This window comes from Microbacterium testaceum, assembly GCF_001476285.1.
Taxonomy (GTDB): Bacteria; Actinomycetota; Actinomycetes; order Actinomycetales; family Microbacteriaceae; genus Microbacterium; species Microbacterium testaceum_B.
Genome location: NZ_LDRU01000027.1, coordinates 1 through 56,954 on the forward strand (window position 1 = coordinate 1; position 56,954 = coordinate 56,954).

Consider the following 56,954-nt stretch of genomic DNA (forward strand, 5'->3'; position numbering starts at 1 on the left):
CGACGCCCGCCCCCACCCCGACCCCGTAGCCACCCGCGGCCCGCGCGGTCGCCCGCCCGAGGGCGCGTCAGGCCTTCTCGAGCGCCGCGTCGAGCAGGTCGCTGATCAGATCGGGGTAGCTCAGGCCGGAAGCGATCCAGCACGTCGGGAACATCGAGATCGGGGTGAACCCGGGCATGGTGTTCACCTCGTTCACGAAGAACTCGGTGCCCGTGTAGAAGAAGTCGACGCGCGCCAGGCCCTGGCCGCCGATGGCCTCGAACGCCTGCGCGGCGATGCGCTGCATCTCGGCGAGTTCGCCGTCACGCAGGTCCGCTGGACAGACCAGGTCGACGCCCGGCGCATCGAGGTACTTGGCCTCGAAGTCGTAGAACTCGCGGCCCGTGACCACGATCTCGCCCGCCACCGACACCCGCACCGGTCCCCCGTCGCGCCCGGGCAGGACGCCGCACTCGAGCTCGCGCCCGACGATCGCCTGCTCCACGAGCACGAGGCGGTCCTCGGCGAAGGCGGTGTCGAGGGCGGCATCCAGGTCTTCCCAGCGCGACACCTTGGTCACACCGACGCTGGAGCCGGCCTCATTGGGCTTGACGAAGACGGGCAGGTCGAGGGCGCGCATGCGGCGCTCCCACATCTGCCGGTCGTGAGCGAGGTCGGCCCGCGTGACAGCCACCCAGGGCACCACCGGCACGTGCGCGGCCCGCAGCACCTGTTTCGTCACGTGCTTGTTCATGCCGATCGCCGACATGAGCACGCCGCCGCCCGCGTACGGGATGTCGAGCAGTTCGAGAAGGCCCTGCACCGTTCCGTCTTCGCCGAAGCGGCCGTGCAGGATCGGCAGCACGACATCGACGTTCCCGAGCGACCGGGTGCCCTCGGCATCCGTCACGGTCCACTCCCTCGACAGCGTCGAGTCCGGCAGCCTTACGCGCGTGCCGTTGTCGACAACCTCGGGCAGCGCCTCGGGGATGAGGGCGAACTTCGCCGGATCGTCGTCTTCGAGCACGAAGGCCCCGTCGCGGGTGATGCCGACCGGGATCACCCGGAAGCGGTCACGATCGATCGCGCGAAGCACCCCGCCCGCCGTGGCGGAACTGATCGAATGCTCGCTGGAGCGCCCGCCGAAGAGCACCACCACCACCGGTTTGGTCATTTCGCGTCCTCTCGCCCTGCGGCTGGTCGTCGTCGGTCGTCAGGTGGGGCGCGATGTCCCGCGGGTCCATGGTGCCGTCGAGCACCATCTTCACCTGCTGCACGATGGGCATGTCGACACCGACCTGCTTCGCGAGCTGAAGAACGGGAGCGACGGATGCCAGGCCCTCGGCGGTCTGCTGCATCTGAGCGACCACCTCTTTGTATCCGTAGCCCTGGCCGAGCAGACGCCCCGCCGTGTTGTTGCGGCTGAGCGGGGACTGGCACGTTGCGATGAGGTCGCCGAGGCCCGCCAGGCCCTGCAGCGTCTCGGGCTGCGCGCCCTGCGCGACCGCGAAGTCGGTCATCTCGACGAGTCCACGCGTGATGATCGAGGCCTTCGTGTTCTCGCCGTATCCCACGCCGTCGACGATGCCGATCGCCACCGCGATGAGGTTCTTCAGGACGCCGCCGAACTCGGTGCCGATGACGTCGGTGTTCACGAACGACCGGAAGTAGCGGTTGCGTGCGCGTCGAGCGACCGCCTCGGCCGTTTCGGGGCTCAGCGAGCTGATGACGGCCGCGGTCGGCTGCTCCCGTGCGATCTCGAGCGCGAGATTGGGCCCGGATGCCACGGCGATGCGCGCCGGGTCGCACGCGAGCACCTGCTCGATGACCTGGCTCATGCGCAGGCCGGTCGACTTCTCGACGCCCTTCATGAGCGAGACGATCGGCACGTCGGTGTGCTCGACGAACGGCTTGATCGCGGCGAGGTTCTCGCGCAGCGACTGGCTCGGCACCGAGAGGTAGATCTGCTCGGCGCCGCGGATCGCCTCGGCCAGGTCGGTGGTCGCCGTCATGGTGCGCGGCAGGTTGATGCCGGAGAGATAGCGACTGTTGCGCTTGGACTCGGTGATCTCGGCCGCCAGTTCGGGACGGCGTGCCCACATGACGACGGACGCCCCGCCGTCGGCGAGGATCTTCCCGAACGTCGTGCCCCAGCTTCCGGCGCCGATGACGGCGACCTTGGGACCGGCGACGGGCGCGGCGTTCTTACGACTCAAGGCGCCCCGTCTCGTTCTGCCCGTGCTGCGACGGGTTCCAGCGCTCCACCGGAGCCGGAAGACCTCGGATGCCGGAGAGCATCTGCGAGATGCGTCCCATGAGCGCGTCGGTCGCGCTCGTGAGCACGGCTGGCGAGGTCGAGCCCGCGTACTCCGACAGATCCATCGCGGGGCCGAACTCCACGATCACGTGCGAGCGGCGGGGGAACTTGAGCTTGCCGTAGCGCGGGAGGATCTGCTGAACTCCCCACTGCGCCATGGGGATGAGGGGAAGGTCGCCGGCGAGGGCGAGCCGGACGGCGCCCGTCTTGCCGCGCATCGGCCACAGGTCGGGGTCGCGCGTGAGCGTCCCCTCGGGGTAGACGATGACGCCGCGCCCGTCCGTGGCGATCTGCTGCGCGGCCTTCATGGACTGGTTCGCGCTCGTGGACGTCCGCGGCACGGGGACCATGCCGGTCGCCCGCAGCGCGGCACCCAGGACGGGGACCTTGAACAGGCTCTCCTTCGCCATGAACCGCGGCGCACGACCGAGGCGCCACACGGCCACGGCGACGGTCACCGGGTCGAACTCCGAGTTGTGGTTCGGCGCGAGCACGTACGCGCCCTCGCGAGGAAGGTTCTCCGCACCGCGGATCTCGATCCGGGCGAAGAGACCCGTGACGGGGACGATGATCGCCGCGAGCGGCCAGAAGGCGCTCGGCCGGCTCTTCTCGGGGTTCGAGGCCACCGGCGTCAGCCCACGACGGAGAAGTCGGCGTCGAGAGCGGTCAGCTTCTCGAGGAACTTCTCGTAACCGCGGCGGATGATGCCGATGTTGCGCACCGTCGACTCCCCCTCGGCCGCCAGCGCGGCGATGACATAGCTGTAGCCGCCACGCAGATCGGGAACCTCGACGTCGGCGCCGTGCAGCGGCGTCGGGCCGTTGATGACGGCGGCCTGTTCGAGGTCACGGCGCGGAACACGGCGGTCGGGGCTCGCGATGCCCTTCGGGTGCACGACGATGTCGGCACCCATCTTGTTCAGCGCGGCCGTGAAGCCGAGGCGGTTCTCGTACACGGTCTCGTGGACCGTCGAGGTGCCCGGCGCCTGGGTGAGCGCGACGATCAGGGGCTGCTGCCAGTCGGTCATGAAGCCGGGGTGCACGTCGGTCTCGACCATGACGGGCTTGAGGGCGTCGCCGCGACGGAACAGGATGCCGTCCTCACGCACGTCGAACCAGCCGCCGGCCTTGCGGAAGACGTTGAGGAACGTCAGCATGTCCTGCTGGCGAGCGCCCTTGGCGAAGATCTCACCGTCGGTGGCGAGGGCCGCACACGCCCACGAGGCCGCCTCGTTGCGGTCGAAGATCGCGCGGTGGTCGTATCCGACGAGCTTGTCGACGCCCTCGATGAAGATGACGCGGTTGGGCTCGTACGAGATGATCGCGCCCATCTTCTGCAGCACCGCGATGAGATCCATGATCTCAGGCTCGATGGCGGCGTTGCGCAGCTCGGTCACGCCCTTCGCGCGGACCGCGGTGAGGAGCACCTGCTCGGTCGCGCCGACGCTCGGGTACGGGAGCGTGATGTTCGCGCCGTGCAGGCCGTTCGGGGCCGTGATGCGGATCCCCTCATAGCTCTTGTCGACCACGGCGCCGAAGGCGCGGAGCGCGTCCATGTGGAAGTTGATCGGACGGTCGCCGATGCGGCATCCGCCCAGATCGGGGATGAGCGCCTCGCCGAGGAGGTGCAGCAGAGGACCGCAGAACAGGATCGGGATGCGCGAAGCTCCCGCGTGCGCGTCGATCTCCTCGAAATGCGCGGCGACCGCGCCCGAGGGGTCGAGGTGGAGGGTTCCCTCCTCCTCGCCCTCGGTCACGGTGACGCCGTGCACCTCGAGGAGCGAACGCACGACCTTCACATCGCTGATCATGGGGACGTCGCGGAGCGTGCTGGTGGTGTCGCCGAGGAGTGCCGCCACCATCGCCTTGGTGACGAGGTTCTTCGCCCCCTTGACCTCGACGGTTCCCCGCAGCGGACGACCGCCGCGGATGGTGAGGGTCTCTGCCGCCTCCCAATCCGGCTGCCCGATGGGGTGCTCTCCGGTGTCGCTGACGAGTGTGCTCATAGGGGGGTGGACCTCACTTCGTGGACGAGGGGCGGCGAATCGACCCGATCGGGTCGATCGGGCTCAGCGGACCGGAAGGGTCCGCGGCCGCCATGCCTCGCGGCGCGCCTCGAACTGCGTGATCTTGTCTTCGTCACGCAGCGTGAGCCCGATGTCGTCGAGCCCTTCGAGAAGCCGCCACCTAGTGTAATCGTCGATGTCGAACGAGACCTGGAGGTCGCCGACCGTGGCGGTCTTGGCCTGCAGATCGACGGTCATCTCGATGCCGGGATTCGCCTCGAGAACCGCCCAGATCTGCTCGACCTCGTCTTCCGTGATCACGCCCGTGACCAGGCCCTGCTTGCCCGAATTGCCGCGGAAGATGTCGGCGAACTTCGGGCTCAGGACCACCTGGAAGCCGTAGTCGCGCAGCGCCCACACCGCGTGCTCGCGGCTCGACCCGGTACCGAAGTCGGGACCTGCGACGAGGATGGATGCCGAGCGGTAGGCGTCCTGGTTCAGGATGAACTCCGGATCCTGGCGCCAGTTCGCGAACAGTGCGTCGTCGAAGCCCGTCTTGGTGACCCGCTTGAGGAAGACGGCGGGGATGATCTGATCCGTGTCGACCGCGGACCGCTTCAAAGGCGCGGCGACACCGGTGTGCGTGGTGAACTTCTCCATGTCAGGCCTCCGCCCCGGTCGAAACGATGGCCGCGGGGAGCGGCTCCAGGTCGGCGGGGCTCGACAGCGTCCCGCGCACGGCGGTGGCCGCGGCGACCAGCGGCGACACGAGGTGCGTACGCCCGCCCTTGCCCTGCCGGCCCTCGAAGTTGCGGTTCGACGTGGAAGCGCAACGCTCCCCCGGCGCCAGCTGATCAGGGTTCATACCCAGGCACATCGAGCACCCGGCGAAGCGCCATTCGGCTCCGAAGTCGGTGAACACCTTATCGAGCCCCTCGGCCTCGGCCTCCAGGCGCACGCGCGCCGAGCCCGGGACGACCATGACGCGGACGTTCTCGGCCTTGGTGCGCCCCTGGATGACGGAGGCGAAGGCACGCAGGTCTTCGATGCGGCTGTTGGTGCACGAGCCCATGAACACGGCATCCACCGGGATGTCCTTCATCGGGGTGCCGGCCGCGAGATCCATGTACTCGAGCGCCCGCTCCGCGGCGGCGCGCTCGTTGGGGTCGCTGATGTCGGCCGGGGTGGGCACGACGTCCGACAGCGACACGCCCTGGCCCGGGTTGGTGCCCCAGGTGACGAAGGGCTCGAGCTCGTTCGCGTCGAGGAAGACCTCGGCGTCGTAAACGGCGCCCTCGTCGCTCGGGAGCGTACGCCAGTAGGCGACGGCGTCGTCCCAGTCCTGCCCCTGCGGGGCGTGCGGCTTGTCCTTGACGTACGCGAAGGTCGTCTCGTCGGGGGCGATCATGCCGGCGCGCGCGCCCGCCTCGATCGACATGTTGCACATCGTCATGCGCCCCTCCATCGAGAGGGAGCGGATCGCGCTGCCGCGGAACTCGAGCACGTAGCCCTGGCCGCCGTTGGCACCGATCTTGGCGATGATCGCGAGGATGATGTCCTTCGCCGTCACGCCGGGCTTCAGTTCGCCCTCGACCGTGATCGCCATCGTCTTGAAGGGCTTGAGCGGCAGGGTCTGCGTCGCGAGCACGTGCTCGACCTCGCTGGTGCCGATGCCGAACGCCATCGCGCCGAACGCACCGTGGGTCGAGGTGTGCGAGTCGCCGCAGACGACCGTGATGCCCGGCATCGTCAGACCCAGCTGCGGCCCCACGACGTGGACGATGCCCTGCTCCTTGTCGCCGAGCGAGTGGATGCGGACACCGAACTCGTCAGCGTTGCGGCGCAGCGTCTCGATCTGGGTGCGGCTGGTGAGGTCGGCGATCGGCTTGTCGATGTCGAGCGTCGGGGTGTTGTGGTCTTCCGTCGCGATCGTGAGGTCGAGACGGCGGACCGGGCGGCCCTCGGCGCGCAGGCCGTCGAACGCCTGGGGGCTCGTGACCTCGTGCACGAGGTGCAGGTCGATGTAGATGAGGTCGGGCTGACCGTTCTCGCCCTTCACGACGAGGTGGTCGTCCCAGACCTTCTCGGCCAGGGTGCGAGGGTTCTCGGGAATCGTGCTCATGGTTTGCGTTTCTCCTCGGGAGGGGTGTGAGGCCCGCGACGAACTCCGCGACGAGAAAGGCCTAGAACAAGGTCTCGTCGCGGCCGCTAAGGAGGAGGCCGACGATCCGCACCTGGTCACGATACCACCGGCTCTCCTCCCCCTCGGCTCTCGCACCGCGCTCCGCCGGGTACCGATCGACGTAACACGACGCCGCACGTTTGGGCGTCGCGGAACCCCTCGTGCGAGCCTTCTGGAACGCCGCAGGAAGGAGCGTGCCGCATGGCCGCGAACGCAGAGCCCGGATTCTCGACCCGACAGGTGCACGTGGGCGCCACGACCGTACCCGCCTCGCCGCGCGCTCTGCCGATCTACCTCACCGCCGGCTTCACGTTCACCGACCTCGACGAGTCCGCCGAGCACTTCGGCACCGGCGCGGGCTTCGGGTACACGCGCACGGGCAACCCCACCGTGCAGGCCGTGGAGAACCGCCTCGCCTCCCTCGAGGGCGGCGATCAGGCGGTCCTCGTCTCGAGCGGACAAGCCGCCGTGACCGTCGCCCTCCTCGCCCTGGCCGGGGCGGGCGATCACATCGTGGTCTCCGAGCACATCTACGAGGGCACACGCGGTCTGCTCCTCGACAACCTCGCGCGGCTCGGCATCGAGACGACGTTCGTCGACACCTCCGATCTCGACGCGTGGCGGGATGCCATCACCCCGCGCACGAAGGCGCTCTTCGCCGAGACCCTCTCCAACGCCCGCAACGACGTGCTCGACATCGCCGCCGTCTCCGCGATCGGGCGGGAGCACGGCATCCCGCTCGTGGTCGACAGCACCTTCACGACCCCCTACCTCCTGCGTCCGATCGAGCACGGCGCGGCGATCGTCGTGCACTCCGCGAGCAAGTTCCTGGCCGGACAGGGAGCCGTGCTCGGGGGCGTGATCGTCGATGACGGACGCTTCGACGCCGCGGCATCCGGTCATCTCTTCCCGCACCTCGTCCACGCCGACCGCCTCGGCGGGGCGAGCTATGCCGAGAAGTACGGCGCCCGCGCACGCGGCGCGTACATCCGCGAGAGCGTGGCCCCGCGCTTCGGGCCCGCGCCGTCGCCACTGAACGCCTTCCTGATCGGGCAGGGCATCGAGACGCTGAGCCTGCGCGTCGAGAGGCAGTCGCAGAACGCTCTGGCGATCGCACAGTGGCTCGAGAACCGCCCCGAGGTCGAGCGCGTCGACCACGTCGGTCTCGCATCCCACCCGCATCACGGTCTCGGTGCGCGGTACCTCACGCGAGGCACCGGCTCGGTCTTCACCGTGACCCTGCGCGGCGGACTCGAAGCCGCGCGCCACGTCGTGCAGTCGGTGAAGCTCATCACGCACATGACCCACCTCGGCGACGTGCGCTCGCTCGTGCTGCACCCGCAGAGCACGTCGCACTCGGCGCGCACGGTCGAGGAGCGCGAGCGCGCGGGCGTCTTCCCCGGCACGATCCGCCTCTCCGTCGGCATCGAAGACGTCGACGACCTCCTCGCCGATCTCGAGCAGGCGCTCGTGGGAGTGCCCGTCGCCGAGCGCGAAACGGTCGTCCTGTGAGCCGTCTGCAGCACTTCGGGTGGTTCCTGGCGCGCGGCTTCGGCCCTCACGGCTGGGGCCATCCCTACCTCCGCTGGAATCACCGCTGGACGGAGCCGGGTCTGTACCAGGACTCGGCGCGAACCCTCGAGCAGGCGGGCTTCGACCTTCTCATCATCGAGGACGCACCCTCGCTCGGAAGTGCGGAGACGATCGACCTGCGCGTGCGCCACGCCTTCGGCGGGCCGAAGCACGATCCGCTCCTGCTCGCCCCCTACCTCTTCGCCGCGACGCGGCACCTCGGCGTGGTGCCGACGGTGAACCCCGCTGCGTATCTGCCGTACACCGCGGCCCGGCAGTTCGCGACGCTGCAACACCTGAGCGGGCACCGCCTGGGACTCAACGTCGTCACCGACACCGGCAGTGCGCGCCACTTCTCCACGGCCCCGCAGCTCGGACACGACGCGGCCTACGACCGGGCCGAGGAGTGGCTCGACGGCATCCGTCAGCTGTGGCGGAGCTGGGGCGAGGGAGCGCTCGTCGTCGACGAGGAGTCAGGCGTCTACGCCGACGGGACGAGATTGGATGCCACGCGCCACCGCGGTGAGTACTTCGGCTTCGACGGACCGCTCAACGCCATCCCCTTCACCGACGGCGAGCCGGCGATCGTCTCACCGGGCGGCTCGGGGCGCGGGCTGGCGTTCGCGGGACACAATTCGGACGTGCAGTTGGCGCTCGCCCCGCTCGACGAGGCAAGCATCCGGGCCTACCGCGGACGCATCCACGCCGCGGCGGAGGCAGCGGGGCGCGACGCCGCCGACATCAAGATCCTTTTCGCGATCCAGCCTGTACTGGTGTCGTCGCCGGAGGAGGCCGACCGATTGGTCGCGGCATCCGCGAATCCGTCCGAGGAGGCGTTGATCTCGATCGCGCGCAAGCAGTCCAGCGACCTCGAGACGGATCTGACCGGTCTCGACCTCGACAGACCTCTCGACCGCTCGATCTTCGGCGAGCACGTGTCGGAGGGCAGCATCAAACGACTCGTCGGGAAGCGCGACGCCGACGCGCCGCTGCGGACGATCCTGGCCGCCCACGCGCGCCTCGGCCGTTTGAACGACGGTTCCGGCTTCGTCGGGACCGCGGACGAGTTCGCCGACCGCATCGAGGAGCTCGGCGAGTGGGGCAACGACGGCGTGCTGCTGTGGGGCGACCTCCACCCGGTCACCGTCCACCGCCTGCTCGACGACCTGGTGCCGATCCTGCGCCGTCGCGGCATCCTCCGCGAGGAGTACGTCGACGGGGGTCTGCGGGCGAACCTGCGGGCGTTCTAGTCCCGGATGCCGCGCGCTCGGCGCCCAGTCCCGCTCACCTCCGGGGCATGTCCCACTTTGTGCAGAAACCACCGTCTGTTATCGCACATTGTGGGACACGCCTCGTCACGCCGCCTCCCGCTCACCCCGGGGTGTGTCGAGGTCCGTCCGCCACGGCCGGCTGACGCCGCGCGGCGATGAGGCTCGCGATCGTCGCGACGGCCATCGACACCACGATCACGGCGAGGGAAACCCACGTCGAGATCTCCGGAGCCCACTCGATGGGCTCACCGCCGTTGAGGAACGACAGTTCGTTGACGTGCATGGCGTGGAAGACGAGCTTCACGCCGATGAACGCCAGGATGAACGCGATGCCGTAGTGGAGGTACTTGAGGCGATCGAGCAGGTCGCCGAGCAGGAAGTACAGCTGACGCAGCCCCATCAGGGCGAAGAGGTTGGCGGTGAAGACGATGAACGGGCTCTGCGTGATGCCGAAGATCGCGGGGATCGAGTCGATCGCGAACAGCAGATCGGTCACGCCGATCGCCACGAACACGATGATCATGGGTGTGAACAGCTTCTTGCCGTCCACACGCGTGATGACTCTCTTGCCGTCGTACGAGTCCGTCATCGGGAGGACGCGGCGGAGCGTCCGGACGATCAGGTTCTCTTTCTGCGTGTCGTCGTCATGGTCGTCGCCCGGGAAGGCCTGGCGGATCGCGGTATACACGAGGAACGCGCCGAACAGGTAGAAGATCGGACTGAAGTTCTCGATGATGGTCGCGCCGACGAGGATGAACGCCCCGCGCAGGATCAGCGCGATGATGATGCCCACCATCAGCACCTCCTGCTGATAGCGCCGGGGCACCGCGAACTGCCCCATGATCAGCACGAAGACGAACAGGTTGTCGATCGAGAGGCTGTACTCGGTCAGCCAGCCGGCGACGAACTGCCCCGCGACCTCTCCCCCGGCGACGATCCACAGCACTCCGGCGAAGATGAGCGCGAGCGTGACGTAGAACACGACCCATAGGGTCGATTCCTTCGCCGCGGGGATGTGCGGGCGCTTGAGGATGATCAGCAGATCCGCGACCAGGATCAGCACGAGCACCACGAGGGTGATCGTCTGGAAGAGCGGGTCCAGCTGCAGCTCCATCGCGGGCCTTTCTCGGGGGAAACGCTCGAGTCTATCGGCCGTCCCCTGCGCGGCGGGCGGCTTGTGCGCGTACTGCTCATTGCGTGCGTATCTCCGTGAGACGATCGCGCGCGCCCGGACACCTCTCAGTGAGAGAGTGCTCGCAGAGCCGCTCCCGACGAGAAGTGGATGCCGATGACCGACGACGTGATCGACGACAGGGCGCTCGTCGCGCGCGCAGCGGGCGGGTCCGAGATGGCCTTCCGATCGCTGTATCGCGCGTACGTCCGCCCCGTGTACTGGACGGCGCTCGGCCTGGTCGGCAATCCCAGCGACGCCGACGATGTCGTGCAGGACACGTTCGTCGTCGCGTGGAAGAAGCTGCCCGGTATGACGCTCGAGGGGACGTCGCTCCTGCCGTGGCTCGCCACGGTCTGTCGACTCCAGGCGGCGAACCGCCTCCGCGCCCGGACGCGTCACGGGTCGCACGCAGCCCTCGACCCCGAGATGCCGGCGCGCGTCGACGTCGAGCAGGAGGTCGTCGACGCTGAAACGGTGCGTGCGATCCTCGCCGAGGTCGACGGCCTCGGCGAGGTGGATCGCGAGATCTTCCGCCTGTGCGCCGCCGAGGGCTACGGCTACCAGGCTGCGGCAGAGCATCTGGGCGTCACCCACGGCACGGTGCGCAATCGCCTCTCCCGCATCCGATCTCGGATGCGCGCCACCGCAATGGAGACGGAGACCCCATGAACACCCCCACACTCCCCCCTCTCGACGAGGACCGGATCGAATCGATGGAGAGGGTGATCTTCGCGCGCATCAGCGACTCCACCCGTGCCGATCGCCGGCGGCGTCGCTCCCGGATCGGCGGGTGGACCGCCGCGGCTGCCAGCGTGGTCCTGATCGCGGCCATCGTCGGCCCCGCCGTCATGAACGGCGGCAGCCGCGCTCTGTTCGAGCAGTCCGCCGCGGGCGGGGGCGCCCTCACGGAGCAGTACTCCGGGGCCGCGGGCAGTGTCGCCGATGCCCCCTCGCTCGACGGATCGGCCACCGAGGTCGTGCCTGACGCTCCCACCCGTGAGATCGTCGCGAACGGATCGGCCACGGTCGAGGCGAGCGACGTCGGCACCGCCGTCACCCGGATCTCGGATGTCGCGACCTCCGTCGGCGGCTACGTCGAATCCTCGCAGGTGGGTGGCGCGTCCGGCGCGGTGCCGTTCGAGGGAGAGGCGATACCGCAGGGTGCGAGCGGTGATCCGGCGACCGCGTGGATCACCGTCCGCGTCCCCGCCGACAAGCTCACGAGCGTCATGGACGGCCTTTCCGCCATCGGAACCGTGACGGCGTCGAGCGAGAACCGCAGCGATGTCACCGACCAGGCGGTCGATCTTCGGGCACGCGTCGCCGCCGCCGAGGCATCCGTCGCCCGTCTGACGGAGCTGATGGCGCAGGCGGCCTCGGTGAGCGATCTCATCGCGGCGGAATCGGCTCTCGCCGAACGTCAGGCTCAGCTGGACGCGGACCGGCAGCAGCTGACGCTGCTGGAATCCCAGGTGGCGATGTCGTCACTGTCGGTGCAGGTCCTCCCCGCAGCCTCGACCGTCTCGGCCGATCCCGCGGGATTCGGCGACGGTCTCGTCGCGGGGTGGAACGGCCTCGTCGCGGCACTGAACGGCGTCGTGATCGGGCTGGGTTTCCTTCTCCCCTGGCTCGCCGTGGCCGCGGTGATCGGCGCGGTGGTGTGGGGCGTCCGGCGGGCCCGGCGACGCCGGTCGACCGACGCGGACGTGTGACGCTCATGCGGCTCCTCGTTCAGCCGCGGCACCCGAACAACAAAAAGGCCCCGACCATTCGGTCGGAGCCTTTTTGTTGTTGGTGACCCCAGCGGGATTCTCCCTCCGCCCCCTCCACGCGCCGCTACGCGGCGCGCGGAGCCTCCGGGCGGTGGGGCCCAACCCGCTCATGCGGCTCCTCGTCCAGCCGCGGCACCCGAACAACAAAAAGGCCCCGACCATTCGGTCGGAGCCTTTTTGTTGTTGGTGACCCCAGCGGGATTCGAACCCGCGTTACCGCCGTGAGAGGGCGGCGTACTAGGCCGCTATACGATGGGGCCGCGTCGCAACCGTTCAAGTATGCACCATGAAAGCACGCACGCAAAATCGAGGCGGGACCGCCGGGGATCTCGGGCGTGTCCGGTCACCGTACCGCCATCGCGCGGCGAGCGGAAGACGCCCGCGCGTATCCGTGGACAGGCATATGTACATCTCTCGAGGTCGGGATACCAGAGCTTGCCGCTCGCCGGGGCGAAGAGTTGACTTTCTCGCATGCGAGTCACCAAACACGAACACGCCGCTCTCGTCCTCACCGAGTCGGGACACACGCTCGTCATCGATCCGGGGAGCTTCACCTCACCGCTCGAGAACCTGGAGGGGCTCGTCGGCATCGTCCTGACGCACGAGCACCCCGATCACTGGACGCCCGACCACCTGAATCGACTCCTCGAGGCGCACCCCGGAACGCCGATCTACGGACCCGAGGGCGTCAAGCAGGCGGCCGCCGGTTTCGACATCGGCGTGGTCCACCCGGGGGACACGCTCGACCTGGCGCCCTTCCACCTCGAGTTCTTCGGTGGGGAGCACGCCGTCATCCACGCCTCGATCCCGGTGATCGACAACGTCGGCGTCCTCGTGAACGACGCTCTGTACTACCCCGGGGATTCGTACGCCGTTCCAAAGCACAAGAAGGTGGCGCTGCTCGCCGCCCCCGTCGGCGCACCGTGGCTGAAGATCGGCGACGCGATCGACTTCGTCCTCGACGTCAAGCCCGAGCGCGTCTTCGCCACGCACGACATGACACTGTCGGCCGCCGGGAAGCAGATGGGAGACGGCCGACTGACGTGGGCGGTCGAGCAGAACGGCGGGTCCTTCGTCGATCTGAAGCCGGGCGACTCGACCGACGTGTGACGCGGCGTCGTCCCGGACTCCGGAGCGGCTGAGGCCCTCGGCGGGTGACCCGTCTTGGGTGCGGCGCTGAACCCGGGCTGGTCCGGAGTCCGGCACGAGGGTAGCCCCGAAACGCGAGAACACCGGATGCCACGAGCCTCAGGCCCGTGGCATCCGGTGTTCTGCGTGACTGTGCTTACTGCGCGTCGAGATCGGTCTCGAGGAGGGCGACGAGCTCGTCGAGCGCCTGCTCGGCGCCCTCGCCCTCGGCCTTGAGGGTCACGACGGTGCCGTGACCGGCTCCGAGACCCATGAGCGACAGGATGCTGCCGGCGTTGAGGTCGGCGCCGCCGTTCGCTGCGATCGTGACGGGGATCTTCTTCTCCTGCACGGCCTGGACGAAGAGCTTCGCGGGGCGGGCGTGGAGGCCCGAGGCGCTGGCGATGGTGGCCTGACGTTCTGCCATGGTGAATCCTTCCGATTCGACGGGGTATTAGGCGGCGACCGTGGCTGCGGGAGCGGCCTCGGCGACGGCGGCGTCCTTGGTGCTGCGACCGAGACCCTTGAGGGCCACGACGATCAGCGCCGTCACGACGGTACCCGCCACGATTGCGAGGGCAAAACCCCAGAACGGGTTGATCGCGAAGAACACGAAGATGCCGCCGTGCGGAGCGAACGACTGGACGCCCAGCAGCATGCTCAGACCGCCCGTGATCGCACCGCCGACCATCGAGGCGGGGATGACGCGCAGCGGGTCGGCCGCGGCGAAGGGGATCGCGCCTTCGGAGATGAACGAGGCACCGAGCAGCCACGCGGCGGCGCCGTTCTCGCGCTCGACCGGGGTGAACTTCTGACGGGCGAGCAGCGTCGACGCGAGCGCCATCGCGAGCGGGGGCACCATGCCTGCAGCCATGACCGCGGCCATGATGAGGTACGGCGCGGTGTTCGTCTGGGTCGCGGCGGCGAGGCCGGTCGTGGCGAAGACGTAGGCGACCTTGTTGACGGGGCCACCGAGGTCGAAGCACATCATGAGACCGAGGATCACACCGAGCACGACCGCGCCGGCGCTGCTGGCAGCGAGCGAGTTCAGTCCGTCGGTCAGCGCGGCCATGAGGGCGGCGATCGGGCGACCGAGGAAGAGGATCATCAGCCCCGAGGCGAAGATCGAGCCGAGGAACGGCACGATCACGACCGGCATGAGTCCGCGCAGCCAGCGCGGGGCGTCGAAGCGACCGAGCCACCAGGCGATGAAGCCGGCGAGCAGACCGCCGATGATGCCGCCGATGAAGCCGGCGTTCATCAGCACGGCGACAGCACCCGCGACGAATCCGGGGGCGATGCCGGGGCGGTCGGCGATCGCGTAGGCGATGAAGCCCGCGAGCACGGCGACGATGAAGCCCATCGAGGTGGCACCGATCATGAAGGCGACGGAGCCCAGGTACTGCCCGATCGGCCCGAGCGGCGAGGTGATGTTCTCGGTCGGGAGATCCCACAGCGAGTTCTGGATGATGACGTTCGCAGCATCCTTCGTGACCTGGTAGCCGCCGAGGAGGAAGCCGAGCGCGATGAGCAGACCGCCACCGGCGACGAACGGGATCATGTAGCTCACACCCGTGAGCAGCCAACGCTGGATGCGGCGACCGACCGACTGCTGCGCGACCGGTGCGTCGGACGCGGATGCCGAGGCGGCACCGCCCTGCACGCGCGCGGCGTTCGGGTTCTCGCTCGCGGCGAGGGCCTCGGCGATGAGCTGCTTCGGCTGCTCGATGCCGCGCTTGACGCCCGCGCGGACGACGGGCTTGCCCGCGAAGCGCTGGGGCTCGCGCACGTCGACGTCGACCGCGAAGATCACGGCGTCGGCGTCGTCGATCACGCTCTGCGGGAGGGCCTTGTAGCCGCTCGAGCCCTGCGGCTCGACGATGAGCTCGACGCCCTCGGTCTCGGCGCCGGCGGCGGTGAGCGCGTCGGCGGCCATGAAGGTGTGGGCGATGCCGGTCGCACACGCGGTGACGGCGACGATCTTCTTCGTCTTCGTCGCCGTGGCGGTGCGTGCTTCAGCGCGGGTCGCGGCGGGGGCCTCGGCCGCCGCCGGCGCGGGGGCCGGGTTCACGGCATCCGTGATGATCCGCACCGCGTCGGCGGGGGTCGAGGCCGAACGCAGGCCCGACATGAACTGATCGTTCATGAGGCTGCGGGCCAGCTGCGAGAGCACCGCCAGGTGCGCTTCGTCCGCCCCGGCGGGCGCGGCGATGAGGAAGACGATGTCGGCGGGTCCGTCGGGGGCGCCGAAGTCGACGCCGGGGGTGAGGCGGGCGAACGCGAGAGTCGGCTCGGTAACCGAGGCGCTGCGCGCGTGCGGGATGCCGATCCCGCCGGGCAGGCCGGTCTCGTCCTTCTGCTCACGCGCCCAGGCGTCGTCGAACAGCTCTTGAGCGCTGGTCGCGCGACCCTGCGCGACGACGCGCTCGGCGAGGGCTCGGATCACCGACTGCTTGTCGGTGCCCAGGGGCGCGTCGAGGCTGACGAGCTCCGGAGTGATGATGTCGGACATGGGCAGTGACCTCCGTGGTCAGGATGTTGCGATGGGGGTGGGGAAATCGGAAACGGTGATCGTCCCGGAGGGAAGATCGGCCGGGGTGGGCGCCTGCGTTCCCGGCAGGGTCGCGGCGGCGGCACCGTAGGCGATGCTGCGCGCGAGACGTTCGGGAGCCGCGGCTCCCTCGAGATCGGCGAGCAGATAACCGGCGAGCGAGCTGTCGCCCGCGCCGACCGTGCTCGCGACCTGGATTCTGGGGGCTCGTCCGCGCCAGGCACCCTCGGACGAGAAGAGCAACGCGCCGTCGGCACCGAGGGTGACCAGAGCGGATGCCACGCGCCCGGGCACGAGGGCACGTGCGCGACGCGCCGCCTCGGCGAGAACGTCGGCGTCGTCCGCGGCATCCTCACCGACGAGCTCGGCGAGTTCTTCGTGGTTGGGCTTGATGAGATCCGGGCGAGCGGTCTCGACGACCGCGGCCAGAGCGGCGCCGGAGGCGTCGACGGCGATCCGTGGAGCAGCGCTCCCCCACCGCTCGCGGACGGCCTCGATGAGATCGGCGTAGAACGTCGGCGGCACGCCCGGTGGCAGTGATCCGGCGAGGACGAGCCAGGTCGCGCCTTCTGCCGCGGCCACGACGCCCGCCACGAGCGCGCGGGCTTCCGCGGCGGAGAGCTCGGCACCGGGGAGGTTGAGCTTGGTGGTCTCGCCCGCCGGGTCGGTGATGGTGAGGTTCGCCCGCGCGCGGCCCGCGACCTCGACGAGGTCGAGCGCGATGCCGGCGTCCTCGAGCAGAAGGCGGTAGGGGTCGTGGCCGTTCACCGGAACGACGGCCCGCGCCGGTGCGCCCGCCGCGGTGACGACGCGGGCGACGTTGACGCCCTTGCCCCCGGCGTCCTCGCGCGACGACAGAGCGCGTTGCACCTCGCCCGGCGCGAGCGCCTCCGCGAGGACGACGGCCCGATCGGCCGAGGGGTTGGCGGTCAGGGTGACGATCATGCGACGCGTACCTCCACATCGGCGTCCGCCAGGGCCTCGGCGAGGGCACCGGACGGCGGGGTGTCGGTGACGAGCACGTCGATCTCGTCGAGTCGAGCGAAGCTCACGAGCAGTTCCTCCCCGAACTTGGCGGCGTCGGCGAGCAGCACGATCCGACGCGCGGACTGGATGATGGCCGTCTTCACGGCCGCTTCTTCGGGATCCGGGGTGCTGAGACCGAACGTCGCACTCAGACCGTTGGTGCCGATGAAGGCGATATCGGGCCGCAACTGTCCGATCGCGCGGACGGTGTGGGCACCGACGGCGGCGGCGGTCACGCCGCGCACGCGGCCGCCGATGGTGGTGAGCGACAGACCCTCTTCACCCGCGAGGAGATGCGCGGCTTCGAGCGAGTGCGTGACCACTTCGACACCGGCCGAGGCGGTGAGCGCGCCGGGCAGCGACGCGGCGACGGCTGCCGCCGTCGTTCCCGCGTCGACGAAGATCGAGCCCCGGAAGCCGGGGCCGAGGAGGGCGGCAGCGCTCGCGGCGATCGCGCGCTTCGCCTCGCCCTGACGCTCACGACGCTCGGTCAGCGTGGACTCGGCGGTACTGGCGCGATCGATGCTCACGGCCCCGCCGTGGACGCGGCGGAGAGAGCCGGTGGTCTCGAGGCGGTCGAGGTCGCGGCGGACGGTCTCCGTGGTGACGTCGAAGCGCCGGGCCAGGTCGACGACGCTGACGCGTCCGACCTCGCGCAGTTCGCGCTCGATGAGCTGCTGGCGCTCCATTGCGTACACGGGATCCCCCTCGAAGATTCCCACACGATACAACACGAAGCCACACGAATCAACACTTCGTTCCGCAAAACGCAGATCGCGGCACGACCCGAGGGCCGTGCCGCGATCCGCCTGAGGTCGGGCAGCGTCAGGGCAACGCGATCGACGCGTCGAGGAACCGGTTCGTGGCGAGACTCTCGGGTGTGAGTCCATCGGCCACGCTCACGCCTTTCGCGCTGAGGATCGGCGTCACGATCGACTGCACCTTCGCCACCCGTTCGGCGTCGAACGAGCCGAACGTCCCATCCCCGCCGTTCGCCGCGAGGCCGAGCGAGCGCTGCTGCACGGTGGAGTTCGCCGCCTCCTCGGCCGGGTACACCCACCCGTTGTCGTACTGCTCGACGGCCGACACGATCAGCGTGTTCGCCGGCTCCGGGTCGGCGAAGTAGTCGACGCTCGCCTGCTGGATGACGGGGACGAGGGCGCTCAGGCACGCGGACTGCTGCTCGATGTCGGCGCTGCGCACGGCCAGGGCCACCGCGTAGATCGGGTACCCCGTGTCGGCGACGAGCTGGTAGTCGAGCGGACGAGCCCACTCGGGGATCGCGTTCTCGTAGACCCACGGCTCCACGGTGGCGAAGCCCTGCTGCGCGGCCTTCCCGTCCGCCGCGATGAAGGCGGCCGGCGTACCGTCGTACGAGCCGTCGAGCTGGTCGGCGCGCAGGAGTCCGGACCCGGTCAGGTAGTCCATGTAGGTGGTGCCGTCGAAGTAGCGGACGGTGGCATCCGTCTTTCCGAGATCGGCGATGGAGTGGACGTCCGGGTAGGTCTTCGGGTCCCACATGATCGCCCACGGGGCCTTTTCGAAGGTCGACATCACGGCGGTCGTAGGCAGGGTGGCGGATGCCGCGATCGCGTCGTCGGTGTTCACCCAGCCGAGCAGGATGTCGGGGTCCGTGTACATCTGCGCCGGGACGCCCGAGAAGCCGATCGCCGGTCCGCCGGCGCGGATCTCGACGTTCACACCGGTCCACGATCCCCTCGACATCAGCGGGCCGGACACGCTCTTCTTTCCGGCGTCGATGGTCGCGTCGGGACCCAGCAGGGTGAACAGGCCGCCCTGCTCGGCCTGGGGGTTCCAGTCGGTCTGGATGACGACGGTCGCCGGGCACACGGCCGAGAGGTCGGTCGCCCCGATCGCGAGGTCGGAGGTGGCGGCCGGGGTCGAGGCGCCCGAGGCGCAGCCGGAGAGGACGGCGGCGACAGTCGCGCCGGCGGCCAGCGCGGACAGGGGACGAGAGGGTCTGATCATGGTGTTCTCCTGGGGTCGGGTGGAGCTCAGAGGGTGTCGATGTCGGTCGCGTCTTCGCCGGTCAGGGTGAAACGCTCACGAGTGGTGGTGTAGAAACTCGCGCCGAATCGCGCGACGGGTGAGTAGTCGGCGAGCCGCACGCGCATGCGCTCGCGATCGATCAGTCCCGGTCGGGTCCGCAGGCGTCGGACGCGCCCGAAGTAGATCTCGCGGCTCGGGATGTCCATGCGCGACCACAGCTCGCACTCCAGCGCGACCGGGGCCTCGGCGATGACCGGAGGGCGAACGGATGCCGCGGGCACCGTCGCGATCCCCCGTTCGGCGAGCTCGTCGACCTCGGGCGGATGCCGCACGCCCGTGGCATCCATCGACTCCACAAGGGGGCGGTCGACGAGGTGGACCACGAACTCGCCGGTGGCGTCGATGTTGACGGCGGTGTCCTTGCGCGCGCCGTCGGGCAGGCGGTCGATGCTCACCATCAGCAGCGGCGGGTCCTCCCCCACCATCGCGAACATCGAGAAGGGCGCGGCGTTCGGGATGCCGGTCGGGCCGAGCGTCGTGACCCACGCGATCGGCCGCGGGACGACGAGCGACGCCATGAGCTTGTAGCGCTCGTACGGAGTGAGCGCATCGAAGTCGTCGACCTCATGCATGGCTCTGCACCCACCAGCTGAGGACGATGTCGCGCAGCGCGGCCTCGTCGTCGTCGCCGTAGAGGTCACGGCGCGCATGGGCGAGGAGCAGGGCGGTGTCGGCATCCGTCAGCTCGACCTCGAGGTCGTCGACCGTGACCGGCGTGCGAGGGAAGTGCGGCACGTAGTCGGGGTCGCGCGCGAGCCGGCGGTCGGTGCGGATCTCGGGCTGTGCGAAGTCGGCCGGGGTCCGTTGGGCACGGTGGACCTGGAGGGGCGGCACCCGGACGAGGTCGGCCTCGGCGGCGTCGAACACCGTGACGTCGAGCGGCCGCAGCGCGTGGTTGCTCGTGCGGAAGATGTCGTTGCCGCACACGTTCGGCACGGCCAGGACATCCATCACGGCGAGCAGCTCGACGTAAGAGTCGGCGGGGGTGTGCTGGTGCACGACCTCGATCGAGCCGTCGGCGTTCACACGCGTGGCCATGAAGAGATTGAACGAGTCGTGCACGTCGTCGGGAGTGAGGCCGTACTCGCGCTGGGCCTCCGCCTGCATGTCGGCGCAGTTCGTGTGCTCGGCGAATCCGAATATCGACTCGTACATCGCCGCGCTGCACCGGGGGAAGAGGGTGTCGTTCAGACCTGCGTCGTCGGAGAGGACGAACATCATCGCGCGTTCGCGCGGGGGCGCCGACCAGAGGAAGCTCCCCTCCCCGGGATGGATGCCGTGCAGCGTGCGGGTCCGACCGACGTGCATCGCCTCGCGATAGTCGTCGAGCGAGAAGACGTTGAGGTCGGCGCACTGGTCGCCGTCGACCTGCGCCACGCGCAGAATCTGACCGGCGCGGACTTCGAACGCCTTGCCGGTCCCGGGGAGCAGACGGTGCTCCTGCCGGGCGACCCGCTCGGCGCCCGGGTTGAACGCCAGATCGTCTCGCCACGCACGCTCGGTCGGCGAGACGCCGGGGATCGGACGGGCGGACACGCCGAGCGAGGTCTCGCGCAATGCGAGCGACACGAGGTCGGCGATGTCCGCCGCCTCACCGGCGAGAATGGAGCGGTCGAGCAGCTCGCGCTGCTGGGACGTGAGGGAGAGTCGCATCTCGGATGCCTTTCTGTATACAGGAATAGTTCTATTCCGTATACGAGACGCACGTGTTCCGAACGTGCGTCGCTTGCGTTACGCCATGCACCCGCGCACGTTCGCGGCAATTGCCAAGCGCTCGTATACAGTCATGGCATGAATCCCGAGACAGAAGCGGTCGGCTCACCCGCTGAGCGCGCCGAGCGCGCGTACGCCTCACTCCGCGCCGCGGTCATCGAAGGCGCCCTCACCCCCGGGACCAAACTCGGCGAGGAGACCCTCGCCGCCCACTACGGTGTGAGCCGCACGCTCGTCCGTACCGTCCTGGCCCGGCTCGTCGCCGACGGCCTCGTCGATTCTCCGCACGGACGCTCCGCCGAGGTCGCGCACCCCACGATCGACGAAGCGCGCGACGCCTTCGCCGTGCGGCGGGTCCTCGAGCGCGAGGCCGCGCTCCGCGTCGCCGAACGGTGGGATGCCGACATAGCCGAGCGGCTGCGGTCGCACGTACGCGCTGAGCGCGGAGCATGGGCAGAGCGCCGCGCGGCCGCATCCTCCCGCCTGGGCGGCGAGTTCCACATCCTGCTCGCCCGCGAGACGGGCAACGATCTGCTCGAGCGCTACATGTCGGAGGTGGTGTCGCGGACGGCGCTGATCCTGGCGATCTACGGCCGCGACATCGACCAGCAAGCCTCGATCGAGGAGCACGAGGAGCTCCTCGTTCTCCTCGCCGCCGGGGACGCCGAGCGCGCCGCCGACCTCGTCACCCACCACCTCGACGAGGTCGAGCGCAAGACCCTGCGACCCGCCGAGCCCGGAACGGACCCCTTGCTCTCGGTGCTGTCGCGCTACTGAAGATTCGCCGGCGGTCTCGCGACCGGCACTGTCAATTCAGGGGGCGATGCTTCACGGGGCGACGACGGAGATACGGAAGGCGATCTCCTTGCCCTCCGGTCCGGTGAGCGTCGCCTCGGTCGTTCCCATCCCGCGCGCGATGAATCCGGGGTGGAACGTCGCCCCCTCGGAGGCGCCCCCGGCCGAGAACTCCGCGATGGTGCGGTCGGCGGTGGTTCCGGTCCACTCGGCGTCCGTCCCGTCCGGGGCGGCGATCACGAGGGCGGTGCCGACCACCACGGACACGTCCCGCCCGTCGAGGTCGCCAGGCGAGACGAGCGTCGGTGGCAGCGCCTGGGAACTCCCGGACGGTTGGGGGTTCGCCGAAGCCACGGAAGCACTCGCGTCCGAAGCCGGTGTCGGATCCGCCGCGGGCGCGCATCCCGCGAGACCGAGACCGGCGATGACGACCCCTGCCACGAAGAACGACGAACGCTTCACATCACACCTCTTCCACCGCGGCGATCCTCGACACCGATGCCCGGATGCTACCCGGGCACCCGATGGATTGACCGGAGGCGATCCGCAGGTCGCCCACCGGTCGCCCGCACTCATCGAACGACGTCGTCCCGATCGACCCGCCACGCGCAGGTCTGAGTGGTGAAAAGCTCAGTCCTCGGGCTCGATCCGCTCGGGGACGATCGACCACATGTACCGCGCGCGCCGCAGTTCTCCTTCTTCGGAGCGACCGGCACTCAGGGCCTCGAACTCGTCGAAGACCTCCATGACGCGATCCTGGAGCCGGCCCACCTCGTCGGCGCTCAACAGCAGCTGCCCCGTCCGCAGGACCATGTACGTGATGTCGGCATCCGGAGGGCGGACCGACCGCACCGCCAGCAGCTCCTCCATGCGCTGGCGCATGGGGGTCAGGCGTGAGTCGATCAGGAGCATCCGCTGCACGGCATCCGACTCCGCACTCGCCACGAGCGAGTAGCTCGGCGCCGCGGGGAGCCAGGGCCGTTCGCGTCCGTCGGTGGACTCACCGCGCCGGATGAGTCCGGTCGACTCCGCCGCCCGGAGGTGGTAGCTCATCGCGCTCGGGCTGAGCCCGACGAGCTCGGCGAGTTCGGTGGCGGTGGCCGGACCCTGTCGTCGGTAGAGCTCGTCGACCACGACCATGCGCAGAGGATTCGCCATGGCGCGGACCGCGCGAGGGTCGGAGATGACGAGCGTCTGATCGGACATGTCCTCCCAGTGTGCCGCCTCGGCGGGCGCCGCGCATCTCGAAGAGTGCGCGACGCCCGCCGAGGCCGGACTCAGGAGCGTCGGCGGCGTCGCCACGCGATCGCCGATCCGGCGACCAGCGCGGCCATGGCCCCGGCACCGAGCCACACGAGGACCGCACCGTCGACACCGGTCGAGGCGAGCCCACCGCGCGAGGGCGACGCGCCGGGCGGAGTGGTCGCCCCGCCGTCGGGAGTAGATGCCGTCGGGCTCGGGACCGGCTCCGACGGGGTCGGGGTGGGCTCACCCGCGACCGTCGGGGTGACGATCTCCGCACGGGCGTCACCGTCGCCGTGCAGGTGGAGGACCAGCACCTGAGGCGTTTCCTCCCCCGCCCGCGTGACGGCGACGGATCCCTCGGCGTCGGCGAACAGTGCCGTCCCGGAGTCACCGAACGCCAGGGCCGGAGCATAGGCGTCGATCGTGGCGGCATCCGTCTGGTCGACCAGCGCGCTCTGATACCCGCCGTCGAAAGCGGGGTTGTAGTACGAGCGCGTCTGCGCCAGATAGCGGATCGTCGTCTGCGTGGTGCCGGGCGTGTAGCCGAGCGCCTTGAGCGAGGTCGACATCGTGAGAGCGGTGTTGTCGAAGACGTTCGTGCCCTGATCGCCGAACACGCCGTTGACCGGGCGTTCCTCGATCAGATCACCGGTCACCGCGTCGATCGTCATCGCGACCGGCACGTCGCCGGCCTCACCGGGCTGCACCTGAACGATGAAGTCCGCGCGGGTGTCGCCGTTCACGTCGAGCTGCACCGATGGCCAGGTCAGGGGCGACATGCGCGCCCACTCGCCGTCCATCTGCAGACCGAACGTCAGCACGCCCTGCGTCGGGTCGTCGAGCAGCGACGCCGTCGACGACGCTCCCACGGCCAGGATGTCGGCGCTCTCCAGCGTGCGCTGGGCCGACGTGTCGGGGAACGTGTCGTCGGGATCGGTGGCGCCGAGGATCAGGGGCACCATGAGCGAGCGGTACCGCTCACGGCCCTCGCCCTGGTCCAGTCCACGGCCCGCGATCGTCAGAGTGCCCGACGCCCCGTCGAACGCGACCCCCTCGGTGTGCGTCTCCGAGTACGGACGCGGAGCGGCGTACACCGCGAGACGCACGGGGTAGGTCCCGGTCGGGCCGGTCGCCTCAAGAACGCCGGAGGCGTCCGCGAGGTACTGACGGGGCGCTCCCCCGGTCTCCGCCTCCATGGTCGGGTCGAGGGTGCGACGCAGAGCGGCGGGGTCGTCGATGCGCAGCGTCAGCGTCACGTCGACGCTTCCTCCCGCCGGAACCGTGACGGTGGACGGGCTGACGTCGTAGCCGACGCCCGGCGTCTCGGTGCGCGGGGAGTACCGCAGGTCGAGGGTCGTGGCATCCGTCCCGTCGTTTCCGACCGTGATGGTCCTCGTCTGCACGATCGGTTCGGTGCCGGCGTCGATCACGCCGAACGAGGCGCTGAGCAGATCGCCGTTCTCCACCGAGCGGAGGCTGATGTCGCCCTCGACGGCGGCCAGGGCGTCGACGCGACCCACACCCACGCGGGCCGGCCCGTAGGCGCGGGGGTCGGCACCCGGCGTCACGATGTCGTGCGCCGCGGTGTTCATGACCTTCTGCTTGACCTGCTCGGCCGTCCAGTCCGGGTGGGCTTCGACGACCAGGGCGGCCACGCCCGCCGCGTGCGGCGCGGCCATCGACGTGCCACTGAGCACCTCGAGCCCCGTTCCCGAACCGTTGCCGGCCGAGATCACCGAGACGCCGGGGGCCGACACGTCGGGCTTCAGCACGTCGTCGATCGAGCCGTGGGTTCCCCGGGAGGTGAAGGATGCCGCGGTGTCGACCCGCGACGAGTCGAACACCTCGATCGTCCGACGCAGGTCCGAGCGCAGCTCGACGACGAGCCGACCCTCCTCCATCGCGGAGCGAAGAGCATTGGTCGAGTCCCCCGTGAGCTGTGCGCCGGGGATCGCGGCGTTGCCGGCGATCCCGTTCTCAAACGAATTCGCCTGACCGGTGAGCACGACACCCACCGCACCCGCGTCGTACGCGTTGTCGAAGCGGACGGCGGAGCCGCACGCGACATCCGCATCGTCCCACTCGAGCCAGACGATCTTGCCCGCGACCCGGGGCTTCTCCGCGGCGTCGAACGGCTTGCAGCCGTCGGCGTTGTCTTTCTCCGAGAGGGCGACGACGTTCGCCGCGACCGCGAAGTCCCAGCCGAACTCCTGCGAGTACTGCACCTTGATCTTCTCGGCGGGGTTCTGCGCCGGGTCGCCGACGGTGGCCAACGCCGCGTCGGCGAGGCCGTGCCCGCTCGACGAGGCCGCGACCGTCAGGGCACCCATCGTGGTGCCCGGGCTTCCGGCGATGTCGGTGACGTCGCCGGAGTTGCCGGCGGCGACGACCGGCAGCACGCCCGCGTCGACGAGCGTCTGCAGTTTGGCGTTGTCGGGGTCGTCGATCGCGCCGTAGTTCGTGCCGAGCGAGAGGTTCACGACGTCGATCGAGGTTCCGGATGCCACCTTCTGGGCGATCCATTCCAGAGCCGCGCCGGTGAGCGAGGTGCTGCCACCGTTGTCGCCGAACACCTTCAGCGCGATGAGCCCCGCCTCGGGAGCGGAACCGGGGCCGATCGCGAACTCGGATCGCACGCTCTCGGCCGAGAGTTCCGTGTAGTCGCCGCGGAACGTCTTCAGGTCCTTGTCGACGCCCAGGCCGACCGCTGTTCCCGCGACGTGCGTACCGTGGTTGCCGCCCGGCCCGTCGATCGGATTGGCGTCGGGGCGCGGGATCGGGTCGTACGCCGGCGTGCCGTTGGCTCCGTTGTACGTCGGACCCGCGAAGTCCCACCCGCCGAGGTACTTCGACGCGTCGAACCAGTCAGCCGCGGGCGCATCGGTCGAGGCGAGGGCCTGCTGGTACGCCTCCGTCGTGCCCGGTCCGCCGAAGTCGGCGTGGGTGTAGTCGACCCCGGTGTCCACGACGGCGACCGTGACGTCCTTACCGGTGCGTCCCGCCTGCTGCCACGCGTTGACCGCTCGCGTCAGCGCATCCGACGCGGCGTTCGACGGGGTGGCATCCGAGGTCGCAGGCAACTCGATCGACTGCGTGACGATGCGAGACACCTTCTCGACGTCCGGCCGTTCAGCCAGCTGGCGCAGGGTGTCGGCGTCCGCGTTGACCGCGATGCCCGGCACCGAGTACGTCGAGGTGTACAGCACCTCGGCGTCGGGGTCGATCTGCTCGAGCGCCTCCGATACGCGATCGGCGACCTCGGCATTCTGTGCCGCGGTGTCGGCGGCGGCGGCCGACGCGGCGTCGTCCGACGCCCCTCGGGCCTGCCACGCGCTGTGCACCCCGAGGGCGCTGTCACCGCGCGTCTGGACGAACACGTCGACGGGGCCGTCCGCCGAGACGACGGAGTCGGGAAGCGGGGTGCCTCCACCGGACCCGGCGGGGGCGAGGGCGATCTCATCGAGACCGCCGGGGGCGGCTCCGGCGGGAAGAGCGGCGCCGAGCGACAGCGAGGTCGCGAGCAGGCCGGTCCCGACCAGGGCGCAGGCGCGCGAGCGCGCAGAACGGAAAGTGATCATGAGGTTTCCTGGACGTCAGCGGGTGGGCACGGTCGGAACGGGCAGTGCCGGACTCGGCACGTCGTCCTCGATCGGATCGGGAGTGGGAGTCGGTGAGGCACTCGGCCGCGGCGCGGGAGCCGGGGTCGGGGCGTCGGGCGTGGGCGCCGGAAGCGCGGGGGCCTCGTCGACGGGCGCGAGACGGGTCTCGGGCGCGACCGAGGGCGTGGTCGACGTGGCATCGGCCGTCACCTCGAGCGGCAGGCGCACGTCGTACGCCGCCGCACCACCGCCGCCCTCCGCCCAGATCGTGTAGCTTCCCGGCGCCAGCGGCTGGAGGGTGACGAGCGTCACGGCGAGCCGTCCGTCGTCGCCGGCCGTGGCGTAGGCGTCCGCACCGACGAGCAGGGGTTGCCGCTCCCAGGCGCCGTTACGCAGCGAGACGCGCAAACTCGTCCCCGGGGTGACGTCGCTGCCCTCGAGGGCCACTCCGCCCGACGGGTCGGCGAGCGAACCGGAGCTCACGGAACTCGTCGACAGGGAGATCTTCGACGCGGGGGCCGCCGGGTTGCCCGTGACACGGAAGGTGCCGGTCGCGTAGTCGCCCGTCGTGGTCGATCGCGCCGTGACGGTGTACTCGCCCTCAGGAATGCCCTTCGGGCTCGTGATGGCGTTGCTGTCACGGCCCTCGCCGTCCGTGCGCGAGATACCGAGCGACGCCGTGTAGCCGCGAGAGGTGGTCAGAAGCAGCTCGTAGGTGTCGAACGGCAGGAATCCCTCGAGAGCGAAGCCCATTCCGGGCTCGGCGGCGAAGTCGGCGACCGAGATCTCGCGGCTCGCCGGGGTCACGGTCTTGTCGGCGGTGCGTACGGCTCCCGCGGTCACCTGGAAGGTGGCGGATCCGCTGCGATCGTCCGAGACGAAGCTCATGAGCCAGGTACCCACCTGCGTGTTGACGGAGTTCATCTGCAGTTGATACGAGAAGTTCCCGTTCTCGTCCGAGTGAAGACCCTCGTTCTCGCCCACCGCGTACATCGTGGTGTCCGGCATGCCGAGATTGAAGAAGACCTTGGTCATCGGCGAGAACCCGCTGGCGTGGATCGTGACTGGCCGGTCGAGGAATTCGTCCTGGCTGATGGTGACCGGGTCGCTCGAGACCGTGATGACGTCGGTCGTCGCGGTGATGTCGAGCAGGGTCGACCCCGCCTCGCCCGCCGACGAGCTGACGGTGATCTGTGCCAGACCGATCTCCGGGCGCGTGTTCTCGGGGTCCACATCGAGGGTGCGGACCCGGGTGACGACCGTGCCGTCGCCGTCGGCTTGCACGGGAGCCCAGTGCTTCGTGGACCCCGAGCTGAAGACGATGCCGATCTCCACGTCGGAGCCCGGGGTGAGCCCGTGGGCGGTCACTTCCACCCCGGAAGCCCAGAGCCAGTACTGCTCGATGCTCGTCGCATCGAGGCTGACGGGCACGATCGCGGTCGTCTCCGGCGCTGCCGCGATGACGCGGCTGTCGTCGAGAGCGGCCGCCCCCTCGGACTCGGCGAGCGTGAACGACCCCGCGCGCTCGAGATCGATGGCGGATGCCACCGCGCCGACGTTCGAAGCGGGTTGGGCGGGCGTGGCGGGAATGCCGCTCTGCGCGACGGCGACGGTGCCGACGGCACCACCGACGACGAGGACGGCGACGAGGGCCGCACCGGCGGTGATCCAGGGTTTCTTCATAGGTGCCTCAGGGGGTGTACGGATGATGTGCGTACAGTGAAGCACGATGTGAAGGATTTTTTCAGATTATTTTTGCGCTCGCCACACACCGTCACACGATCGTCATGTAGCGAGGCTGCCGGCGATCACGCGGACTCGTCACCACCGTCCTCGTCCCCAGCGGACGCGTTGGACGCGGACGGGGCGACCGGAACCGCGGCGTCGAGAGGGATCGAGATCGACGAGAGGGGCGACTCCCCCACCCCCAGCAGATCCGGCGAGGATAGGGTCGACACCTCATCCTCGGGAAGCATCTCGGCACGACTTCGGGCGCGGCGTGGCTCCCCGGGCAACCCCGCCCACTCGGTCGGTTCCTCCGGACGCTGCGCAAAGATTCCCATGACCCCATTGTGCTCGCGACGCGTCACGAGGGGACGGGTGAGGTCAGCGCGCGAAGACGTATCGCAGAGAAATGCGCCCGCCCTCATCCACCGAGACCTCGGCGGTGACGGTCATCCCGTCGACGGGCGTCGCCGGCAGACGGAACGTCTGAGCGACACCCTCCTCGCGCCCCGCATCCCCGACGTTCTGCTGCAGGTCCCGCAGATCACTCTCCGACCATCCCCACTGAGCCGCGCGCTGCTCGAGATCCGAGCGGATGGCGACCCAGGTGGTGCTCGAGGCGGGAGTCACCGTCAGAGCGGTCAGTCGGTCCTGTTCCGTCGCAATGGCGAACCAGGAGACCCCGGGGAAGGAGATCACTCCCCCGCTCCCGCGGACATCGACGGTCAGCGGAACGAGCGTTTCGACCGGCGTGTCGCCGTTCGCGGGGAGTCCGAGTTCACCCGCGGAGGCAGCATCGACGACGTCGACGGTGGCGTGTCGCTGCCGGTTCAGGAAGTCGAGGCCCGCCTGATCGAACCGCGACTGCCCATCCGGGAGTTGCTGATCGGCGGAGGCGGTCGGAGCATCTTCGACCCACCACGAGTTCGCCATGCCGTACGCCCCCAACGCCGCGACGGCGCAGACGACGAGCACGACACCGATCGTGATCCACGTCGACAGTCGCTCCCGGCGGGCGCGACGCTCCGACGGCGACGGTCGTCGCGGTGGAGAAGCGGTCGTGGTCATACCTCCTGCCTACCAGGATGACCGCGGACATGCGAGACCCTCGGGGGAAAAAGCAAAAGCCCCGGATTCCGCGCTTTGCGCGTTGACCGGGGCTTTTCGTCTTGCTGGGGTACCTGGACTCGAACCAAGAACAACGGAACCAGAAACCGCCGTGTTGCCAATTACACCATACCCCAAGGCGCTGAGCCGGAACTCGTGCCGAGGATCAAGCTTACGTGAAGCGCGGCCCAGCGCCAAACCGGCGTCGGCCCGCGCGCGTCGCACGCCGCGATGTCGCCGGCGCGAAGTGCGCACAGAATGCGAGAACCTCGCAGAATCCGACGGGGATTCTGCGAGGTTCTGCGAGTCTCGCGGACGGGGCGACAGGCGGCGGATGCTCAGCCGAGGTGACGGACGAGCGCATCGAGGCGACGCAGAGTCTCGGTCTTACCGAGCAGTTCCATCGACTCGAAAAGCGGGGGCGACACACGACGGCCGGTCAGCGCCACGCGAGGCGGCCCGTAAGCGACGCGGGGCTTGAGGCCCAGCTCGTCGACCAGCGCTCGCGACAGCGCCTCCTGCACGGCCGCTGCGGTGAACTCCGTCTCGGGCACGAGTTCGAGGGCTCCGACCGATGCCACGAGCACCTCGGCCGAGTTCGCCGGGAGACCCTTGAGCGCGTCCTCGGCGTACTCCACTTCGGAGACGAAGAGGAACCCGAGCATGCCCGGCACCTCACCGAGCAGTTGCACGCGCTCCTGAACGAGCGGAGCGGCAGCGGCGATGATCGCCCGGTGCTCCGGCGACGGCTCCTCGGCGATGAACCCGGCCCCCGCGAGGTAGGGGACGATGCGGGCCGCGAAGTCGTCGGCATCCAGCATCCGGATGTGGTCGCCGTTGATCGCCTCGGCCTTCTTCTGGTCGAAGCGCGCGGGGTTCGGATTGACGTCGGCGATGTCGAACGCGGCGATCATCTCGTCGAGCGAGAAGACGTCGCGGTCGCTCGCGAGCGACCAGCCGAGCAGCGACAGGTAGTTGAGCAGCCCCTCGTGAATGAAGCCCTTCTCGCGCTGCAGGAACAGGTCGGCCTGCGGGTCGCGCTTCGACAGCTTCTTGTTGCCGGTCTCGCCCAGCACCAGCGGCATGTGGCCGAAGCGCGGGATGAAGGTCGTAACTCCGGCATCCACCAGGGCGGAGTACAGCGCGAGCTGGCGCGCGGTCGAGGGCATCAGGTCTTCGCCGCGGATGACGTGGGTGATGCCCATGAGAGCGTCGTCGACCGGGTTCACGAAGGGGTACAGCGGCACTCCACCGGCGCGCACGAGCACGAAGTCGGGGAACGATCCCGCGGGGAAGGTGACCTCGCCGCGGATCAGATCGTCGTAGCTCAGGTCGTGGTCGGGCACGCGCAGGCGCCACGCGGGCTGGCGCCCCTCAGCGCGGAACGCCGCCTTCTGCTCCTCGGTGAGGTCGCGATCGAAGTTGTCGTACCCGAGCTGCTTCGCGCGGCCGTTGGCCTCGTTGCGAGCGTCGATCTCCTCGGCCGTCGAGTAGCTCTCGTACACCGCTCCCGCCGCGACGAGCTTGTCGAGAACCTCGCGATAGATCTCGTGCCGCTGGGACTGCCGGTAGGGAGCGTGCGGACCGCCGACCTCGACGCCCTCGTCCCAATCGATGTTCATCCACCGCAGGGCATCGAGGAGCTGCTGATAGCTCTCCTCGCTGTCGCGCGCGGCATCGGTGTCTTCGATACGGAAGACGAGCTTTCCGCCGTTGTGTCGGGCGTAGGCCCAGTTGAACAGGACGGTGCGGATGAGACCGACGTGCGGCAGACCCGTCGGAGACGGGCAGAACCGGACGCGGACGTCGGCGCCGGTGGCGGTCGTGGTGCGGGGATCGGGAGAGGCAGACATCCCCTCGATCCTACCGGCGGCGCGCCTGACGCCCCGAGGGCAGAGGGTAGTCGGCGAGCACCTCGGCGATGACGTCGAGCGCCACCCCGACCGCCGGCACGCGTTCCGCACCGCGAGCGGTCACCACGTGCAGCGTGCGGGCCTCGGCATCCGGGAGCCGAGCAGCGGCGATTCCCGCGAGCAGCGGGAAGGATGCCACCGCCATGCGCGGCAGGATCGCGACCCCCACGCCCTGCGCGACGAGGTTCTCGACGGCGATGTAGTTGTCGGTCTCGAAGGCGATGTCGGGGACGAAGCCCGCTCGCGCACAGGCTTCGAGCAGGTGCCCGCGACACTGGGGGCATCCCGCGATCCACCGATCGTCCGCGAGGCGGGAAAGGTCGATGGGGCCGGTGGCGGCCGGGTGGTCGACGGGCAGGACGAGGACCGTGTCGTCTCCACCGACCGCGCGCACCGAGAGTCCGTTGGCGGCGAGGTCGAGCTCACGCCGGTCACCGGGATAGCTGTAGGTGAGCGCGATGTCGGCCCGGTCCTCGCGTACCGCGACGATCGCCTCGGGTGGTTCGGCCTCGACGAAGCTGATCGAAACCCCGGGACGGCGAGCCGTGACGGCGGCGATGACGCGGGGAACGACGATCGACGACGCGGATGGGAACGCGGCGATGCGCACGCGACCGGCCCGCAGACCACGCAGCTCGGCGAGGTCACCGGCGGCGGCCTCGAGGGCCGTCGTGACCACGGCCGCGTGCCGCGCGAGGACGCGGCCGGCCTCCGTCAGGCGTACACCGCGCCCGACGCGCTCGACGATCGGCGTGCCCGCGCGCCGCTCGAGCCGCCGCAGTTGCTGGCTCACCGCCGGCTGGCTGTAGCCCAACGCGTGGGCGGCCGCGGTGATCGAGCCGGTGTCGGCGATGGCCTTCACGACGCGGAGCGAATGGGCGTCGAGGTCGTCGTCCTGATCGGTCACCCTGATACATAAGCAGAGTGCATGTTTCTCATGCAATACCTGCTCTAGTGCAATGTCGCGCTCCGCGGGAGCCTGGATCCATGAGCAACCTCGCCTCCCGCTTCACCGGCGGCCGCGACTACCTCGCCGCCTGTACCGTCGGTCTCCCGTCTCGCGCCACCGTGCGCGCCGTCCGCGACGACCTCGACGCCGCGGCATCCGGTCGCCCCGATGTCGCCGCCGCGTCCCGCGCCGTCGAGGATGCGCGCGCCGCGTACGCGCGCCTCGTGCGCTCCCCCGCCGGCGACGTCGCGATCGCCTCGCAGACGTCAGTGATGGTGTCTCTCATCGCCGCTTCGCTTCCCGACGGTGCCGAGGTCCTCTGCCCCGAGGGCGACTTCGCGTCGCTCGTCGCCCCCTTCGCCCACGCCGGTCGAGGCATGCGTCTGCGTACCGCGTCGCTCGGCGAGCTCGCCCACGCCGTGGATGCCGAGACCTCTCTCGTGGCCTTCTCTCTCGTGCAGTCGGCGACCGGAGAAGTCGCGGATGCCGCGGGGATCGTCGCCGCGGCCGCCCGCGTCGGCGCGCGCACGCTGTGCGATCTCACGCAGGCCGCGGGCTGGCATCCGGTCGATGCCACCCTCTTCGACGCGACGGTCTGTCACGCGTACAAGTGGCTCTGCTGCCCGCGTGGCGTGGGCTTCCTCACCGTGCGACCCGATTTCGCGCGCTCGCTCCGCCCGGTGCAGGCGGGCTGGTACTCGGGAGACGATCCGTGGGCATCGTGCTACGGAACCGGCGGCACCCTCGCGCCGGACGCCCGCCGGTTCGACGTCTCGCCCGCCTGGCAAGCGTTCGTCGGTGCCGCCCCCGCGATCGAGATGTTCGCCGACGCCGACGTCACGGAGGTCTACGCCCACGCGACGGGGTTGGCGGCGCGCTTCCGCGAGGGACTCGGACTCCCCCAGCCGGCACGCCCCTCGGCGATCGTCACGTGGCCGGATGCCGACGGCGAAGCCCTCTCGCGGCTGTCAGCTCGCGGCATCACGGCGTCGGGACGCGCGAGCCGCGCGCGCGTCGCGTTCCACGTCTTCAACGACGACGGCGACGTGGACCGCGCGCTCCGCGCGCTGGGGACCACCGCCGTGCCCGCCGCCCGGCCGGTAGCTCTCAGCTACTCGATCTGATCGGCCGACGCGCGCGCGGCCACGGTCCGGGTGGGTGCGGAACTCCTGACTTTCTGGGCTCGCCGCGTGGTTCTCGACGGCCGCGCGGTGCACGGCCCCGATTTCTCAGGAGTTTCGTACGCGCACGCCAATAGGTGAGCGGGCTCTCGTGCGCGCGCGGGGCATGTCGCGCCGACGGTCAGGACGCGCGTGCCCGGACGACCACGGCACCCACGCACACGAGCGCGACGGGCACGAAGGCCCAGAGGGCGAGACCGCCGTACCCGACGAGCCCGAGGATCACGCCCGCGAGGATCGATCCGACGGCGGCGCACGCGGTCATGAGGGTGTCGCTGCGGCCCTGACGTCGCGGGCGCAGAGCGAGCGGGGTCGCCTCGGTCAGCAACGCGGAGCCCGCCACGGTCGCGGCGCTCCACCCGAGGCCGAGCAGCACGAGAGCAACCAGCACGCCGGTCTGGAACGCGGAGAACAGCGACGCGACGACGAGCGAGGCCGCGAGGAGCGCCTGCCCCAGCAGGATCACCGTGAGACGTCCGACGCGGTCGGCGAGAATGCCGAAGACCGGTGACAGGCCGTACATGCCGAACACGTGCAGTGCGATCGTCACACCGACGGCGAGCGTGACGGCATCCGGGGCGACGATGTGCGACAGGTGCACGGGCGTCATCGCCATCACCGACGCCATCGTGACGTGGGAGGCGGCGACCGCGAGCATCGCGAACCGAGCGAGTCCCGGGCGATCGGCCTCGGGGATCTCGGCCACCGAGGCGGTCTTCTCCCGGTCGAGGCGCTGCGCGAGCAAGAGGGGGTCGGGCCGCAGAACGAGCACGTACAGAGCGAACGCGCACACCTGCGCGGCGAACGAGAAAAGGTAGGCGCCCGTCAGCCGCGGCATCCCGATGCTCGCCCCGACGAGCTCACCGGGTGCGAGGAGCAGAGGACCCACCACGCCTCCGACGGTGGTCGCCCAGACCACCGTCGCGAGGTCGCGACCGCGACGAGCGGTCGTCGCGAGGTCGGTCGCGGCGAAACGCGATTGGAGCGTGCCGGCGTTCCCGGCCCCGATGAGCGCGATGCCCACCAGCAGCAGGGGGAAGGTGCGGGTGGCGGCCGCCGCGATGACGACGATAATCCCGCTGAGCGCCGCGAGGTTTCCCGTCGTCAGCGCGAATCGCCGGCCGCGACGGGCAGCCAGTCGGGCGAGCGGAATGGCGGTCAGGGCAGCGCCGAGGGTGACCGCGGCGGTCGCGAAGCCCGACAGCGCCTCCTGGCCCGACAGATCGGCCGCGAGGAGAGCTCCGAGCGACAGGGTGGCCCCGAAAGCCACACCGGTGAGCACCTGCCCCGCGGCTAGGACCCGCACCGTACGGCGCTGGGTGGCGGCGAGGTCGATGCCCACCGGCGCGGTCGCGTCAGGCATCGCGCGCGGTGTTGCGCAGAACCCCGATACCGCTGACCTCGACCTCGACGGCATCACCGGCGACGAAGGGACCGACGCCGGCGGGGGTGCCGGTGAGGATCAGGTCGCCGGGCAGGAGCGTGAAGACCGCGGACGCGTACGCGACCAGGGCGCCGACGCCGTGGATCATGTCGGACACCGGGCCCTGCTGACGGACCTCGCCGTTGACGCGCGTGGTGATCGCGGCGGTCTCGAGGTCGAGCTCGGTCTCGATGACGGGCCCGACGGGGCAGAACGTATCGAACCCCTTGGCGCGCGACCACTGCCCGTCACTGCGCTGAAGGTCTCGTGCGGTGACGTCGTTGGCCACGGTGTAACCGAAGATGTAGTCGCTCGCCTTGTCGGCGGGGACGTTCTTGGCGATACGGCCGATGACGACGGCGAGCTCGCCCTCGTAGTCGGTGTGCGAGCTCAGACTCGTAGGCCGAACGATCACGTCTCCCGGGCCGATCACCGAGGTGTTGGGCTTGAGGAACATCAGGGGCTCGGCCGGCGCCTCGCCGCCCATCTCGGCGGCGTGGTCGTGGTAGTTCTTGCCGATGCAGACCACCTTCGACCGCGGGATGACCGGCGCGAGGAGCGCGACATCGGACAGGGGCACGCGCTCCCCCGTCGTGTCGAATCCCGCGAACATCGGGTCTCCGGCGAGGACCACGAGCTCGCCGTCGTCGACGATCCCGTAGCGAATGGCATCCTGGTGGCTGAATCGAGCGATCTTCACCGCTTCAGCCTATCCGCGGGGTCGGACATGGCATCCGTCTCCCCACCCGCCCGGGGCGAGCGAGTCCGGCCCGAGCTCCTCCGCCCCGGCGCGCCCCTGGCCCGCGGCATCCATAAACACGATCCGCGCACAGAAACACGTGCACACCGCGTTTCCGTGAGCGGATCGCGTTTATGGCGGAGGGGCGACGCCCGGCGGAGACGACGGAGGGGCCCCCGGCATCCGGGAACCCCTCCGATGGACTCGGCGCTTACGCGTCGAGGCGGTACAGCCAGCCGTGCTTGTCTTCGGCGCGGCCGTACTGGATGTTCGTCAGCTCTTCGCGCAGCTCGAGGGCGAGAGTGCCCATCGGCTGCTCGTCGATGAAGTCGCGACCCTTCAGGATGCCGATCGGCGTCACCACCGCGGCCGTGCCGCACGCGAACACCTCGACGATGTCTCCGGATGCCACACCCCGGCGCCACTCGTCGAGCGACACGTTGCGCCCCTCGACGTGGTGTCCTCGGTCGCGGGCGAGCTGCAGAAGAGAGTCGCGCGTGATGCCCTCGAGGATCGAGTCGGACTGCGGGGTGACGATCGTGCCGTCTTTGTAGACGAACACGACGTTCATGCCACCGAGCTCTTCGACGTTGCGGTCCTGGTCGAGGAAGACGACCTGGTCGCACTCGTTCTCGTACGCCTCGGACTGGGGCAGGAGGCTGGCGGCGTAGTTGCCACCGGTCTTCGCCGCACCGGTACCGCCCTTGCCGGCGCGCGAGTAGTCCTCGCTGAGCCAGATCGACACCGGCTTCACGCCGCCCTTGAAGTACGCACCCGCGGGGCTGGCGATGAGGTAGTACGCGACCTTGTGCGCGGGGCGCACGCCGAGGAACGCCTCCTTCGCGAACATGAACGGCCGCAGGTAGAGGCTCTGATCCTCGCCCGACGGCACCCACGCGCCGTCGACGGCGATGAGCTCGCGCAGCGACTGCAGGAAGTACGGCACGGGCAGCTCGGGCAGCGCCAGGCGGCGGGCCGAGCGCTGCAGACGACGACCGTTCTGGTCGGGGCGGAAGGTGTGCACGGATCCGTCGGTGTGACGGTAGGCCTTGATGCCCTCGAAGATCTCCTGCCCGTAGTGCAGGACAGCTGCGGCCGGGTCGAGCGAGATCGGCCCGTAGGGCGAGACGCGCGGGCGGTGCCAGCCGCCGCGGACCGACCAGCAGATGTCGACCATGTGGTCGGTGAAGCTCTGCCCGAAGCCGGGGTTGGCGAGGATCGCGTCGCGATCCGCCGCGCTCTTCGCCGCGAGGTTGCGGGTGACGGCGAACTCGAGCGGGTCGAGTCCGGTGTCGGGGTCAGTGTCGATGGTGGTCATTCGTGATCCAAAACTGTTCGATGCGCGGGGGCGATGCGGGCCGATCGGTCCAGGTTACGCCTGGACGCGTTCGACGATGGCGTCGCCGATCTGAGCGGTGCTGCGGGCGCCGTCGCGGCTCGCGATGTCGTCCTCGACCGCGCGGGTGACGCGGGCGGCTTCGTCGGTGAGCCCGAGGTGATCGAGCAGGAGGGCGACGGAGAGGATCGCAGCCGTGGCGTCGGCCTTCTGGGTGCCCGCGATGTCGGGCGCCGATCCGTGGACGGGCTCGAACATCGAGGGGAACGCGCCGTCGGGGTTGATGTTGCCCGAAGCGGCGAGGCCGATGCCTCCGGTGACGGCGCCGGCCAAGTCGGTCAGGATGTCGCCGAAGAGGTTGTCGGTGACGATCACGTCGAAGCGGCCCGGGTTCGTGACCAGGAAGATCGTTGCCGCATCGACGTGCAGGTAGTCTACGTCGACCCCGGGGTACTCGGATGCCACGGCATCCACGATCCGCTTCCACATGCCGCCGGCGTGCACGAGCACGTTCGTCTTGTGCACGAGCGTGAGCTTGTGGCGACGACGCTCCGCGAGGGCGAACGCGTATCGGACGACTCGCTCGACACCGAAAGCGGTGTTGACCGACGTCTCGTTGGCGACCTCGTGCGGAGTGCCGCGACGGATCGCACCGCCGTTGCCGACGTACGGGCCCTCGGTGCCCTCGCGCACGACCACGAAGTCGATGTCTCCCGGGTCGGCGAGCGGACCGCTCGCACCGGGGTACAGCTTCGACGGACGCAGGTTCACGTAGTGGTCGAGCTCGAACCGAAGCTTCAGCAGAAGGCCCCGCTCGATGTTCGCGTCTTTCAGGCGCGGGTCGCCGGGGACTCCCCCGACGGCGCCGAGCAGGATCGCATCCTGCGCCGCGATGGCCGCGAGGTCGTCATCGGTGAGCGTGTCGCCCGTCTCGAGGTAGCGACCCGCCCCGAGGGAGAAGTGCGTCTTCTCGAAGACGACTTCGGATTCGGCGGTGACCGCGTCGAGGACCTTCACGGCCTCCGCAACGACCTCGGGACCGATGCCGTCACCGGGGATGACGGCCAGCTTCACGACACGCGACATCGCTCTCCTCAGAGCTCGGGGCACGTCACTTCGTCGACGTGCCGCGGGTTCCTCCCAGGGTAGTGGCAGCGATCACACCCGCGACGACGATGAGGCCCGCCCCGATCAGAGCCGTGACGACCACACCCGAGTCGAACGCGTGCGCCGCGGCGGTCCGCAGAGCCTCGGCCAGGGTGGCATCGTCGAGGGTGTGCGAGACGGCGACAGCCCCGGCGAGGGTTTCTCGGGCGGCTGAGGCCGCGGCATCCGGGAGCCCCGCCGGCAGGACCAGCTGAGCGCGGTAGAACGCCGCCAGGATGCCGCCGAGCACAGCCGTTCCGAGCACCGCGCCCACCTCGTACGCCGTCTCGGAGACGGCGCTCGCGGCACCCGCCTTCGCAGAGGGCGCGCTCGACAGGATCAGCTCGTTCGACACCGTTTCAGCCGCACCGATACCGACGCCCAGCAGACCGAAGGCCACGATGAGCTGAACGAGGTCGGCAGTCGAGAGCGCGACCATCACGTAGGCGACCGCCGAGAAGCCGAGCGCGATCGGCACGACGACGCGCGGTGCGAAACGCGCCGCGATGGGCACGACCGCGAGGCCGGACACGATCATGAGGGCGAGCCCCGGGAGCAGGGCGAAGCCCGCGACCATTGGCGTCAGCCCGACGACGAGCTGCAGATGCTGGGCGACGAAGTACAGGAATCCGACGAGACCGACCACGCTGAGCAGGTTCACGAGGATCGCGCCCGAGAAGGTGCCGCGCTGGAACAGCGTCATGTCGAGCATCGGCGCGGACAGGCGCCGCTGACGACGCACAAACAACCAGCCGAAGACGACGCCGATGACGAAGAGCAGGGGCGCGAGTGACACCGGGCCGTCGACGGCGAGCTTCTTGATGCCATACACGATCGGCACCATGGTCGCGAGCGACAGGAGGACGCTGATCGGGTCGAAGCGGCCGGGTGCGGGGTCGCGACTCTCGGGCACGAAGATGGGGGCGAGGATGAGCAGAGGCACGAGCACCGGTACCGCCATGAGGAACACCGAGCCCCATGAGAAGTGCTCGAGCAGGAAGCCCCCGACGATGGGACCCAGCGCAGCACCGGCCGAGAAACCCGAGGCCCAGATCGCGATCGCGAAGCGACGCTGATCACGGTCGCGGAAGATGCTCCGCAGCAGGGAGAGCGTAGAGGGCATGAGCATCGCGCCGAACACGCCCATCAGCGCGCGGCCCGCGATGAGAGCAGCCGCCGTCGGGGCGAAGGCGGACAGCGCCGACACGGCCGCGAAACCCGTCGCGCCGATCAGCAGCATGCGCTTGCGGCCGAAGCGGTCGCCGAGGGTGCCCATCGTGACGAGGAGACCAGCCAGAACCAGAGGGTAGACGTCGATGATCCAGAGCTGCTCGATGCTCGACGGCTGCAGGTCGAGTGCGATCTCGGGGAGAGCGAAGCTCAACACCGTGTTGTCGACCGAGACCAGGAGCACGGGCAGCATGAGCACCGCCAGCGCGAACCAGCCACGCCACCCGGCGCGGGTCACGGCGATGTCTTGCGTGGGCAACGACGAGGTGAGCATTCTTCGAATCCGTTTCTAAACCGTCCAGCCGGTATAGTAACAGACGAGAAACACTCGCCGCCAGTACGATCGAGGAGTCATGAGCCGCCCCCCACTCGCCCGCGAAGCAGTCCTCGACGCGTTCACGCGCATCCTCGTCGACGAGGGAGAGCGCGCGGCGACCGTCGATGCCACCGCGCGATCGGCCGGCGTCTCCAAGGGCGGTCTCCTCTACCACTTCAACTCCAAGAGCGCCCTCGAAGCGGCGCTCGTGGAACGCCTCGAGAAGCTCGCGCGCGAAGACGTGGAAGAGATCGAGAGGTCCACGGAGGGCGCCGTCGCCGCGCACATCCGCTCATCGCAGAACACCGGCTCCGCGCTCGACGTGACGATCCTCGCGGTATCCCGCCTCGCGCAGAACGGCAACGACGCCGCCACCGCATCACTCCGACGCGTGCGCGAGCTCTGGGAAGAGAGCCTGCGGGGCCACACCCGCGACGAGACCGCACTGCAGATCGTGCTGCTCGTCAGCGACGGCCTCTACTTCAACGCCGTTCTCGACCTCAACGCCGTCCCGAGCCCGCGGGTCGAGGGTGCTGACCTCGACAAGCTCATCGCCGCGGTCGTCGCGGCGACCACCTGAACGACGGGTGACCGGCGCATCCATCCAGGATGCGGCCAGCGAGCCGCGCGCCGAAGGGGCCACCGTCCTGACCCCTCGCGGGCTGCTCGCATCGTCGCCCAGGCCGTCACGCCCTGAACACCCCGTACAGAACCATCCCGAAACGACGAAGGGGGCCGCTCCCGCGACCCCCTCCCCCGAACGCTGTCGCGTCAGTCTTCGACGATGTCGATCTGCCGGAACAGGTCGGCGCCGACGGCCTCGCGCATGGCGCCGAGGATCTCGTCGGGCACGGGCGAATCGACGGTGAGGACCGAGAGCGCACGGCCCGTGGCATCCGGAGCAGCCACCTGGAGACCGGCGATGTTGATGCCCGCCTCACCCAGCTTCTGGCCGTAGATCGCGACGATGCCGGGGCGGTCGGCGTAGCGCATCACAAGGTGGTGCTTCTCGATCGGCACTTCGATGTCGTAGCCGTTGATGGCGACGACCTTCGGCACCATGCGGGTTCCGGCGAGCGTGCCGGCGACCGTCAGGGTCGACCCGTCGGCGAGCGTGCCGCGCAGGATCGTGATGTTGCGGTACAGCGGGCTCTCGGCCTCGACGACGAGACGCGCCTCGACACCGCGCTGTTCGGCGAAGAGCGGAGCGTTCACGTACGACACGCTCTCGCTGACGATGCGGCTGAAGTACCCCTTCAGTGCGGCGAGGCGGTAGACGCTCACGTCGTAGGCGGCGAGCTCGCCGCGCACCTCGATGTCGAGGCTGGTGAGGGCGCTGTCGGCGAGGCCGCTGAAGAACTGGCCGAGCATCTCGACAAGCGCGATACCGGGACGCACGAACGGGTCGATCGCGCCGCCGGCGACGTTCACGGCATCCGGAACGAGGTCGCCCTCGAGGGCGAGCTTCACGGAGCGGGCGACGGAGACACCCGCCTTCTCCTGCGCTTCCTCGGTGCTGGCGCCGAGGTGCGGGGTGACCACAACGTTCGGCAGGTCGAGGAGCTTGCGCGCCGGGCCGCCCTCGGCGGGAGGCTCGGTCGAGAACACGTCGAGGCCGGCACCGGCGATCTCGCCGGTGGCGAGGGCGTCGAACAGCGCCTCCTCGTCGATGAGGCCACCGCGCGCGACGTTGATGACGTACGCCGTCTTCTTCATGCGGCGCAGCTGCTCGGCGCCGACCATTCCCGTCGTCTCGGGCGTCTTGGGCATGTGGATGGTGACGAAGTCGCTCTGCTCGAGGAGCTCGTCGAGCGACACGAGCTGCACACCGAGCTGCTGAGCGCGAGCCGCGGTGACGTAGGGGTCGTACGCGATCACGCGCATGTCGAACGCCTGCAACCGGGCGGCGATCAGGGCACCGATGCGTCCGAGACCGATGATGCCGATCGTCTTCTCGAACAGCTCGGTGCCGGTGAACGAGCTGCGCTTCCACAGGCCCTGCGCCAACGAGGAGTGGGCAGCCGGGATGCGACGGGCGAGAGACAGCACGTGCCCGACGGTGAGCTCGGCGGCCGAGATGATGTTGGAGGTCGGCGCATTGACGACCATGACTCCCGCCGCGGTGGCCGACTTGATGTCGACGTTGTCGAGGCCGACACCGGCGCGGGCGACGACCTTGAGCGACGGCGCCGCGGCGAGGGCCTCGGCGTCGATCTGGGTGGCCGAGCGCACGAGCACCGCGTGCGCGTCGGCGAGGGCCGAGAGCAGCGCGGGGCGATCGGTCCCGTCGACGTTGCGCACGTCGAAGTCGGGGCCGAGCGCGTCGATCGTGGCGGGAGAGAGTTCTTCGGCGATGAGCACGACGGGCTTCGTCACGGATGCGTCCTTCGAAACGGTGCTGGGGGTCTGACGCGCACCGTCGCGCACCGCCGGCGCGAACCGGGCGCGCGACCCGTGCGGGCCGTCTGCCAGCCTAGCGCGGAGGCGAATGGATGCCGGACCGTATGACGCCGGAGCGGGTCGCGCGCGATGACGTGCGCGAAACCGGGCTCAAGACCCGTACAACCCGTACGACGTCGTCCCGTACCCCACGATCGCGAGCCAGAAGGCCGCCGAGAGAGTCAGCCCGGCGAGCAGCACGAGGGCGAACTCCCCCGCCTTCCGCCGCGCGCCGATCGCGAAAGCGACGCCGAACGCGATGAGCGGGAAGACGATCGGCAGGCAGTAGACGAACCAGCCGAGGCCGTTGAGACCCAGCGGCCCGTTGACCTGCAGGATGAGCAGGGCCACCGAACTCCACACGACGTACGCGTAGAACAGTCCGAAGATTCCCGCGATCGTGACGACGAGCCACGTCGGCAGGTGACGGGTGCGGGCGACGGCGCTCATGCGAGAGATCCCATCGACAGGAACGGCCACGGCACGAGCAGGACGATGCCCAGGATCAGCAGGAGGAATCGCTGCCACGTGCGCCACGAGCGCGTGAGCACCAGGACCGTCACGAACCACACGATCGGGGCGAGGGTGGCCCCGATGGTCATCGCGACGACGGTCACATCCGGGATGGGGATGCCGAGGCTCTGGAGCTGGCGTCCCGAAAGCAGCCAGCCGAGCGCGAAGAGCAGGAACGTCGCCGCCACCATGCCGATGCCCACCAGGCCGACGTTTCCGAGGGGCGCGGAATGCGCGGCATCCGGGGTCGCATCCGAAGGGGAATCGACGGATGCCGCAACCTCGGGCGCGCGCGGCGCCTCGCGTGTCGGCGGCGCATCGGAGACAGGTGATTGAGGCACGAGCGGTTCCGGTCCCGCGACCGGCTCCGCCACGGGGTCGGGCGCGCGCTTGTCGCCGACGTCGAGGGTCGGATCGTCGTCACCGCCCCACGAGAGGGCGTCGTCATCGCGCGGTGTGCTCACGATCCCACGGTAGCGGCGCTCCCCCGCGACCGGGTCGCGCCCCGCCGAGCGCCTCGTCCGCGGCATGCGGGGCGAGAGAACCCCGTGCAACGGCGAACGCCCCGGAACCGAGAGGCTCCGGGGCGTTCGCCGGACGGATCAGCGCGCGGCCGAGCCTTCGACGTAGTCGCTGTCCTGCTGCTTCCACGCGAACAGACCGCGGAGCTCCTTGCCGGTCGCCTCGATCGGGTGACCCTGCTCCTTCTCGCGGAGGGCGAGGAACTCGGTGGCGCCGTTGTCCTGGTCGTCGATGAAGCGCTTCGCGAACGCGCCGGACTGGATGTCGGCGAGGACGGCCTTCATGTTCTCCTTCACCGACGGGTCGATGACGCGGGGACCGGAGACGTAGTCGCCGTACTCGGCCGTGTCGGAGATCGACCAGCGCTGCTTGGCGATGCCGCCCTCCCACATGAGGTCGACGATGAGCTTGAGCTCGTGCAGCACCTCGAAGTACGCGATCTCGGGCTGGTAGCCGGCCTCGGTCAGCGTCTCGAAGCCGTACTGGACGAGGTGGCTCATGCCACCGCACAGCACGGACTGCTCGCCGAACAGGTCGGTCTCGGTCTCTTCGGTGAAGGTCGTCTTGATGACGCCGGCACGGGTGCCGCCGATGGCCTTGGCGTACGACAGGGCGGTGTCCCAGGCCGAGCCCGAGGCGTCGCGCTCGACGGCGATGATGTCGGGGATGCCGCGGCCCGCGACGTACTCGCGACGCACCGTGTGGCCGGGAGCCTTGGGAGCGACGAGGATGACGTCGACGCCCTCGGGCGCGTCGATGTAGCCGAAGCGGATGTTGAAGCCGTGCGCGAAGGCGAGCGTCTTGCCCTCGGTCAGCTTGTCCTTGATGGAGTCGGCGTAGATCGAACGCTGGTGCTGGTCGGGCGCGAGGATCATGATGAGGTCGGCCCACTCGGTCGCGTCGGCGACGTTCTTGACCTCGAAGCCGTCCTCCTGCGCCTTGGGGGCCGACTTCGACCCGTCCTTGAGCGCGATGACGACCTGGACACCGGAGTCGCGGAGGTTCTGCGCGTGCGCGTGGCCCTGCGAGCCGTAGCCGACGATCGCGACCTTCTTGCCCTGGATGATCGAGAGGTCGGCGTCGTCGTCGTAGAAGATCTCTGCCATGAGGATGTTTCTCCTTGAATTCTGGCCCCGCTCCGGGACCGGTTGGAATGGAAAGTAGAAAGCTCAGCTGCGCAGGACGCGCTCCGTGATGCTCTTGCCTCCGCGACCGACGGCGAGAAGGCCCGACTGCGCGAGCTCTTTCACACCGAACGGCTCGATGGCCTTCAGGAACGCACCGACCTTGCCCGAGTCGCCCGTGATCTCGATCACGATCGCGTCGGGTGCGTAGTCGACCACCGACGCGCGGAAGAGGTTGACGACCTCGAGCACGTTCGAGCGGGTGGCGTTGTCGGCCCGCACCTTGACCAGCACGTGCTCGCGCTGGACGGATGCCGCGGGGTCGAGTTCGACGATCTTGATCACGTTGATCAGCTTGTTGAGCTGCTTCGTGACCTGCTCGAGCGGCAGTCCCTCGACGTCGACGACGACCGTGATGCGGGAGAGGCCCGGCACCTCGGTGACACCCACGGCGAGCGACTCGATGTTGAATCCGCGACGGGCGAAGAGACCGGCGACGCGCGTGAGCAGACCGGGCTTGTCCTCGACGAGGAGGCTCAGAACGTGACGAGACATCTCAGTCCTCCTGCTCGTTGAAGGCGGGCGAGTGGTCGCGCGCGTACTGGACGTAGCTGTTGCTGACGCCCTGCGGCACCATCGGCCACACCATCGCGTCGGCGCTCACGACGAAGTCGATCACGACCGGACGGTCGTTCGTGTCCAGCGCGAGCTGGATCGCGGCGTCGATCTCGTCTTCCTTCTCGACACGGATCGCGAGGCACCCGTACGCCTCGGCGAGCTTGACGAAGTCGGGGATGCGACGCGTGCCGTGTCCCGTGTTCAGGTCGGTGTTGGAGTGGCGTCCGTCGAAGAACAGCGTCTGCCACTGGCGCACCATGCCGAGGGAGGAGTTGTTGATGATCGCGACCTTGATCGGGATGTCGTTGATGACGCAGGTCGCGAGCTCCTGGTTCGTCATCTGGAAGCAGCCGTCGCCGTCGATCGCCCACACGGCACGCTCGGGCTGCGCGACCTTGGCGCCCATCGCGGCCGGAACCGCGTAGCCCATGGTGCCGGCGCCGCCGGAGTTCAGCCAGGCGTTGGGGCGCTCGTACTTGATGAACTGCGCCGCCCACATCTGGTGCTGACCCACACCGGAGGCGTAGACGCCCTCGGGACCGGTCAGCTCGCCGATGCGCTGGATCACGTGCTGGGGCGAGAGCAGACCGTCGCTGGTGGGCGTGTAGCCGAGCGGGAACTCCTCGCGGAGGCCGTTCAGGTAGGTCCACCACTCCGAGTAATCGTGCGGGTGCTCGGCGTCGGCGGCGCGGAAGGCGGCATCCAGGTCGACGAGCACCTCTTTGAGGTCGCCCACGATCGGCACGTCGGCGGTGCGGATCTTGGAGATCTCGGCGGGGTCGATGTCGACGTGCACCACCTGCGCGTGCGGCGCGAACAGCGACGCCTTGCCCGTGACGCGGTCGTCGAAGCGCGCGCCGAGCGAGACGATGAGGTCGCTCTCCTGAAGGGCGAGCACCGCGGGAACGGTGCCGTGCATTCCGGGCATCCCCAGGTGCTGCTCGTGCGAGTCGGGGAACGCGCCGCGTGCCATGAGGGTGGTCACGACGGGCGCACCGGTCGCCTCGGCCAGCACCTTCAGCTCGGCAGCCGCGTTCGCGCGGATCGTTCCGCCGCCCACGTACAGGACGGGCTTCTGCGCGGTGGCGAGCAGCTGCGCCGCGGCCTGGATCTGCTTGCCGTGCGCCTTGGTCACCGGCCGGTATCCGGGCAGGTCGATCTTGGGCGGCCAGACGAAAGCGGCCTCGGCCTGCTGGGCGTCCTTCGTGATGTCGACGAGCACCGGGCCCGGGCGACCGGTCGAGGCGATCTCGAAAGCCGCGGCGATGGCGCCGGGGATCTCCTCGGCCGTCTTGACCAGGAAGGAGTGCTTGGTGATCGGCATCGTGATGCCGACGATGTCGGCCTCCTGGAAGGCGTCCGTGCCCATGAGGGTGGAGAACACCTGCCCCGTGATGCACACGAGCGGCACCGAGTCCATGTAGGCGTCGGCGATCGCGGTGACGAGGTTGGTGGCCCCCGGACCCGACGTCGCGATCGCGACGCCGACCTTGCCGGATGCCGCGGCGTAGCCTTCGGCCGCGTGGCCAGCGCCCTGCTCGTGGCGCACGAGGATGTGACGGACGTGTTCGTCATCCATCAGCGGGTCGTAGACGGGCATGATCGCCCCGCCCGGCAGGCCGAAGACGTCGGTGACCCCGAGCAGATCGAGCGAGCGGACGACCGCCTGCGCACCCGTCATCACGGGCGCCGGGGCGGTGCGGGCGGGAGGCCGGGGCACGGCCGCCGTAGGGGAATCGATGGACATGGGAGTACCTCGAGAACCAGAAGAAGGTGAAAAAGGGGGACGGCCGTCAGCCCGTGACCGCGCCCTCCGCGGCGGAGTGCACGAGCTTGGAGTACTTGGCCAGAACGCCACGGGTATAGCGCGGGGGAAGCGGTTCCCAGCCTTCGCGGCGGGAACTCAGCTCGGCCTCATCGACGATCAAGTCGAGAGTGCGAGCGGCGATATCGACCCGTATCAGATCACCATCGCGCACGAAGGCGATCGGACCTGCGTCCACCGCTTCGGGAGCTATGTGGCCGATGCAGAGGCCGGTTGTGCCGCCTGAGAATCGACCGTCCGTCAAGAGTAGTACATCTTTTCCGAGCCCCGCGCCCTTGATGGCCGCGGTGATGGCCAGCATCTCGCGCATGCCGGGGCCGCCCTTGGGGCCCTCGTAGCGGATCACCACGACATCGCCCGCGGCGATGTCTCCCGCCTCGAGCGCGTCCATGGCCGCGCGCTCGCGCTCGAACACGCGGGCGGGGCCCTCGAAGACGTTGCCGTCGAAGCCGGCCGACTTCACGACGGCGCCCTCGGGGGCCATCGAGCCGTGGAGGATCGTGATGCCGCCCGTGGCGTGGATCGGGTCGTCAAATCGGTGGATCACCTTACCGTCGACGGGGTCGGGGTTCAGGTCCGCGAGGTTCTCTGCGAGCGTCTTTCCGGTGACGGTCAGCGCGTCGCCGTGCAGCAGCCCCTCGTCGAGCATCGCCTTCATGATGACCGGGATGCCGCCGTGGCGGTCGACATCGTTCATGACGTACTGGCCGAACGGCTTCATGTCGGCGACGTGCGGCGTGCGGTCGCCGATGCGGTTGAAGTCGTGCAGGTTCAGCTCGACCTCGGCCTCGTTCGCGATTGCGAGGAGGTGGAGCACGACGTTGGTCGAGCCGCCGAGCGCCATGGCGAGGGCGATGGCGTTCTCGAACGCCTCCTTGGTGAGGATGTCGCGCGTGGTGATGCCCTGGCGCAGCAGGTTGACCACGGCTTCACCCGAACGGTGGGCGAAGTAGTCGCGACGACGGTCGGCCGACGGCGGGGCGGCGGAGCCGGGAAGGCTGAGGCCGAGGGCTTCGGCGACCGAGGCCATCGTGTTGGCGGTGTACATACCGCCGCAGGCACCCTCGCCCGGGGCGATCGCGCACTCTATGCGCTTGAGGTCGGCCTCGCTCATCTTGCCCGCGAGGCACGCGCCCAGGGCCTCGAACGAGTCGATGATCGTGACGTCCTTCTCGGTGCCGTCGCTGAGCTTTACCCAGCCCGGCGCGATCGAGCCCGCGTAGAGGAAGACGCTCGACAGGTCGAGACGAGCGGATGCCATGAGCATGCCCGGGATCGACTTGTCGCAGCCCGCGAGCAGGACGGACCCGTCGAGGCGCTCGGCCATCATCACGGTCTCGACGCTGTCGGCGATGACCTCGCGCGAGACGAGCGAGAAGTGCATCCCCTCGTGGCCCATCGAGATGCCGTCGGAGACGGAGATGGTGCCGAACTGCAGCGGGTACCCACCGCCGGCGTGGACGCCCTCCTTGGCGCCCTGCGCGAGGCGGTCGAGGCTCAGGTTGCAGGGGGTGATCTCGTTCCAGCTCGACGCGATGCCGATCTGGGGCTTGTCCCAGTCCTCGTCGCCCATGCCGACCGCGCGGAGCATTCCGCGGGAGGTCGTGGCTTCGATGCCGTCGGTGACGACGCGACTGCGGGGCTTGATGTCGAACTCGCCGGTGTTCGGATTCTGCGGTGCGGGCATCCTCGAAGTCTATTGCGCGCGCGTGGCGCGCCGATGCGCCACGAGTGTCGAATCGCTGATCAATCCGTGTGCGCGCGGCGAAGACGCGCGATGTCCTCCAGGACGGTCACGAAAGCGTCGATGTCGTCGACGCGCAGCGTGGCCGCGGTCTCTCCCCCGCCGACGCGGATGCCGAGGTCTCCGGGGCCGAGGGAGCGCAGCGCGTCCTCGTCGGTGACGTCGTCGCCCGCGAACAGCACAGCGGTCGCTCCGACCCGCTCGCGCAGGTGCGCGACGGCGGAGTCCTTCCCCTCGTGGCGGAACGAGAACTCGAGGATGTCGTGTCCCGTGCGACGCCTCCACCCGGGCGCCTCGGCGGCGACCAGCTCGTCGGCGATCTCCCGGACGGCGCGGGCGGTCTCGGCATCCGCGGTCCGGGTGTGCACGCCGAAGCCGTACTCCTTCGGTTCGATCCAGACGCCGGTCGTCCCGGCGGCGCGACGACTGACCTCGTCTTGCAGCTGATCCCGGAGGGCGAGGTCCGCGTCGTCGTCCGTCGCAGACTCGACACCGACCCCCGGTACCCAGAACTGCACGCCGTGGGAGCCCGCGAGCCAGATGACCGAGTCGTCCGTGTGCTCCGCGATCTCGCGAAGGTGTCCGAGCGAGCGTCCGGAGACGAGAGCGACGACCGTGCGGGGAAGCGTGACCAGGTCGCCGAGCACGGCACGGGCCCCCGGCGTCATGCGCGCCGACATCGGCTCATCGACGAGCGGGGAGAGGGTGCCGTCGAAGTCGACGGCGATCAGCAGGCGGTCGGTCGTGGCGACGGCCTCGATCGTGGCGTCGGCGGCGGTCATTCCGCGTCCTCGCTCTCGGAACCGCCCTCGACCTCGGCTGCGGCCGCCGCGCTCGAGGCCGTGTCGTGGAACGTCGCAAGAGCCTCGAGGAACTCGCGCGACCAGTCCTCGACGTCGTGATCGCGCACGCGTTTGCGAAGCGCCCGCATACGGCGACCCTGCTCGGCGGCGGGCATGTCGATCGCGCGGACGATGGCATCCTTCAACCCGTCGATGTCGTGCGGGTTGATGAGCAGGGCGCTGCCCATCTCGTCGGCCGCGCCGGCGAACTCGCTCAGCACCAGCACACCGCGGTTGTCGGTGCGACTCGCGACGTACTCCTTCGCCACGAGGTTCATGCCGTCGCGGAGGGCCGTGACCAGCATGACGTCCGCGGCGAGGAAGAGCGCGACCATCTCTTCGCGCGGGTACGACTGGTGCAGGTACCGGATCGCGGTGTGCGTGGTGGTGTCGTGGTCGCCGTTGATCCGCCCGACGGTCATCTCGATCTCGTCGCGCAGCTGAACGTAGGCGTCGACGCGTTCGCGACTCGGGCTCGCGACCTGCACGAGCGTGGCGTCCTCGACGGTGGCGCGGCCGTCCTCGAGCAGTTCGCCCCACGCCTTCAGACGGTGGCGGATGCCCTTCGTGTAGTCGAGGCGATCGACCCCGAGCAGGATCTTGCGGGGGTTGCCGAGCCCCTCGCGGATCTCTTTCGCACGCTGCTGGATCTCGGGCTTCTGCGCGAGCTCGACGTACGACTCGGCGTCGATCGAGATCGGGAACGCCTTGGCGAGGGCGACGCGCGTCCCGCCCTTCTCGTCCGGAACCAGGATGCCGCTGGCCTTCGTCTCGTACCGCAACTGGCGCCGCACGGCTCGCGCGAAGTTGCCCGCGTCCGCGACGCGCTGGAACCCGATCACGTCGGCGCCCAGCAGCCCCTCGAGAACCTGCTTGCGCCACGGGAGCTGCGAGTACAGCCCGTAAGCGGGGAACGGGATGTGGTGGAAGTAGCCGATCGTCAGGTCGGGGCGGAGCTCCCGCAGCATCTTGGGGACGAGCTGCAGCTGATAGTCCTGCACCCACACCGTCGCGTTCTGAGCAGCAGAGGCGGCCGCAGCTTCGGCGAATCGACGGTTCACGCGGACATAGGCGTCCCACCACGCCCGCTTGTAGGTCGGCGCGGCGATGACGTCGTGGTAGAGCGGCCAGATCGTGTCGTTCGAGAAGCCCTCGTAGTAGTTCTGCACGTCGGCCGCCGACAGCACGACGGGAACCAGGTGCACGCCGTCGAACTCGAACGGCTCCAGCTCGACGTCGGGCTGACCGGCCCACCCGACCCACGCGCCATCGGCGCGACGCATGACCGGCTCGAGGGCGGTCACGAGACCGCCGGGGGAACGACGCCATCCCTCACCGTCCGGGGTGCGGTCGACGGGAAGGCGGTTGGCGACGACGACGAAATCGGCCTGGGTCACAGGTCCTCCTCGGGGATCGACCTCAGGCTAACAGCGGCGTCGGGCGGCGCAGAGGGCTGGACGGGATGCGATATGCACGCCCGCCTGTCAAGGCGCGGCATCGGTCCGCGCTCCTCGGTAGGTTGAACGCATGCGCCAGTACATCTTCGGAACGGGTCTTCTCAGCGCCATCACGGGTGGCATCACGCTCCTGCGGGCTCTGCGCAACGACGAGCCCTTCACCTGGCGCACCGCGCTCGCGTGGCTCAGCTGGGGCATCACTCTCGCGCTCGCGATCGGATCGGTCGTCGATACCCGTCGCGCCCGGCGCGGACGCGTGATCGCGGGCGACTCCCCTGTCGCGAAGAAGCAGCAGAAGCTTTTCAAGAAGCGCCTCGCGCGCTGATCGGACGACGGATGCCACGACCCCGGGGTCGTGGCATCCGTCTGTCCGTCAGCGGGTGAGGATCAGCGCGTCGCCCTGACCTCCACCGCCGCAGAGGGCGACCGCGGCGGTGCCGCTCCCCCGCCGCACCAGCTCGTGGACCGCGTGCACGACGAGCCGGTTGCCCGAGACGCCGATGGGGTGACCGATCGCGATGCCCCCGCCGTGCGGGTTGACGACGTCGTCGGACAGCCCCAGCTCGGCCTGCGAACGAGCAACGACAGCGCCGAAGGCTTCGTTGATCTCGACGAGATCGAGATCGGATGCCGAGATGCCCTGCTTCTCGAGGGCTCTCGCGATCGCGCGGGCGGGCTGCGCGTGCAGCGAGTTGTCGGGTCCGGCGACCTGTCCCGCGGCTCCGACGACCGCCAGGACGTCCCATCCTCGATCGTCCGCCACGGATCGGGTCGTGACGACGACCGCCGACGCCCCGTCGGAGATCTGCGAGGCGTTGCCGGCGGTGATCGACCCACCCTCGGCGAAAGCGGGGCGGAGCTTCGCGAGCGTGTCGACCGTCGTGTCGGCACGGATGCCCTCGTCGGCCGTCACGACGACGGGATCGCCCTTGCGCTGCGGGATCTCGACGGGCACGATCTCGGCGTCGAAGACGCCCTCTGCCTGAGCGGCGGCGGCGCGCTGGTGCGACCGGGCGGCGACCGCATCCTGAGCCTCACGGGTCACGTCGAATCGCGCGTTGGCGCGCTCGGTGGACGCCCCCATGCTCTCGCGGTCGTAGGCGTCCGTCAGGCCGTCGTAGGCGAGGTGATCGAGCACCTCGACCGAGCCGTAGGCGTAGCCCTCGCGCGAGTTCATCAGCAGGTGCGGGGCGCGGGTCATCGACTCCATGCCCGCCGCGACGACGACCGTCGCGTCACCGAGACGGAGCATGCGCGCGGCATCGATGATCGCCGTGAGACCCGACAGGCAGACCTTGTTGACGGTCGCCGCGTGCACGTCCCACCCGATCCCGGCGGCGACGGCAGCCTGGCGAGCCGCGTTCTGTCCGGCACCGGCCTGGAGCACCTGTCCGACCAGCACCGCGTCGACGGCCTCGGCGGGAATCCCCCCGCGGTCGAGGGCTCCGCGTATCGCGGCCGCGCCGAGCTGCACGGCGGTGAGCGGAGCGAGCTGGCCCTTCAGGCGCCCCTGAGGGGTGCGCGCGGCGGCGACGATCACGACGTCTTCGGGGTTCATCGGGTGACCTCCTCGGTGAGTCTCACGGTCAGCGGGGGCTCGGTGGCATCCCGCACCTCGTCGACGCTCACCCCGGGGGCGAGCTCGACGAGCACGAGTCCATCCTCGGTCACGTCGATGACGGCGAGGTCGGTGATGATGCGATCGACGACACCGCGACCGGTCAACGGCAGCGAGCAGTCGTTCACGATCTTCGGCGAGCCGTCTTTGGCGACGTGCTCCATGAGCACGATGACGCGCGCGGCTCCGTGGACGAGGTCCATCGCGCCGCCGGGACCCTTCACCATCTTTCCGGGGATCATCCAGTTCGCCAGGTCTCCGGATGCCGACACCTGCATCGCCCCGAGGATCGCGGCGTCGATCTTGCCCCCGCGGATCATCCCGAAGCTCAGCGCCGAGTCGAAGAAGGCTGCGCCGGGGAGCGTGGTCACCGTCTCTTTGCCGGCGTTGATGAGGTCGGCATCCACCGCGTCTTCGGTCGGATACGGACCGACGCCGAGGATGCCGTTCTCGGACTGCAGCACGACGGTCACGCCCTCGGGGACGTGGTTCGGAACGAGGGTCGGCAGGCCGATCCCGAGGTTGACGTACGAGCCGTCAGCGAGTTCACGAGCGGCTCTCGCCGCCATCTCTGTGCGGGTGAGGGCCATGTCAGAACTCCTTGCTCATCGATGCGGAGGGACCTGAGCTCGTCGAAGGAACCGGCCCCGGCTCGGTGACGCCTTCTCGCACCGTGCGCTTCTCGATGCGCTTCTCGATCCCGGGCCCCACCTCGACGAGGCGGTGGACGTAGACCCCGGGCAGGTGCACGTCGTCGGGGTCGATCTCGCCGGGTTCGACGAGATGCTCGACCTGGGCGATGCAGACCCGCCCCGCCATCGCCGCGAGCGGGTTGAAGTTGCGGGCGGCCTTGCGGAACACGAGGTTGCCGTGCCGGTCGCCCTTCCACGCATGGACGAGCGAGAAGTCCGTCGTGATCGCCTCTTCGAGGACGAATTCGCGAGGCACGCCGTCGACGTCGAAGACGCGCACGTCTTTGATGGGGGAAGCGACCGCGATACCTCCGGCGCCGTCGTACCGCTGGGGAAGGCCGCCCTCGGCGACCTGGGTTCCGACTCCCGTCTGGGTGTAGAACGCCGCGATGCCCGCCCCGCCGGCTCGGAGCTTCTCGGCGAGAGTGCCCTGGGGGGTGAGCTCGAGCTCGAGCTCGCCGGAGAGGAACTGCCGTTCGAACTCCTTGTTCTCGCCGACGTACGACGACGTCATCTTGCGGATCCGGCCGGCCCCCAACAGGATGCCGAGACCCCAGTCGTCGACACCGCAGTTGTTGGAGACGACGGAGAGGTCTCGCGTCCCTTGCGCGAGCAGGGCTTCGATGAGGGCGATGGGGTTGCCGGAGAGTCCGAAGCCGCCGACGGCGAGGGACGCGCCATCGGGGATGTCGGAGACCGCGTCGGCGGCCGAGGTCCAGGTCTTGTCGATCACGCGAACTCCTTCGTGTCTGCGTGATCTCATGCTGAGGGCCGGCGCCGGGACGCGCCCAGCGCGATCTTGCGATGTGGATGCCAAGCCGCGTAGCGTCCACATCGTGGACACCGCACCTCATCCGCGCTCACCGGCGAGCGTTCCCGGCGCCCAGGCGATCGCCCGCGCCGCCGCGCTTCTTCGCCTGGTGACGGCGGCGGGATCCGCCGGGGCGACCATCGGCGACCTCTCCGGCGACGCCGACCTCACGCGCCCCACCGCACACCGACTCCTGACCGCCCTCCGCGCGGAGGGGCTCGTCGACCGCGACGAGACGACCGGCCACTGGCTCCCCGGCCCCGAGCTCTACCTCATGGGCAGCGTGGCGGCCTCTCGCTTCGACATCACCGCGACGGCGCGCGACATCGTGCGCTCGCTGGCGGTCCGGACCGAAGAGAGCGCGTTCCTGTCCGTGCGGCGTGGCGACGAGACGGTGTGCCTCGTCCGCGAAGACGGGAGCTTCCCCATTCGCTCCTTCGTGCTGTCCGAGGGAGTGCGGTTCCCGCTGGGGGTGGCATCCGCGGGTCTCGCGATCCTCGCCTTTCTTCCGCCCCATGATGTGGACGCCTACCTCGAGCGCCACGGAGACCTCGCCGAGAGGTTCGGATCCTCGCATGCCCCGGCGCGCCTGCGCGCGCGGGTGCGCGACACGCAGGAGCGCGGGTACGCCGTGAACCCGGGGCTCATCGTCGAGGGCAGCTGGGGCCTGGGAGCGGCCGTGTTCGACCGAGCGGGGGCTCCGCAGTGGGCGCTGAGCCTGACCGGCGTCGAATTCCGCTTCTCGGGCGAGCGGCTCGGCGAGCTCGGGCGCATCCTGCTCGCGCACGCGCACCAGCTGTCCACGCGACTCGCCTCGCGATAAATACCTCAGGTATATATCTGCGGTATGATTTTCCCCATGACCCGCGATGACGATCTCCAGAGATTGCTGCTCGCGGTGCACGCCCTGACGCGCATCGCGGCCCTCGATACCCAGAACGACGCCCCCTCTGCGCAGTGGCGCACCCTCACCCTGCTGCGCGACCACGGACCCCAGCGTCTCGGCGACCTGGCCACCCTCAGCCGCGTGACCCAGCCCGGCATGACGCGCCTCGTCCACCAGCTCAGCGACGCGGGTCTCGTCACGCGCGAACCGCACCCCGACGACTCGCGCGTCAGCGTCATCGCCGTGACCGACGCCGGTCTCTCCGCCCTCGAGCGCTGGCTCGCCCAGCTGAGCACCGCCCTCGCGCCCCACGTCGCCGATCTGACGGACGCCGAATGGGATGCCGTGAGCACGGCTGCCGGCGCCCTCTCGGCCCGCGTGGGCCTTCAGCCGGAGGTCGTGCGATGAGCGCCGCTCCGAGCGTGTGGAAGCAGCCGGCGCAGGTATGGGCCGTGGCCTTCGCGTGCGTCGTCGCGTTCATGGGGATCGGTCTCGTCGACCCGATCCTCCCCGCGATCGCCGAGTCCCTGCAGGCGACGCCCGTCGAGACCGAGCTGCTGTTCACCAGTTACCTCGTCGTGACGGGCCTCGCAATGCTCGTCACGAGCTGGATCTCGAGCCGAATCGGAGCGAAGGCCACGCTGCTCGTGGGGCTCGCCCTGATCGTCGTGTTCTCGCTCCTGTGCGCGCTGAGCGGAAGCGTCGACGCCGTGATCGGCTTCCGCGCGGGCTGGGGCCTCGGCAACGCCCTGTTCATCTCGACGGCTCTCGCGACCATCGTCGGCGCCGCTTCCGGTGGCAGCTCGGCGGCCATCATCCTGTATGAGGCGGCGCTCGGCCTGGGCATCGCGATCGGACCGCTGCTCGGCGGCATCCTCGGCGAGGCGAGCTGGCGCGGACCGTTCTTCGGCGTGGTCGTCCTCATGGCGATCGCCTTCGTCGCGGTGGCTGTGCTCCTGCGCGGTCCTGCTCCTGCACGCACACCCATTCCGTTCAGCGCACCGTTCCGCGCCCTCGGTCGTCCGGCGCTCGCGATCCTGGCGGCCACCGCGCTGTTCTACAACATCGGCTTCTTCACCCTCCTGGCCTTCTCCCCCTTCCCGCTGGGCTTCGGCGCGATGGGGATCGGGCTCACCTTCTTCGGGTGGGGTGTGGCGCTCGCGATCACGAGTGTCTGGGTCGCCCCGATCCTCCTCCGCCGGATGCGGCTGACGTCGGTGCTGCTGCTCGCCCTCCCCCTGCTCGCTGTCGACCTCCTCGTCGCCGCTTTCGTCGTGGACTCCCCCGTCGGACTCGTGATCTGCATCGTCGTGGGCGGTCTGGTGCTCGGCGTCGTGAACACGGCGTTGACGGAGGCCGTGATGGAAGCCACCGACCTCCCCCGTTCGGTCGCCTCCTCGGCGTACTCGGCGGTCCGCTTCCTCGGCGGAGCCGTCGCCCCGCCGCTCGCCGCCTTCCTCTGGCACGCCGCCGGCGCGGGAGTGCCGTACGTCATGGCGACCGTCTCCGTGCTGATCGCGGCGGCGTGCGTCCTGTTCGGTCGGCGAGCCCTCGCGCACGTGGATCAGGCCCATCCGACGATCGCCGACGAGGGAGCCGCCGTCCTCGTGGGCGACGCCGCCTGACGCATCGCGAATGCACGCACGCGCCCTGTTCCGAATCGTTCGGAACAGGGCGCGTGCCCGTATAGCGGTCGGGTCAGCTGTGCACGCGGCGCCGAAGCAGGAGGGTCACCGCGACCCCCACGAGGAGCAGGGCAGCACCGATACCGATCGCCCCCGCGACCGACGGCGTCCCCGTTGTCGCCAAGGCCCCGGTCGACGCGGCGGCGACGGGCGTGGCACTGGCCGACGGCACCGGGCTCACGCCGGCGCTCGGGCTCGGTGACGCCGTCGGGGTGGGCGACGGGTCGTCCGTCGGGGTCGGCGTCGACGTGATCGTCGGGGTCGGCGTCGGATCCGGCTCCGCGAACAGCGCACGCACGGCATCCGAGACCTTCGTACCGGCGAACGCGGCACCCGCCGCATTCGGGTGGATCGCCCCCTTCTTGATCCCGCCGACGGGGAGCCCCGAGACGGGAACGCTGTCGGGGGCGAGGCTCAGCGTGATGCCGTTGACGTATGCGTCGGTCGGGTTGCACGGCGTGTGCGCCACGGAGTCCGCGAGCAGCGAGACGTAGGTCGCGCCGGAGGCCGCGGTGACCTCCGCCATCGTGTCGTCGAGGTAGACCTGGGTGGCGTAGAGCAACTCCACGTCCGCGTTCGTGTACGGGTAGGCGTTCGCGCGGAACCCGAGCCCCTGGAGGAGCGAGGTATAGCACCCGTCGCTCGGGGTGTGCGCGGCGTCGGGGGCGAGCGCGGGGTATCCGACCACGATGACCTTCGCGTGCGGAGCCCGGG

Annotated in this window: 52 protein-coding genes and 2 tRNA genes (1 of these 54 running past the window's edge); 12 read left to right on the forward strand and 42 right to left on the reverse strand. The window is 69.6% G+C overall.

The genetic code is table 11. The features are described from left to right. Positions 1-67: 67 nt before the first annotated feature. From NS283_RS05420 to leuC, 6 genes are all read right to left on the reverse strand, one after another. The gene (locus NS283_RS05420; RefSeq protein WP_081317274.1) at positions 68-1,153 is read right to left on the reverse strand and encodes a D-alanine--D-alanine ligase family protein; all 1,086 of its coding nucleotides are present in this window, start codon (positions 1,151-1,153) and stop codon (positions 68-70) included. Next, positions 1,053-2,195 carry an NAD(P)H-dependent glycerol-3-phosphate dehydrogenase gene (locus NS283_RS05425; RefSeq protein WP_058595864.1) on the reverse strand — a complete coding sequence of 381 codons (1,143 nt, stop codon included), beginning with the start codon at positions 2,193-2,195 and terminating at the stop codon, positions 1,053-1,055. The genes NS283_RS05420 and NS283_RS05425 overlap by 101 nt, the downstream gene beginning before the upstream one ends. Continuing rightward, positions 2,185-2,922, reverse strand: a complete 738-nt coding sequence (locus NS283_RS05430) for a lysophospholipid acyltransferase family protein (protein WP_153003288.1) — start codon at positions 2,920-2,922, stop codon at positions 2,185-2,187. Before NS283_RS05430 ends, NS283_RS05425 begins: the two co-directional genes overlap by 11 nt. Before the next feature lie 5 nt (positions 2,923-2,927). Beyond that, positions 2,928-4,301 carry a UDP-N-acetylglucosamine 1-carboxyvinyltransferase gene (gene murA / locus NS283_RS05435; protein ID WP_058595866.1) on the reverse strand — a complete coding sequence of 458 codons (1,374 nt, stop codon included), beginning with the start codon at positions 4,299-4,301 and terminating at the stop codon, positions 2,928-2,930. 63 nt (positions 4,302-4,364) lie between these two features. Beyond that, on the reverse strand, positions 4,365-4,961 hold the full coding sequence (gene leuD / locus NS283_RS05440; protein ID WP_058595867.1) for a 3-isopropylmalate dehydratase small subunit: 597 nt from the start codon (positions 4,959-4,961) through the stop codon (positions 4,365-4,367). Between the two features lies 1 nt (position 4,962). After that, complete coding sequence (leuC, locus tag NS283_RS05445) at positions 4,963-6,423, reverse strand: 3-isopropylmalate dehydratase large subunit (protein ID WP_058595868.1); 1,461 nt, start codon at positions 6,421-6,423, stop codon at positions 4,963-4,965. Between the two features lie 261 nt (positions 6,424-6,684). Here leuC and NS283_RS05450 point away from each other — a divergent pair, with 261 nt between their 5' ends. Both NS283_RS05450 and NS283_RS05455 read left to right on the forward strand, forming a co-directional pair. Next, entirely contained in the window at positions 6,685-7,995 is a 1,311-nt protein-coding gene (locus NS283_RS05450; RefSeq protein WP_058595869.1) for an O-acetylhomoserine aminocarboxypropyltransferase/cysteine synthase family protein, read from the forward strand. Next, positions 7,992-9,305: an LLM class flavin-dependent oxidoreductase gene (locus NS283_RS05455; protein WP_058595870.1), complete on the forward strand. Its 1,314-nt coding sequence runs from the start codon at positions 7,992-7,994 to the stop codon at positions 9,303-9,305. Before NS283_RS05450 ends, NS283_RS05455 begins: the two co-directional genes overlap by 4 nt. 121 nt (positions 9,306-9,426) lie before the next feature. Here NS283_RS05455 and NS283_RS05460 read toward each other — a convergent pair whose 3' ends face one another. Continuing rightward, positions 9,427-10,440, reverse strand: coding sequence for a TerC family protein (locus tag NS283_RS05460; protein WP_058595871.1), 1,014 nt, complete (start codon positions 10,438-10,440; stop codon positions 9,427-9,429). 174 nt (positions 10,441-10,614) lie between these two features. On the opposite strand from NS283_RS05460, the gene NS283_RS05465 reads away from it, so the two are divergent. Together NS283_RS05465 and NS283_RS05470 are read left to right on the forward strand one after the other, a co-directional pair. Further along, positions 10,615-11,169: an RNA polymerase sigma factor gene (locus NS283_RS05465; RefSeq protein WP_058595922.1), complete on the forward strand. Its 555-nt coding sequence runs from the start codon at positions 10,615-10,617 to the stop codon at positions 11,167-11,169. Then, positions 11,166-12,212, forward strand: a complete 1,047-nt coding sequence (locus NS283_RS05470) for a DUF4349 domain-containing protein (protein WP_058595872.1) — start codon at positions 11,166-11,168, stop codon at positions 12,210-12,212. The genes NS283_RS05465 and NS283_RS05470 overlap by 4 nt, the downstream gene beginning before the upstream one ends. 244 nt (positions 12,213-12,456) lie before the next feature. Here the strand turns inward: NS283_RS05470 and NS283_RS05475 are convergent. Continuing rightward, positions 12,457-12,532, reverse strand: a tRNA-Glu gene (locus tag NS283_RS05475). Positions 12,533-12,743: 211 nt separating this feature from the next. Between NS283_RS05475 and NS283_RS05480 the strand changes: the two genes are divergently transcribed. Further along, on the forward strand, positions 12,744-13,382 hold the full coding sequence (locus tag NS283_RS05480) for an MBL fold metallo-hydrolase (protein ID WP_058595873.1): 639 nt from the start codon (positions 12,744-12,746) through the stop codon (positions 13,380-13,382). Between the two features lie 175 nt (positions 13,383-13,557). Here NS283_RS05480 and NS283_RS05485 read toward each other — a convergent pair whose 3' ends face one another. The 7 genes from NS283_RS05485 to NS283_RS05515 all read right to left on the reverse strand — a co-directional run bounded on the left by NS283_RS05485 (position 13,558) and on the right by NS283_RS05515 (position 20,700). Next, positions 13,558-13,827 (reverse strand): HPr family phosphocarrier protein, encoded by a 270-nt coding sequence (locus tag NS283_RS05485; RefSeq protein ID WP_058595874.1) that lies wholly within the window; start codon positions 13,825-13,827, stop codon positions 13,558-13,560. 27 nt (positions 13,828-13,854) lie between these two features. Continuing rightward, entirely contained in the window at positions 13,855-15,912 is a 2,058-nt protein-coding gene (locus tag NS283_RS05490; RefSeq protein WP_058595875.1) for a PTS fructose transporter subunit IIABC, read from the reverse strand. A gap of 18 nt (positions 15,913-15,930) precedes the next feature. Next, entirely contained in the window at positions 15,931-16,896 is a 966-nt protein-coding gene (locus tag NS283_RS05495; protein ID WP_058595876.1) for a 1-phosphofructokinase family hexose kinase, read from the reverse strand. Beyond that, entirely contained in the window at positions 16,893-17,675 is a 783-nt protein-coding gene (locus tag NS283_RS05500; RefSeq protein ID WP_193751331.1) for a DeoR/GlpR family DNA-binding transcription regulator, read from the reverse strand. Before NS283_RS05500 ends, NS283_RS05495 begins: the two co-directional genes overlap by 4 nt. Positions 17,676-17,802: 127 nt before the next feature. Further along, positions 17,803-18,966: a hypothetical protein gene (locus tag NS283_RS05505; protein WP_058595877.1), complete on the reverse strand. Its 1,164-nt coding sequence runs from the start codon at positions 18,964-18,966 to the stop codon at positions 17,803-17,805. Positions 18,967-18,992: 26 nt separating this feature from the next. Then, positions 18,993-19,619: a flavin reductase family protein gene (locus NS283_RS05510; protein ID WP_058595878.1), complete on the reverse strand. Its 627-nt coding sequence runs from the start codon at positions 19,617-19,619 to the stop codon at positions 18,993-18,995. Next, positions 19,612-20,700 (reverse strand): DUF1989 domain-containing protein, encoded by a 1,089-nt coding sequence (locus NS283_RS05515; RefSeq protein WP_058595879.1) that lies wholly within the window; start codon positions 20,698-20,700, stop codon positions 19,612-19,614. The genes NS283_RS05510 and NS283_RS05515 overlap by 8 nt, the downstream gene beginning before the upstream one ends. A gap of 138 nt (positions 20,701-20,838) precedes the next feature. On the opposite strand from NS283_RS05515, the gene NS283_RS05520 reads away from it, so the two are divergent. Beyond that, on the forward strand, positions 20,839-21,537 hold the full coding sequence (locus NS283_RS05520; protein ID WP_058595880.1) for a GntR family transcriptional regulator: 699 nt from the start codon (positions 20,839-20,841) through the stop codon (positions 21,535-21,537). 51 nt (positions 21,538-21,588) lie between these two features. Here the strand turns inward: NS283_RS05520 and NS283_RS05525 are convergent, their stop codons facing one another. The 9 genes from NS283_RS05525 to NS283_RS05560 form a co-directional block, all read right to left on the reverse strand. Then, on the reverse strand, positions 21,589-22,017 hold the full coding sequence (locus NS283_RS05525) for a hypothetical protein (RefSeq protein ID WP_058595881.1): 429 nt from the start codon (positions 22,015-22,017) through the stop codon (positions 21,589-21,591). Between the two features lie 168 nt (positions 22,018-22,185). Next, positions 22,186-22,761, reverse strand: a complete 576-nt coding sequence (locus tag NS283_RS05530; RefSeq protein WP_153003289.1) for an ArsR/SmtB family transcription factor — start codon at positions 22,759-22,761, stop codon at positions 22,186-22,188. Positions 22,762-22,832: 71 nt separating this feature from the next. Continuing rightward, positions 22,833-26,378, reverse strand: coding sequence for a S8 family serine peptidase (locus tag NS283_RS05535; protein WP_058595883.1), 3,546 nt, complete (start codon positions 26,376-26,378; stop codon positions 22,833-22,835). A gap of 15 nt (positions 26,379-26,393) precedes the next feature. Then, positions 26,394-28,082, reverse strand: coding sequence for a hypothetical protein (locus tag NS283_RS05540; RefSeq protein ID WP_058595884.1), 1,689 nt, complete (start codon positions 28,080-28,082; stop codon positions 26,394-26,396). A 125-nt stretch (positions 28,083-28,207) separates the two neighbouring features. Next, positions 28,208-28,357 (reverse strand): hypothetical protein, encoded by a 150-nt coding sequence (locus NS283_RS18850; protein WP_193752632.1) that lies wholly within the window; start codon positions 28,355-28,357, stop codon positions 28,208-28,210. Positions 28,358-28,505: 148 nt separating this feature from the next. After that, complete coding sequence (locus NS283_RS05545) at positions 28,506-29,192, reverse strand: hypothetical protein (protein ID WP_058595885.1); 687 nt, start codon at positions 29,190-29,192, stop codon at positions 28,506-28,508. A gap of 104 nt (positions 29,193-29,296) precedes the next feature. After that, a tRNA-Gln gene (locus NS283_RS05550) sits at positions 29,297-29,368 on the reverse strand. 201 nt (positions 29,369-29,569) lie between these two features. Beyond that, a complete protein-coding gene (gene gltX / locus NS283_RS05555; RefSeq protein WP_058595886.1) occupies positions 29,570-31,084 on the reverse strand; it encodes a glutamate--tRNA ligase in 1,515 nt (504 codons plus the stop codon). 10 nt (positions 31,085-31,094) lie between these two features. Beyond that, positions 31,095-32,051: a LysR family transcriptional regulator gene (locus NS283_RS05560; RefSeq protein WP_058595887.1), complete on the reverse strand. Its 957-nt coding sequence runs from the start codon at positions 32,049-32,051 to the stop codon at positions 31,095-31,097. Between the two features lie 80 nt (positions 32,052-32,131). Here NS283_RS05560 and NS283_RS05565 point away from each other — a divergent pair, with 80 nt between their 5' ends. Further along, positions 32,132-33,217 carry an aminotransferase class V-fold PLP-dependent enzyme gene (locus tag NS283_RS05565; protein ID WP_058595888.1) on the forward strand — a complete coding sequence of 362 codons (1,086 nt, stop codon included), beginning with the start codon at positions 32,132-32,134 and terminating at the stop codon, positions 33,215-33,217. A gap of 178 nt (positions 33,218-33,395) precedes the next feature. Here NS283_RS05565 and NS283_RS05570 read toward each other — a convergent pair whose 3' ends face one another. The 5 genes from NS283_RS05570 to NS283_RS05590 form a co-directional block, all read right to left on the reverse strand. Next, on the reverse strand, positions 33,396-34,637 hold the full coding sequence (locus tag NS283_RS05570) for an MFS transporter (RefSeq protein WP_058595889.1): 1,242 nt from the start codon (positions 34,635-34,637) through the stop codon (positions 33,396-33,398). Beyond that, positions 34,630-35,397, reverse strand: coding sequence for a fumarylacetoacetate hydrolase family protein (locus NS283_RS05575; protein ID WP_058595890.1), 768 nt, complete (start codon positions 35,395-35,397; stop codon positions 34,630-34,632). The genes NS283_RS05570 and NS283_RS05575 overlap by 8 nt, the downstream gene beginning before the upstream one ends. Positions 35,398-35,647: 250 nt before the next feature. Continuing rightward, positions 35,648-36,754, reverse strand: a complete 1,107-nt coding sequence (locus NS283_RS05580; RefSeq protein ID WP_058595891.1) for a branched-chain amino acid aminotransferase — start codon at positions 36,752-36,754, stop codon at positions 35,648-35,650. Between the two features lie 54 nt (positions 36,755-36,808). Continuing rightward, complete coding sequence (locus tag NS283_RS05585; protein WP_058595892.1) at positions 36,809-37,858, reverse strand: 3-isopropylmalate dehydrogenase; 1,050 nt, start codon at positions 37,856-37,858, stop codon at positions 36,809-36,811. Positions 37,859-37,883: 25 nt separating this feature from the next. Then, positions 37,884-39,422, reverse strand: a complete 1,539-nt coding sequence (locus NS283_RS05590) for an MFS transporter (protein WP_058595893.1) — start codon at positions 39,420-39,422, stop codon at positions 37,884-37,886. A gap of 79 nt (positions 39,423-39,501) precedes the next feature. Here NS283_RS05590 and NS283_RS05595 point away from each other — a divergent pair, with 79 nt between their 5' ends. Then, positions 39,502-40,044 carry a TetR/AcrR family transcriptional regulator gene (locus NS283_RS05595; protein ID WP_058595894.1) on the forward strand — a complete coding sequence of 181 codons (543 nt, stop codon included), beginning with the start codon at positions 39,502-39,504 and terminating at the stop codon, positions 40,042-40,044. Between the two features lie 191 nt (positions 40,045-40,235). Here NS283_RS05595 and serA read toward each other — a convergent pair whose 3' ends face one another. The 9 genes from serA to otsA form a co-directional block, all read right to left on the reverse strand. Further along, positions 40,236-41,840: a phosphoglycerate dehydrogenase gene (gene serA / locus NS283_RS05600; protein ID WP_058595895.1), complete on the reverse strand. Its 1,605-nt coding sequence runs from the start codon at positions 41,838-41,840 to the stop codon at positions 40,236-40,238. A 174-nt stretch (positions 41,841-42,014) separates the two neighbouring features. After that, complete coding sequence (locus tag NS283_RS05605) at positions 42,015-42,353, reverse strand: hypothetical protein (RefSeq protein WP_058595896.1); 339 nt, start codon at positions 42,351-42,353, stop codon at positions 42,015-42,017. Then, positions 42,350-42,880, reverse strand: coding sequence for a hypothetical protein (locus tag NS283_RS05610; RefSeq protein WP_058595897.1), 531 nt, complete (start codon positions 42,878-42,880; stop codon positions 42,350-42,352). The genes NS283_RS05605 and NS283_RS05610 overlap by 4 nt, the downstream gene beginning before the upstream one ends. A 138-nt stretch (positions 42,881-43,018) precedes the next feature. Next, the gene (gene ilvC / locus NS283_RS05615; RefSeq protein ID WP_058595898.1) at positions 43,019-44,044 is read right to left on the reverse strand and encodes a ketol-acid reductoisomerase; all 1,026 of its coding nucleotides are present in this window, start codon (positions 44,042-44,044) and stop codon (positions 43,019-43,021) included. Between the two features lie 63 nt (positions 44,045-44,107). After that, complete coding sequence (ilvN, locus tag NS283_RS05620) at positions 44,108-44,617, reverse strand: acetolactate synthase small subunit (RefSeq protein WP_058595899.1); 510 nt, start codon at positions 44,615-44,617, stop codon at positions 44,108-44,110. A 1-nt stretch (position 44,618) separates the two neighbouring features. Further along, positions 44,619-46,427: an acetolactate synthase large subunit gene (locus NS283_RS05625; RefSeq protein ID WP_058595900.1), complete on the reverse strand. Its 1,809-nt coding sequence runs from the start codon at positions 46,425-46,427 to the stop codon at positions 44,619-44,621. Positions 46,428-46,473: 46 nt separating this feature from the next. Continuing rightward, a complete protein-coding gene (ilvD, locus tag NS283_RS05630; RefSeq protein WP_058595901.1) occupies positions 46,474-48,192 on the reverse strand; it encodes a dihydroxy-acid dehydratase in 1,719 nt (572 codons plus the stop codon). 59 nt (positions 48,193-48,251) lie between these two features. Continuing rightward, on the reverse strand, positions 48,252-49,031 hold the full coding sequence (otsB, locus tag NS283_RS05635) for a trehalose-phosphatase (protein ID WP_058595902.1): 780 nt from the start codon (positions 49,029-49,031) through the stop codon (positions 48,252-48,254). Beyond that, complete coding sequence (gene otsA / locus NS283_RS05640) at positions 49,028-50,488, reverse strand: alpha,alpha-trehalose-phosphate synthase (UDP-forming) (protein ID WP_058595903.1); 1,461 nt, start codon at positions 50,486-50,488, stop codon at positions 49,028-49,030. Before otsA ends, otsB begins: the two co-directional genes overlap by 4 nt. Positions 50,489-50,618: 130 nt before the next feature. Between otsA and NS283_RS05645 the strand changes: the two genes are divergently transcribed. Beyond that, positions 50,619-50,873 carry a hypothetical protein gene (locus NS283_RS05645; RefSeq protein WP_058595904.1) on the forward strand — a complete coding sequence of 85 codons (255 nt, stop codon included), beginning with the start codon at positions 50,619-50,621 and terminating at the stop codon, positions 50,871-50,873. Between the two features lie 48 nt (positions 50,874-50,921). On the opposite strand, the gene NS283_RS05650 is transcribed toward NS283_RS05645, so the two are convergent. Genes NS283_RS05650 through NS283_RS05660 form a run of 3 tightly spaced genes read right to left on the reverse strand, consistent with a single transcriptional unit; the run spans position 50,922 to position 53,591 of the window. Next, positions 50,922-52,106: an acetyl-CoA C-acetyltransferase gene (locus NS283_RS05650; RefSeq protein WP_058595905.1), complete on the reverse strand. Its 1,185-nt coding sequence runs from the start codon at positions 52,104-52,106 to the stop codon at positions 50,922-50,924. Further along, positions 52,103-52,756: a CoA transferase subunit B gene (locus NS283_RS05655; RefSeq protein ID WP_193752633.1), complete on the reverse strand. Its 654-nt coding sequence runs from the start codon at positions 52,754-52,756 to the stop codon at positions 52,103-52,105. Before NS283_RS05655 ends, NS283_RS05650 begins: the two co-directional genes overlap by 4 nt. Position 52,757: 1 nt before the next feature. Beyond that, positions 52,758-53,591: a CoA transferase subunit A gene (locus NS283_RS05660; RefSeq protein WP_058595906.1), complete on the reverse strand. Its 834-nt coding sequence runs from the start codon at positions 53,589-53,591 to the stop codon at positions 52,758-52,760. 103 nt (positions 53,592-53,694) lie between these two features. On the opposite strand from NS283_RS05660, the gene NS283_RS05665 reads away from it, so the two are divergent. Genes NS283_RS05665 through NS283_RS05675 form a run of 3 tightly spaced genes read left to right on the forward strand, consistent with a single transcriptional unit; the run spans position 53,695 to position 56,180 of the window. After that, complete coding sequence (locus tag NS283_RS05665; RefSeq protein WP_058595907.1) at positions 53,695-54,492, forward strand: IclR family transcriptional regulator; 798 nt, start codon at positions 53,695-53,697, stop codon at positions 54,490-54,492. 36 nt (positions 54,493-54,528) lie between these two features. Then, a complete protein-coding gene (locus NS283_RS05670) occupies positions 54,529-54,963 on the forward strand; it encodes a MarR family winged helix-turn-helix transcriptional regulator (protein ID WP_058595908.1) in 435 nt (144 codons plus the stop codon). Next, the gene (locus NS283_RS05675) at positions 54,960-56,180 is read left to right on the forward strand and encodes an MFS transporter (RefSeq protein WP_058595909.1); all 1,221 of its coding nucleotides are present in this window, start codon (positions 54,960-54,962) and stop codon (positions 56,178-56,180) included. The genes NS283_RS05670 and NS283_RS05675 overlap by 4 nt, the downstream gene beginning before the upstream one ends. A 73-nt stretch (positions 56,181-56,253) precedes the next feature. On the opposite strand, the gene NS283_RS05680 is transcribed toward NS283_RS05675, so the two are convergent. Beyond that, positions 56,254-56,954, reverse strand: partial view of an SGNH/GDSL hydrolase family protein gene (locus NS283_RS05680; RefSeq protein WP_081317275.1) — the 3' portion only. 586 nt of this gene lie beyond the right edge of the window; the window shows 701 of its 1,287 coding nt (coding positions 587-1,287); the start codon falls outside the window, past its right edge — the gene reads right to left on this strand; the stop codon is at positions 56,254-56,256.

Bases quoted from the DNA above. Each gene is read 5' to 3' on its own strand.
- NS283_RS05420 (WP_081317274.1), bottom strand. From the start codon at position 1,153: ATGACCAAACCGGTGGTGGTGGTGCTCTTCGGCGGGCGCTCCAGCGAG.
- murA (WP_058595866.1), bottom strand. From the start codon at position 4,301: ATGAGCACACTCGTCAGCGACACCGGAGAGCACCCCATCGGGCAGCCG.
- leuD (WP_058595867.1), bottom strand. From the start codon at position 4,961: ATGGAGAAGTTCACCACGCACACCGGTGTCGCCGCGCCTTTGAAGCGG.
- leuC (WP_058595868.1), bottom strand. From the start codon at position 6,423: ATGAGCACGATTCCCGAGAACCCTCGCACCCTGGCCGAGAAGGTCTGG.
- NS283_RS05450 (WP_058595869.1), top strand. From the start codon at position 6,685: ATGGCCGCGAACGCAGAGCCCGGATTCTCGACCCGACAGGTGCACGTG.
- NS283_RS05460 (WP_058595871.1), bottom strand. From the start codon at position 10,440: ATGGAGCTGCAGCTGGACCCGCTCTTCCAGACGATCACCCTCGTGGTG.
- NS283_RS05465 (WP_058595922.1), top strand. From the start codon at position 10,615: ATGACCGACGACGTGATCGACGACAGGGCGCTCGTCGCGCGCGCAGCG.
- NS283_RS05470 (WP_058595872.1), top strand. From the start codon at position 11,166: ATGAACACCCCCACACTCCCCCCTCTCGACGAGGACCGGATCGAATCG.
- NS283_RS05480 (WP_058595873.1), top strand. From the start codon at position 12,744: ATGCGAGTCACCAAACACGAACACGCCGCTCTCGTCCTCACCGAGTCG.
- NS283_RS05485 (WP_058595874.1), bottom strand. From the start codon at position 13,827: ATGGCAGAACGTCAGGCCACCATCGCCAGCGCCTCGGGCCTCCACGCC.
- NS283_RS05490 (WP_058595875.1), bottom strand. From the start codon at position 15,912: ATGTCCGACATCATCACTCCGGAGCTCGTCAGCCTCGACGCGCCCCTG.
- NS283_RS05495 (WP_058595876.1), bottom strand. From the start codon at position 16,896: ATGATCGTCACCCTGACCGCCAACCCCTCGGCCGATCGGGCCGTCGTC.
- NS283_RS05505 (WP_058595877.1), bottom strand. From the start codon at position 18,966: ATGATCAGACCCTCTCGTCCCCTGTCCGCGCTGGCCGCCGGCGCGACT.
- NS283_RS05510 (WP_058595878.1), bottom strand. From the start codon at position 19,619: ATGCATGAGGTCGACGACTTCGATGCGCTCACTCCGTACGAGCGCTAC.
- NS283_RS05515 (WP_058595879.1), bottom strand. From the start codon at position 20,700: ATGCGACTCTCCCTCACGTCCCAGCAGCGCGAGCTGCTCGACCGCTCC.
- NS283_RS05520 (WP_058595880.1), top strand. From the start codon at position 20,839: ATGAATCCCGAGACAGAAGCGGTCGGCTCACCCGCTGAGCGCGCCGAG.
- NS283_RS05530 (WP_153003289.1), bottom strand. From the start codon at position 22,761: ATGTCCGATCAGACGCTCGTCATCTCCGACCCTCGCGCGGTCCGCGCC.
- NS283_RS05535 (WP_058595883.1), bottom strand. From the start codon at position 26,378: ATGATCACTTTCCGTTCTGCGCGCTCGCGCGCCTGCGCCCTGGTCGGG.
- NS283_RS05540 (WP_058595884.1), bottom strand. From the start codon at position 28,082: ATGAAGAAACCCTGGATCACCGCCGGTGCGGCCCTCGTCGCCGTCCTC.
- NS283_RS05545 (WP_058595885.1), bottom strand. From the start codon at position 29,192: ATGACCACGACCGCTTCTCCACCGCGACGACCGTCGCCGTCGGAGCGT.
- gltX (WP_058595886.1), bottom strand. From the start codon at position 31,084: ATGTCTGCCTCTCCCGATCCCCGCACCACGACCGCCACCGGCGCCGAC.
- NS283_RS05565 (WP_058595888.1), top strand. From the start codon at position 32,132: ATGAGCAACCTCGCCTCCCGCTTCACCGGCGGCCGCGACTACCTCGCC.
- NS283_RS05570 (WP_058595889.1), bottom strand. From the start codon at position 34,637: ATGCCTGACGCGACCGCGCCGGTGGGCATCGACCTCGCCGCCACCCAG.
- NS283_RS05580 (WP_058595891.1), bottom strand. From the start codon at position 36,754: ATGACCACCATCGACACTGACCCCGACACCGGACTCGACCCGCTCGAG.
- NS283_RS05585 (WP_058595892.1), bottom strand. From the start codon at position 37,858: ATGTCGCGTGTCGTGAAGCTGGCCGTCATCCCCGGTGACGGCATCGGT.
- NS283_RS05590 (WP_058595893.1), bottom strand. From the start codon at position 39,422: ATGCTCACCTCGTCGTTGCCCACGCAAGACATCGCCGTGACCCGCGCC.
- NS283_RS05595 (WP_058595894.1), top strand. From the start codon at position 39,502: ATGAGCCGCCCCCCACTCGCCCGCGAAGCAGTCCTCGACGCGTTCACG.
- NS283_RS05605 (WP_058595896.1), bottom strand. From the start codon at position 42,353: ATGAGCGCCGTCGCCCGCACCCGTCACCTGCCGACGTGGCTCGTCGTC.
- ilvC (WP_058595898.1), bottom strand. From the start codon at position 44,044: ATGGCAGAGATCTTCTACGACGACGACGCCGACCTCTCGATCATCCAG.
- ilvN (WP_058595899.1), bottom strand. From the start codon at position 44,617: ATGTCTCGTCACGTTCTGAGCCTCCTCGTCGAGGACAAGCCCGGTCTG.
- NS283_RS05625 (WP_058595900.1), bottom strand. From the start codon at position 46,427: ATGTCCATCGATTCCCCTACGGCGGCCGTGCCCCGGCCTCCCGCCCGC.
- ilvD (WP_058595901.1), bottom strand. From the start codon at position 48,192: ATGCCCGCACCGCAGAATCCGAACACCGGCGAGTTCGACATCAAGCCC.
- otsB (WP_058595902.1), bottom strand. From the start codon at position 49,031: ATGACCGCCGCCGACGCCACGATCGAGGCCGTCGCCACGACCGACCGC.
- NS283_RS05645 (WP_058595904.1), top strand. From the start codon at position 50,619: ATGCGCCAGTACATCTTCGGAACGGGTCTTCTCAGCGCCATCACGGGT.
- NS283_RS05650 (WP_058595905.1), bottom strand. From the start codon at position 52,106: ATGAACCCCGAAGACGTCGTGATCGTCGCCGCCGCGCGCACCCCTCAG.
- NS283_RS05655 (WP_193752633.1), bottom strand. From the start codon at position 52,756: ATGGCCCTCACCCGCACAGAGATGGCGGCGAGAGCCGCTCGTGAACTC.
- NS283_RS05670 (WP_058595908.1), top strand. From the start codon at position 54,529: ATGACCCGCGATGACGATCTCCAGAGATTGCTGCTCGCGGTGCACGCC.
- NS283_RS05675 (WP_058595909.1), top strand. From the start codon at position 54,960: ATGAGCGCCGCTCCGAGCGTGTGGAAGCAGCCGGCGCAGGTATGGGCC.